At 59.8% G+C, this 57,671-nt stretch carries 50 protein-coding genes (2 of these 50 only partly in view); 34 read left to right on the top strand and 16 right to left on the bottom strand.

The window, feature by feature from the left end; translation table 11 throughout:
- A protein-coding gene (locus H8F22_RS08285) for a cation:proton antiporter (RefSeq protein WP_027924908.1) crosses the window boundary here: on the bottom strand, window positions 1-1,493 show its 5' portion. The gene continues 319 nt to the left of window position 1, outside the view; the window shows 1,493 of its 1,812 coding nt (coding positions 1-1,493); its start codon is at window positions 1,491-1,493; its stop codon lies off the left edge, out of view.
- A 106-nt stretch (window positions 1,494-1,599) separates the two neighbouring features.
- Here H8F22_RS08285 and xerD point away from each other — a divergent pair, with 106 nt between their 5' ends.
- The 6 genes from xerD (at window position 1,600) to H8F22_RS08255 (ending at window position 8,317) form a co-directional block, all read left to right on the top strand.
- Complete coding sequence (gene xerD, locus H8F22_RS08280) at window positions 1,600-2,496, top strand: site-specific tyrosine recombinase XerD (RefSeq protein ID WP_027924909.1); 897 nt, start codon at window positions 1,600-1,602, stop codon at window positions 2,494-2,496.
- 207 nt (window positions 2,497-2,703) lie between these two features.
- Complete coding sequence (gene dsbC / locus H8F22_RS08275; protein ID WP_010462985.1) at window positions 2,704-3,435, top strand: bifunctional protein-disulfide isomerase/oxidoreductase DsbC; 732 nt, start codon at window positions 2,704-2,706, stop codon at window positions 3,433-3,435.
- Window positions 3,436-3,568: 133 nt separating this feature from the next.
- Window positions 3,569-4,873, top strand: a complete 1,305-nt coding sequence (locus tag H8F22_RS08270; RefSeq protein ID WP_027924910.1) for a homoserine dehydrogenase — start codon at window positions 3,569-3,571, stop codon at window positions 4,871-4,873.
- 109 nt (window positions 4,874-4,982) lie between these two features.
- Entirely contained in the window at window positions 4,983-6,392 is a 1,410-nt protein-coding gene (gene thrC, locus H8F22_RS08265; protein WP_059181564.1) for a threonine synthase, read from the top strand.
- A gap of 121 nt (window positions 6,393-6,513) precedes the next feature.
- Window positions 6,514-7,866 carry a transporter substrate-binding domain-containing protein gene (locus H8F22_RS08260; RefSeq protein ID WP_059181563.1) on the top strand — a complete coding sequence of 451 codons (1,353 nt, stop codon included), beginning with the start codon at window positions 6,514-6,516 and terminating at the stop codon, window positions 7,864-7,866.
- Between the two features lie 163 nt (window positions 7,867-8,029).
- On the top strand, window positions 8,030-8,317 hold the full coding sequence (locus tag H8F22_RS08255; RefSeq protein ID WP_027924913.1) for a DUF3509 domain-containing protein: 288 nt from the start codon (window positions 8,030-8,032) through the stop codon (window positions 8,315-8,317).
- A 170-nt stretch (window positions 8,318-8,487) separates the two neighbouring features.
- On the opposite strand, the gene H8F22_RS08250 is transcribed toward H8F22_RS08255, so the two are convergent.
- Window positions 8,488-9,414 (bottom strand): TIGR02285 family protein, encoded by a 927-nt coding sequence (locus H8F22_RS08250; protein ID WP_059181562.1) that lies wholly within the window; start codon window positions 9,412-9,414, stop codon window positions 8,488-8,490.
- The gene (locus H8F22_RS08245; protein WP_194939944.1) at window positions 9,395-10,594 is read right to left on the bottom strand and encodes a CaiB/BaiF CoA transferase family protein; all 1,200 of its coding nucleotides are present in this window, start codon (window positions 10,592-10,594) and stop codon (window positions 9,395-9,397) included. The genes H8F22_RS08250 and H8F22_RS08245 overlap by 20 nt, the downstream gene beginning before the upstream one ends.
- Before the next feature lie 147 nt (window positions 10,595-10,741).
- Here H8F22_RS08245 and H8F22_RS08240 point away from each other — a divergent pair, with 147 nt between their 5' ends.
- The 3 genes from H8F22_RS08240 to H8F22_RS08230 all read left to right on the top strand — a co-directional run bounded on the left by H8F22_RS08240 (window position 10,742) and on the right by H8F22_RS08230 (window position 14,407).
- Complete coding sequence (locus H8F22_RS08240; protein ID WP_027924916.1) at window positions 10,742-11,284, top strand: YaeQ family protein; 543 nt, start codon at window positions 10,742-10,744, stop codon at window positions 11,282-11,284.
- Between the two features lie 55 nt (window positions 11,285-11,339).
- Complete coding sequence (gene recJ, locus H8F22_RS08235) at window positions 11,340-13,049, top strand: single-stranded-DNA-specific exonuclease RecJ (RefSeq protein ID WP_194939943.1); 1,710 nt, start codon at window positions 11,340-11,342, stop codon at window positions 13,047-13,049.
- 251 nt (window positions 13,050-13,300) lie between these two features.
- Window positions 13,301-14,407, top strand: coding sequence for an NADH:flavin oxidoreductase/NADH oxidase (locus tag H8F22_RS08230; RefSeq protein WP_027924918.1), 1,107 nt, complete (start codon window positions 13,301-13,303; stop codon window positions 14,405-14,407).
- A 207-nt stretch (window positions 14,408-14,614) separates the two neighbouring features.
- Here the strand turns inward: H8F22_RS08230 and H8F22_RS08225 are convergent, their stop codons facing one another.
- A complete protein-coding gene (locus tag H8F22_RS08225; RefSeq protein WP_194939942.1) occupies window positions 14,615-16,240 on the bottom strand; it encodes a glucan biosynthesis protein D in 1,626 nt (541 codons plus the stop codon).
- A gap of 392 nt (window positions 16,241-16,632) precedes the next feature.
- On the opposite strand from H8F22_RS08225, the gene H8F22_RS08220 reads away from it, so the two are divergent.
- A complete protein-coding gene (locus H8F22_RS08220; RefSeq protein ID WP_027924920.1) occupies window positions 16,633-16,818 on the top strand; it encodes a hypothetical protein in 186 nt (61 codons plus the stop codon).
- A gap of 100 nt (window positions 16,819-16,918) precedes the next feature.
- Here H8F22_RS08220 and H8F22_RS08215 read toward each other — a convergent pair whose 3' ends face one another.
- From H8F22_RS08215 to H8F22_RS08180, 8 genes are all read right to left on the bottom strand, one after another.
- Window positions 16,919-18,403: an APC family permease gene (locus H8F22_RS08215; protein ID WP_027924921.1), complete on the bottom strand. Its 1,485-nt coding sequence runs from the start codon at window positions 18,401-18,403 to the stop codon at window positions 16,919-16,921.
- A gap of 242 nt (window positions 18,404-18,645) precedes the next feature.
- On the bottom strand, window positions 18,646-20,070 hold the full coding sequence (locus H8F22_RS08210; protein ID WP_059181560.1) for a gamma-aminobutyraldehyde dehydrogenase: 1,425 nt from the start codon (window positions 20,068-20,070) through the stop codon (window positions 18,646-18,648).
- A 165-nt stretch (window positions 20,071-20,235) separates the two neighbouring features.
- Window positions 20,236-21,045 carry an ABC transporter permease gene (locus H8F22_RS08205; RefSeq protein WP_194939941.1) on the bottom strand — a complete coding sequence of 270 codons (810 nt, stop codon included), beginning with the start codon at window positions 21,043-21,045 and terminating at the stop codon, window positions 20,236-20,238.
- Complete coding sequence (locus H8F22_RS08200) at window positions 21,035-21,982, bottom strand: ABC transporter permease (RefSeq protein ID WP_027924924.1); 948 nt, start codon at window positions 21,980-21,982, stop codon at window positions 21,035-21,037. Before H8F22_RS08200 ends, H8F22_RS08205 begins: the two co-directional genes overlap by 11 nt.
- Before the next feature lies 1 nt (window position 21,983).
- Window positions 21,984-23,021, bottom strand: a complete 1,038-nt coding sequence (locus H8F22_RS08195) for an ABC transporter ATP-binding protein (protein ID WP_027924925.1) — start codon at window positions 23,019-23,021, stop codon at window positions 21,984-21,986.
- A gap of 236 nt (window positions 23,022-23,257) precedes the next feature.
- The gene (gene ydcS, locus H8F22_RS08190; protein ID WP_027924926.1) at window positions 23,258-24,409 is read right to left on the bottom strand and encodes a putative ABC transporter substrate-binding protein YdcS; all 1,152 of its coding nucleotides are present in this window, start codon (window positions 24,407-24,409) and stop codon (window positions 23,258-23,260) included.
- Window positions 24,410-24,491: 82 nt separating this feature from the next.
- Window positions 24,492-25,979, bottom strand: a complete 1,488-nt coding sequence (locus tag H8F22_RS08185) for a gamma-aminobutyraldehyde dehydrogenase (protein ID WP_081743987.1) — start codon at window positions 25,977-25,979, stop codon at window positions 24,492-24,494.
- A gap of 102 nt (window positions 25,980-26,081) precedes the next feature.
- Window positions 26,082-26,996, bottom strand: a complete 915-nt coding sequence (locus H8F22_RS08180) for a LysR family transcriptional regulator (RefSeq protein ID WP_027924928.1) — start codon at window positions 26,994-26,996, stop codon at window positions 26,082-26,084.
- A 176-nt stretch (window positions 26,997-27,172) separates the two neighbouring features.
- Here H8F22_RS08180 and H8F22_RS08175 point away from each other — a divergent pair, with 176 nt between their 5' ends.
- The 16 genes from H8F22_RS08175 to H8F22_RS08100 all read left to right on the top strand — a co-directional run bounded on the left by H8F22_RS08175 (window position 27,173) and on the right by H8F22_RS08100 (window position 46,752).
- Window positions 27,173-27,856, top strand: coding sequence for a tellurite resistance TerB family protein (locus tag H8F22_RS08175; RefSeq protein ID WP_027924929.1), 684 nt, complete (start codon window positions 27,173-27,175; stop codon window positions 27,854-27,856).
- Window positions 27,857-28,087: 231 nt separating this feature from the next.
- A complete protein-coding gene (locus H8F22_RS08170) occupies window positions 28,088-30,757 on the top strand; it encodes a YncE family protein (RefSeq protein WP_194939940.1) in 2,670 nt (889 codons plus the stop codon).
- A gap of 367 nt (window positions 30,758-31,124) precedes the next feature.
- The gene (locus tag H8F22_RS08165) at window positions 31,125-32,747 is read left to right on the top strand and encodes a methyl-accepting chemotaxis protein (RefSeq protein WP_027924931.1); all 1,623 of its coding nucleotides are present in this window, start codon (window positions 31,125-31,127) and stop codon (window positions 32,745-32,747) included.
- Complete coding sequence (locus H8F22_RS08160; protein WP_027924932.1) at window positions 32,747-33,283, top strand: chemotaxis protein CheW; 537 nt, start codon at window positions 32,747-32,749, stop codon at window positions 33,281-33,283. Before H8F22_RS08165 ends, H8F22_RS08160 begins: the two co-directional genes overlap by 1 nt.
- Window positions 33,280-34,542 (top strand): CheR family methyltransferase, encoded by a 1,263-nt coding sequence (locus tag H8F22_RS08155; protein WP_027924933.1) that lies wholly within the window; start codon window positions 33,280-33,282, stop codon window positions 34,540-34,542. The genes H8F22_RS08160 and H8F22_RS08155 overlap by 4 nt, the downstream gene beginning before the upstream one ends.
- The gene (locus H8F22_RS08150; RefSeq protein ID WP_027924934.1) at window positions 34,539-35,222 is read left to right on the top strand and encodes a chemotaxis protein CheW; all 684 of its coding nucleotides are present in this window, start codon (window positions 34,539-34,541) and stop codon (window positions 35,220-35,222) included. Before H8F22_RS08155 ends, H8F22_RS08150 begins: the two co-directional genes overlap by 4 nt.
- A complete protein-coding gene (locus H8F22_RS08145; protein ID WP_194939939.1) occupies window positions 35,219-37,489 on the top strand; it encodes a hybrid sensor histidine kinase/response regulator in 2,271 nt (756 codons plus the stop codon). Before H8F22_RS08150 ends, H8F22_RS08145 begins: the two co-directional genes overlap by 4 nt.
- Window positions 37,486-38,496 (top strand): chemotaxis response regulator protein-glutamate methylesterase, encoded by a 1,011-nt coding sequence (gene cheB, locus H8F22_RS08140; protein WP_027924936.1) that lies wholly within the window; start codon window positions 37,486-37,488, stop codon window positions 38,494-38,496. The genes H8F22_RS08145 and cheB overlap by 4 nt, the downstream gene beginning before the upstream one ends.
- A gap of 48 nt (window positions 38,497-38,544) precedes the next feature.
- Complete coding sequence (locus H8F22_RS08135) at window positions 38,545-39,546, top strand: response regulator (RefSeq protein WP_027924937.1); 1,002 nt, start codon at window positions 38,545-38,547, stop codon at window positions 39,544-39,546.
- 270 nt (window positions 39,547-39,816) lie between these two features.
- Window positions 39,817-40,912 (top strand): peptide chain release factor 2 gene (gene prfB, locus H8F22_RS08130; protein ID WP_155953740.1). Its coding sequence is split into 2 segments (ribosomal slippage): window positions 39,817-39,888 and window positions 39,890-40,912, totalling 1,095 coding nucleotides; the frame shifts between segments, so codons are not numbered across the junction.
- Between the two features lie 71 nt (window positions 40,913-40,983).
- A complete protein-coding gene (gene lysS, locus H8F22_RS08125; protein WP_027924939.1) occupies window positions 40,984-42,486 on the top strand; it encodes a lysine--tRNA ligase in 1,503 nt (500 codons plus the stop codon).
- Between the two features lie 99 nt (window positions 42,487-42,585).
- Window positions 42,586-43,302: a TetR/AcrR family transcriptional regulator gene (locus tag H8F22_RS08120; RefSeq protein WP_027924940.1), complete on the top strand. Its 717-nt coding sequence runs from the start codon at window positions 42,586-42,588 to the stop codon at window positions 43,300-43,302.
- A gap of 175 nt (window positions 43,303-43,477) precedes the next feature.
- Window positions 43,478-44,032: a hypothetical protein gene (locus tag H8F22_RS08115; protein ID WP_027924941.1), complete on the top strand. Its 555-nt coding sequence runs from the start codon at window positions 43,478-43,480 to the stop codon at window positions 44,030-44,032.
- Between the two features lie 36 nt (window positions 44,033-44,068).
- Window positions 44,069-45,346, top strand: a complete 1,278-nt coding sequence (locus tag H8F22_RS08110; protein ID WP_027924942.1) for a flavohemoglobin expression-modulating QEGLA motif protein — start codon at window positions 44,069-44,071, stop codon at window positions 45,344-45,346.
- A 165-nt stretch (window positions 45,347-45,511) separates the two neighbouring features.
- Window positions 45,512-46,426 carry an alpha/beta hydrolase gene (locus tag H8F22_RS08105; RefSeq protein ID WP_027924943.1) on the top strand — a complete coding sequence of 305 codons (915 nt, stop codon included), beginning with the start codon at window positions 45,512-45,514 and terminating at the stop codon, window positions 46,424-46,426.
- On the top strand, window positions 46,423-46,752 hold the full coding sequence (locus tag H8F22_RS08100) for a hypothetical protein (protein WP_027924944.1): 330 nt from the start codon (window positions 46,423-46,425) through the stop codon (window positions 46,750-46,752). The genes H8F22_RS08105 and H8F22_RS08100 overlap by 4 nt, the downstream gene beginning before the upstream one ends.
- A gap of 192 nt (window positions 46,753-46,944) precedes the next feature.
- Here H8F22_RS08100 and H8F22_RS08095 read toward each other — a convergent pair whose 3' ends face one another.
- The 3 genes from H8F22_RS08095 to H8F22_RS08085 all read right to left on the bottom strand — a co-directional run bounded on the left by H8F22_RS08095 (window position 46,945) and on the right by H8F22_RS08085 (window position 48,843).
- On the bottom strand, window positions 46,945-47,733 hold the full coding sequence (locus H8F22_RS08095) for an OmpA family protein (RefSeq protein WP_059181555.1): 789 nt from the start codon (window positions 47,731-47,733) through the stop codon (window positions 46,945-46,947).
- Between the two features lie 56 nt (window positions 47,734-47,789).
- The gene (locus H8F22_RS08090) at window positions 47,790-48,191 is read right to left on the bottom strand and encodes a DUF4398 domain-containing protein (RefSeq protein ID WP_027924946.1); all 402 of its coding nucleotides are present in this window, start codon (window positions 48,189-48,191) and stop codon (window positions 47,790-47,792) included.
- 307 nt (window positions 48,192-48,498) lie between these two features.
- Window positions 48,499-48,843, bottom strand: coding sequence for a hypothetical protein (locus tag H8F22_RS08085; RefSeq protein ID WP_027924947.1), 345 nt, complete (start codon window positions 48,841-48,843; stop codon window positions 48,499-48,501).
- Between the two features lie 214 nt (window positions 48,844-49,057).
- Here H8F22_RS08085 and ppc point away from each other — a divergent pair, with 214 nt between their 5' ends.
- The 7 genes from ppc to H8F22_RS08050 all read left to right on the top strand — a co-directional run bounded on the left by ppc (window position 49,058) and on the right by H8F22_RS08050 (window position 56,365).
- Window positions 49,058-51,688: a phosphoenolpyruvate carboxylase gene (gene ppc, locus H8F22_RS08080; protein WP_027924948.1), complete on the top strand. Its 2,631-nt coding sequence runs from the start codon at window positions 49,058-49,060 to the stop codon at window positions 51,686-51,688.
- A 288-nt stretch (window positions 51,689-51,976) separates the two neighbouring features.
- Window positions 51,977-52,624 carry an adenylate kinase gene (gene adk / locus H8F22_RS08075; protein ID WP_027924949.1) on the top strand — a complete coding sequence of 216 codons (648 nt, stop codon included), beginning with the start codon at window positions 51,977-51,979 and terminating at the stop codon, window positions 52,622-52,624.
- Between the two features lie 87 nt (window positions 52,625-52,711).
- A complete protein-coding gene (gene tsaB, locus H8F22_RS08070) occupies window positions 52,712-53,386 on the top strand; it encodes a tRNA (adenosine(37)-N6)-threonylcarbamoyltransferase complex dimerization subunit type 1 TsaB (protein ID WP_194939938.1) in 675 nt (224 codons plus the stop codon).
- Between the two features lie 259 nt (window positions 53,387-53,645).
- A complete protein-coding gene (locus H8F22_RS08065) occupies window positions 53,646-53,951 on the top strand; it encodes a hypothetical protein (RefSeq protein WP_027924951.1) in 306 nt (101 codons plus the stop codon).
- Window positions 53,951-54,811, top strand: coding sequence for a DUF72 domain-containing protein (locus H8F22_RS08060; RefSeq protein WP_027924952.1), 861 nt, complete (start codon window positions 53,951-53,953; stop codon window positions 54,809-54,811). The genes H8F22_RS08065 and H8F22_RS08060 overlap by 1 nt, the downstream gene beginning before the upstream one ends.
- Before the next feature lie 34 nt (window positions 54,812-54,845).
- Window positions 54,846-55,667 (top strand): isocitrate lyase/PEP mutase family protein, encoded by an 822-nt coding sequence (locus H8F22_RS08055; protein WP_027924953.1) that lies wholly within the window; start codon window positions 54,846-54,848, stop codon window positions 55,665-55,667.
- Window positions 55,668-55,669: 2 nt separating this feature from the next.
- Window positions 55,670-56,365 carry an extensin-like domain-containing protein gene (locus tag H8F22_RS08050; protein ID WP_194939937.1) on the top strand — a complete coding sequence of 232 codons (696 nt, stop codon included), beginning with the start codon at window positions 55,670-55,672 and terminating at the stop codon, window positions 56,363-56,365.
- Window positions 56,366-56,383: 18 nt separating this feature from the next.
- On the opposite strand, the gene H8F22_RS08045 is transcribed toward H8F22_RS08050, so the two are convergent.
- A complete protein-coding gene (locus tag H8F22_RS08045) occupies window positions 56,384-57,004 on the bottom strand; it encodes a hypothetical protein (protein WP_027924955.1) in 621 nt (206 codons plus the stop codon).
- A 93-nt stretch (window positions 57,005-57,097) separates the two neighbouring features.
- On the opposite strand from H8F22_RS08045, the gene H8F22_RS08040 reads away from it, so the two are divergent.
- Window positions 57,098-57,671: the 5' portion of a class I SAM-dependent methyltransferase gene (locus H8F22_RS08040; protein WP_027924956.1), read on the top strand. The gene runs 209 nt beyond the window's last position; the window shows 574 of its 783 coding nt (coding positions 1-574); the start codon lies at window positions 57,098-57,100; its stop codon lies off the right edge, out of view.

The following is a 57,671-nucleotide window of genomic DNA, read 5'->3' as shown; positions in this document are numbered from 1 at the left end:
GCCAGCCCGAACAAGCGTTGATGACCAAAGTCATGACGAAAGCGCATCGACGCCAGTGTGTTCAGTTCGCCGGACGGCGATAGCGTCAGCAAATGTCCCAGCCCGACCAGGTCCAGGTGCGCGTCCGCATGCTGCGACGCCGGATTGCCGAAGTACGTCGGCAAGCCCTCCATGCGCGCCGCTCGAATATTTTCCCAGCTCGAGTCCGTCAGGAGCACTCGACTGCCCAGTTGTTGCAAGGCTTTGCCCAAGGTTCGCGCCGGAGCGTTGGCCCCGACGATCAGAAAGCCGCTGGGCGCCGGTTCAGCCACTTTCAGCAAGCGCGCCAACGGTCGCGCTGTGGCACTTTGCAGCACCACCGTGCCAATGATCACGGCAAACGTCAGCGGCACCAGCAGCAAGGCACCTTGGTGACCGGCCTCATGCAGGCGAATCGCGAAAATCGCTGACACGGCCGCCGCGACAATCCCGCGCGGGGCTATCCACGACAGCAGCGCCCGTTCGCGCCAGCTCAGATTCGAGCCGAGGGTGGAGAGCGTCACGTTCAAGGGACGTGCGATGAACTGAATGATCAGCAGCAGAATCAGCACCAGCGGCCCGAGGCCGATCATGGCGTTCAGATCGAGGCGCGCCGCCAGCAAGATGAACAGCCCCGAAATGAGGAGCACGCTGAGGTTTTCCTTGAAGTGCAGGATATGCCGCACATCCACCCCTTTCATGTTGGCCAGCCACATGCCCATCAAGGTCACGGCCAGCAGTCCGGACTCGTGCATCACTTCGTTGGCGGTAATGAAAATGCCCAGCACCGCGGCCAGCGCGGCCAGATTGTGCAGGTACTCCGGCAGCCACTGGCGCCGAATGATCATGCCGAGCACCCAGCCACCGGCCACCCCGAACACGCCGCCGCACAGAATCACGCCGCCAAAGGTCAGCAAGCTATGGCTCAAGCCTTCACCCGCGGCGCTGGCGATGATGAAGCTGTAGACCACCACGGCGAGCAAGGCACCAATCGGGTCGATGACGATGCCTTCCCAGCGCAGGATGTTGGCGATCGACGCTTTGGGCCGCACCACGCGCAACATCGGCACGATCACCGTGGGGCCGGTGACCAGCGTCAGGCTGCCGAACAGGATGGCGAGCAACCAGTCGAAACCCAGCAGGTAATGGGTCGCGACGGCGATGACCACCCAGGTCGAGAGCGCGCCGATGGTGACCAGTCGATGCACCACGCTACCTATCTCGCGCCATTCCGACAGGTGCAGCGTCAGGCTGCCTTCAAACAGGATCAGCGCCACCGCCAGCGACACCAGCGGCATCAATAGCGGCCCGAACATGGCCTGCGGGTCGAGCCAGCCCAGAATCGGCCCCACCAGAATGCCGGTGAGCAGCAGGAAAAGAATCGCCGGCAATTTCAGGCGCCACGCCAGCCACTGACAACCCAACGCCGCTGCGCCGATACCGCCAATCGCCAACAGAATCTGCTGTTCGTTCATTGAAGCTCCTGTTCCTTGAAGTAGCGGGCTATGAAAGACTAGCGGCCATTTATTCCGTTCACCCTTTTTTCGCACGCTGTCTCAAGACTGCGTGTCTAGAGCGATCATGCCTGCTATCGATCATCCCCTGATAGACCAATTCCTCGACGCCCTGTGGCTGGAGAAAGGTCTTTCCGACAACACCCGCGATGCCTACCGCAGTGACCTGGCCCTGTTCAACGGCTGGCTGCAGGAGAAGGGCCTGGAGTTGGTCAATGCCGGTCGCGAGTTGATCCTCGATCACCTGGCCTGGCGTCTCGAGCAGAACTACAAACCCCGTTCCACCGCGCGATTTCTCTCAGGTGTGCGTGGCTTTTATCGCTATCTGCTGCGGGAAAAACTGATCGCCGTCGACCCGACCTTGCGCGTCGACATGCCTCAGTTGGGTAGGCCGTTGCCTAAATCCCTGTCGGAAGCCGACGTAGAAGCCTTGCTCAAGGCGCCGGATCTAAGCGAGGCCATCGGCCAGCGTGACCGCGCCATGCTCGAAGTGCTTTACGCCTGTGGTTTGCGAGTGACCGAGCTGATCAGCCTGACGCTGGAGCAAGTCAACCTGCGCCAGGGTGTGCTCAGGGTGATGGGCAAGGGCAGCAAGGAGCGACTGGTGCCGATGGGGGAGGAGGCGATTGTCTGGGTCGAACGCTACATGCGCGACGCCCGTGGCGAGCTGCTCGGTGGTCGTCCCAGTGATGTGTTGTTTCCCAGTCAGCGCGGCGAGCAAATGACCCGCCAGACCTTCTGGCACCGCATCAAGCACCAGGCCAAGGTCGCCGGGATCGGCAAGTCGCTGTCGCCCCACACCTTGCGCCATGCCTTCGCCACGCATCTGCTCAACCACGGCGCCGACCTGCGTGTGGTGCAAATGCTGCTCGGCCACAGCGATTTGTCGACGACCCAGATCTACACCCACGTCGCCCGGGCGCGCTTGCAAGACCTGCATGCCAAACATCACCCGCGCGGTTAACACAGGACTCTGTAGCAGCCGGACGCAGGCTGCGCCAGCCGCTACATAAAGCGTCGGGCACCGTGAGCGAAATGTCGTGCATCAGGCGCATTCGGCCACACGGACCTTATGTGGTAGGCTTTGCCGGTTTGTACGATGGGCGGTTATGACCCGGTGTTTCGGCACGGGCGTTCTGATCGTCCCATTTGTCCGCCTTCAGGAGTTCTCATGCGTCTGACCCAGATTTTCGCCGCCGCCGCCATTGCGTTGGTCAGCACCTTTGCCGTCGCCGATGACGCGGCCGACAAAGCCATTCGTAAAAGCCTGGAAAACCTCCAGCTCGAAGTACCGGTAGAAAGCATCTCCGCCAGTCCGCTGCCGGGCCTGTACGAAGTCAAACTGCAAGGCAGCCGCGTGCTCTACGCCAGCGCCGATGGCCAATATGTGGTTCAGGGCTACCTGTTCCAGCTCAAGGACGGCAAACCGGTCAACCTGACCGAGAAGACCGAACGCCTGGGCGTGTCCAAACTGGTCAACGCAATCCCTGTCGCGGAAACTGTGGTCTACCCGGCCATCGGTGAAACCAAGTCGCACATTACCGTGTTCACCGACACCACCTGCCCGTACTGCCACAAACTGCACGCCGAAGTGCCTGAGCTGAACAAGCGCGGCATCGAAGTGCGCTACGTCGCGTTCCCGCGTCAGGGCCTGGGCTCGCCGGGTGACGAGCAACTGCAAGCGGTCTGGTGCTCGAAAGACAAGAAAGCGGCCATGGACAAAATGGTCGACGGCAAGGAAATCAAGGCCGCCAAGTGCGATAACCCGGTTTCCAAACAGTTCGCCCTCGGTCAGTCGATCGGCGTGAACGGCACACCGGCCATCGTTTTGGCCGACGGTCAGGTCATTCCGGGCTACCAGCCTGCGCCACAAGTCGCCAAACTGGCATTGGGCGCGAAGTAAATTCGCATCGTCACGGTCAGCCATTGACGATCGTGGTCCGGCAGCGTCATCGCCAGGCCATTAATAGAGAGCCGCGAGCACGCGGCTGTTTTCACGGCCGACCTTGAGTCGGCCGTTTTATGGGGAGTTCACAGTGAAACCGGTCAAAGTAGGCATCTGTGGGTTAGGAACCGTCGGTGGCGGTACCTTCAACGTACTTCAGCGCAACGCCGAGGAAATTGCTCGTCGTGCCGGGCGTGGAATCGAAGTGGCACAAATTGCCATGCGCACGCCAAAGCCTCAGTTCCAGACGACCGGTATTGCGATTACCAACGATGTCTTCGAAGTGGCCACGAACCCTGAGATCGACATCGTTATAGAGCTGATGGGCGGCTACACCGTTGCCCGCGAGCTGGTACTCAAGGCCATCGAGAATGGCAAGCATGTGGTCACCGCGAACAAGGCATTGATTGCCGTTCACGGTAATGAAATTTTCGCCAAGGCTCGCGAGAAAGGCGTGATCGTGGCGTTCGAAGCGGCTGTGGCCGGTGGCATTCCGGTGATCAAGGCGATCCGTGAAGGCCTGTCCGCCAACCGCATCAACTGGGTCGCCGGCATCATCAACGGCACCGGCAACTTCATCCTCACTGAAATGCGTGAGAAAGGTCGCACCTTCGAAGACGTGCTGGCCGAGGCGCAAGCCCTGGGCTACGCCGAAGCCGATCCGACCTTCGACGTTGAAGGTATCGATGCCGCTCACAAGCTGACGATCCTGGCGTCCATCGCGTTCGGTATCCCGCTGCAGTTCGACAAGGCTTACACCGAAGGCATCACCAAGCTGACCACCGCTGACGTGAATTACGCCGAAGCGCTGGGCTACCGCATCAAGCACCTCGGCGTGGCTCGCAGCACTGCGGCCGGTATCGAGTTGCGTGTGCATCCGACGCTGATTCCGGCCGATCGTTTGATCGCCAATGTCAACGGCGTGATGAACGCCGTCATGGTCAATGGCGATGCTGCCGGTTCGACCCTGTTCTACGGCGCAGGTGCCGGCATGGAGCCAACCGCTTCGTCGGTGATCGCCGACCTGGTGGACGTGGTTCGCGCCATGACCTCCGACCCGGAAAACCGCGTACCGCACCTGGCCTTCCAGCCGGATTCGTTGTCGGCGCATCCGATCCTGCCGATCGAAGCCTGCGAAAGCGCCTACTACCTGCGCATTCAGGCCAAGGACCATCCGGGCGTGTTGGCCCAGGTGGCGAGCATCCTCTCGGAGCGCGGCATCAACATCGAATCGATCATGCAGAAAGAAGTGGAAGAGCATGACGGTCTGGTGCCGATGATCCTGCTGACGCACCGTGTGCTGGAACAGCACATGAACGACGCGATTGCCGCCCTTGAAGCGTTGACGGGTGTGGTCGGTCCGGTTGTACGGATCCGCGTCGAGCACCTGAACTAAACAAAAGCAGCGGCAAGCTGCGAGCTCCAAGCGGCAAGTCAAAGGCAGTCCGGCTTTTACTTGCAGCTTGTAGCTTGAAACTTGAAGCTCAAACCAAAGGTTTGCCCCTATGCGTTATATCAGTACCCGCGGCCAGGCACCGGCCCTGAATTTCGAAGACGTCCTGCTGGCCGGTCTCGCCACCGACGGCGGTCTGTACGTCCCGGAAAACCTGCCACGATTCACCCAGGAAGAAATCGCTTCGTGGGCCGGCCTGCCGTATCACGAGCTGGCTTTCCGGGTGATGCGCCCGTTCGTTACCGGCAGCATCCCGGACGCCGATTTCAAAAAAATCCTCGAAGAAACCTACGGTGTGTTCTCGCACAGCGCCGTTGCGCCGCTGCGTCAGCTGAACGGCAACGAATGGGTTTTGGAGCTGTTCCACGGCCCGACCCTGGCGTTTAAAGACTTTGCCCTGCAACTGCTCGGTCGTTTGCTCGACTACGTGCTGGAAAAGCGCGGGGAACGCGTGGTAATCGTTGGCGCCACCTCCGGTGATACCGGTTCGGCCGCCATCGAAGGCTGCAAGCACTGCGAAAACGTCGACATCTTCATCCTGCACCCGCACAACCGTGTGTCCGAAGTGCAGCGTCGCCAGATGACTACCATCTTCGGCGAGAACATCCACAACATCGCCATCGAAGGCAACTTCGATGACTGCCAGGAAATGGTCAAGGCGAGCTTCGCCGACCAGAGCTTCCTCAAAGGCACACGCCTGGTCGCGGTGAACTCGATCAACTGGGCGCGGATCATGGCCCAGATCGTTTACTACTTCTATGCATCGCTGCAACTGGGTGGCCCGGCGCGTTCGGTATCGTTCTCGGTGCCGACCGGTAACTTCGGCGACATCTTCGCCGGTTACCTGGCGCGCAACATGGGCCTGCCGATCAATCAGTTGATCGTCGCCACCAACCGCAACGATATCCTGCACCGCTTCATGAGCGGCAATCAGTACGTCAAGGAAACCCTGCACGCCACGCTGTCGCCGTCGATGGACATCATGGTCTCGTCGAACTTCGAGCGCCTGCTGTTCGACCTCCACGGTCGCAACGGCGCAGCGATTGCCGGGCTGATGGACAGCTTCAAGCAGGGTGGCGGTTTCAGCGTCGAACAGGAACGCTGGACCGAAGCCCGCAAGCTGTTCGATTCCCTGGCCGTGGATGACGCACAGACCTGCGAAACCATCGCCGAAGTGTACGAACAAACTGGCGAGCTGCTGGACCCGCACACCGCCATCGGCGTGAAGGCTGCGCGCGAGTGCCGTCGCAGTCTGGACATTCCAATGGTGATCCTTGGGACGGCCCATCCGGTCAAATTCCCGGATGCCGTGCAGAAAGCGGGTGTAGGAAAAGCGCTTGAACTCCCTACACATCTTTCTGATTTGTTTGAGAGAGATGAGCGTTGCACCGTGTTGCCAAACGACCTGAAAGCCGTGCAGGCCTTTGTCAGTCAGCATGGCAACCGTGGCAAGCCGTTGTAACCGCTAAAAGCTGTCACATTTTGAAGCCCGTCTCCTGACGGGCTTTCTCATTTCTGCGTGCCACACTTGTTGCGTTTTCGCCCCATGAAGGACGGGCGAGTTGATCGCGAAGGAAGTGGTAATGCAGTTTTTCAAAAGGCTCGGACCAGCCGTGTGCTGGATGTTTTTAGTCAGTGTCATGGGCTTTACCCACGCGGCGCTGGCAGCGCAATGGGTGAATTCCGAGGCGAAGGAGGCGGTTGTCGATGCGACGATCAAACTCGACGCAGAGGAATTGCGATGGATTGCCGAGCACCCGCAAGTCACCGTCGCATCGGTGCAGTACCCGTTGTATCTGTTCAAGGATGAGCACGGCCGATGGAGTGGCTTGAACAACGATCTGCTCAATCGCATCAGTGCCATGACAGGCTTGAAGTTTGTTCACGAAGAATCGTTTTCCACTGATCAGATGCTCGGGCGTCTGGAAAGCGGCGCCGCGGACATGAGCACGACACTGGCAGTGAATGACGAACGCAAAGGCTTTCTGGATTTCAGTCATGCCTTTGGTGGTGCTGGCTGGGTGTTCGTGGGGCGGGCAGAAGAACCTCTGGTGCAGTCCCTCGAGCAGTTGTCGAAAAAAGTCCTGGTGCTGCCGACCCGGCATGCACTCGAAGGTACGATTCGCCACGACTATCCGGCGATCGAACTGCGCTCGGTCAAAACCTATGCCGAAGCCAGGGCATTGGTTGAAAGCGGTGAAGCCTTTGCCACCATCGAAAATGAAATCGGGGCGCAGCTGTATCCGCTGGGGCAACTCAAGGTCGGGCGTGCGGTGGAGGGCAAATGGGAGGCCGATCATCTGGCCGTACGCAAAGGTCAGTCGCCGTTGCTGAGCATCCTCAACAAGGCGCTTGAGGCCTTTCCACCTGCCGAGTTGCGGGCCATTCGCTTGACGTGGCTCAGCGGAATCGGATCAATGAAGACGCCCACCCTCTGGCAGCGGCTTAGCGATTGGGGGTGTTGGGGCTTGGTTGTCGTCGGTCTTTTTGGTCTGCTTTCATTGCTCTGGAACCGACGCCTGGCCGGCTTGAACCAGCAACACCTGAACGATGAGATGAACCTCAACGATCAACTCGCCTTCCAGCATGCCTTGATGGATGCCATGCCCGATCCGGTGTTTGTACGTGATCTGCAAGGGCGTTTGATCATGTGCAACAAAAGTTATGAAGAGAGTCTGGCAACCCGTTTCGACCAGATTCAGGGGCGACAGTTGATCGAACTCGATCTCCTGCCCAAAGTGACGGCAGAGCGCTTGCATGCAGAGTTCATTACCCTGTTGAGTACACGCAAGCCCCGGTTCGTTGAGCGTCAATTGGAGTTCAAGAACGGTGTCAGGGATATCTATCAGTGGACGGTGCCGTTCTACAGCGGCGATGGCCAATTGCGCGGTCTGCTCGGAGGCTGGACGGATAAAGACAGGCGGCGGGGTAAGTGATGCGGCTGTTTTTTCCCTGTCATCTTTGCCGTGCATGCTCTATCGACCAGAGGCGCCGACGCGCCTGCACCTGGAAATCCAGAACTTTCTTCTCGGGCCAGTGGTCATTAACTGTGAGCACGCCCCAGGCACTTTGTTTTCGGACTATTGAGTGGTGATCGAGATGGAAAGTATCAGTCTATTGCTCGGTGAGGCACTGAGCCCGTATCAGGTCACGCTGACCCCGTCGGGTGCCCATGGCGAATGCCTGGTGACGTTGAAGAATGCGACCGGCGCGATAGTGGTGGAACGCGCCTTCAATCAGGCTCAGTTGACCGACAAGCGTCTGCTGACCGATGTCGTCGACGGATTGCACCGCGACGTGCTCATTGCCGAAGGACGGCTGGAGCCCTGTGTTATCGCGGCGTTGCGTAATGCAGCCCAGGAGAAAATGCTGGCTCGCAGAAATTGACGTGATTGTTGTGGGAACCTTCCTGCGCTTAGGTCAGTCAGACCATGTAACAGCAGGATCAAGCATTGCGCTCCGGTGCTTGTAGCTTGCTGCTACTGGTCTTTATGTAGGCCACGTTTAACCCCGAGTCGTCTCCCCACTTCTCGGGGTTTCTTTTTGCCCGCGATTTGTCAGTGCTCGGCCTGATGCTCGAAAAACGCCTTGGTTTCTGCCAGATAATCCTTACGCCTTTCGGGATCGAGCCAGTCGGCATACAACGGGTCCAGTCGCTCATGAGGCAGTGTGCGCAATAGCTGGTTTATTCTGCTGATCGCCTGGCGTCCCTGGTCTGTATTGGTGCAACCGATGTGCCCGGACATGTATTTGCCCGTGCCCTTGATCGGATAAAACGCCAGTTCATCATCGGAAATGTGCTCTTGACGAGCCAGGTAGCGAATTTCTGGCCAGTAACCCAGCACCACCTGCAATCGTCCCAGACGTTGCATCTGCAACAGGCTGCCGAGCGCATCGTTGCCGTAGTGAGGCGTCAGAGCACCGGCCGGTGCCTGCTTTAGCAATGCATCGAGGACTTGTCCGTAACTGCGTTCGGCCACCACGCCGACTTTCTTGCCACTGCCGGCCAACAGCGCTGCCAAATCGACTTCACCATCGCTCAGAAACGGTTCCAGCACGGGTCGATTTTCCTTGCGAACCACAAGTCCATTGCTCACGGCGCGGAAGGCTGGAATCGAAAAGGCGATCCACTGTTCCCGCTCCTTGGTCCAGACCAGCGAGGGATCGCAGGTAAACGACGGTTCGTGAAGCATCTGCATACCGCGGGCGCGGTTGACCCGCATCAGGATGTGTTCGTATTGCGGCATGCCGGCAATCAACAGCGGCAGCATCTGATCGATGATCCCCTGACCTTTTTTCGGGCCCTCGAAGATCATCGTCGGTGGCAAATCACGCAGCAACCAGATCAGCGTCTCTTTAGGTTGCGCCGAGACGGGGAGTGCCAGCCCGGCCAACAGCCAGAAAGCCGCCATTGCGCACCCGTTGCGGGGGGCGTGGAGGGCTGATGAAAGCAGGCGCTTCAGCTTAGATGGCCCCGTCTTCACGCAGCTTTTCGATCTGTACCTTGTCGTAACCAAGATCGTGCAGTACCTGCGCATTGTGTTCGCCCAACTGCGGCCCGACCCATTCCGAAGTGCCAGGTGTCTCTGAGAGTTTCGGCACAATGCCCGGCATCTTGAAATCTTTACCGTCCGGAAGCTTGGCCTGCAGGAACATTTCCCTGGCCAGGTATTGCGGGTCGCTGAACATGTCTTCGGCACTGAAGATCCGGCTGGCCGGCACGTCAGCCTGATTCAGCCGTTCGATCACGGTATCCAGCGGCAGTGAATTGACCCAGCGATCGATCACGCCGTAAATCTCGTCACGACGGCTGTCACGTCCGTCGTTGCTGGTCAGTGCCGGGTCATTGGCCAGGTCTTCGCGGCCGATGATCAGCATGAACCGTTTGAAAATTGCATCACCGTTGGCGCCGATCTGCACATGTTTGCCGTCGGCGCTGGTGTGGATCGAAGAGGGTGTGATGCCCGGCATGATGTTGCCGGTGCGTTCGCGAATGAAACCAAACACATCGAACTCCGGCACCATGCTTTCCATCATGGCGAAGATGGCTTCATACAACGCCACGTCGACCACTTGGCCGAGGCCGCCGTTCACTTCGCGATGACGCAGGGCCATCAGCGCGCCGATTACGCCCCAGAGTGCTGCAATCGAGTCACCGATGGAAATCCCGGTGCGCACCGGTGGTCGGTCTTCGAAACCGGTGATGTAGCGCAAGCCGCCCATGGACTCACCGACCGCGCCGAAACCTGGCTGGTCCTTCATCGGCCCGGTCTGACCAAAACCGGAGAGACGTACCATCACCAGTTTCGGGTTCAACGCGTGCAGGACGTCCCAACCCAGGCCGAGCTTTTCCAGCACACCGGGGCGAAAATTCTCGATCAGGATGTCCGCTTCAGCGAGCAGTTTTTTCAGAATCGCCAGGCCATCCGGGTGTTTCAGGTTCAGGGTCAGGGACTTTTTATTGCGCGCCTGGACGAACCACCACAGCGAGGTGCCTTCGTACAGTTTTCGCCATTTGCGCAATGGATCGCCACCGTCGGGGGATTCGATCTTGATCACTTCGGCGCCAAACTCGCCGCAAATGCGCGAGGCAAACGGCCCGGCGATCAACGTACCCAATTCGATGACTTTCAGACCTGAGAGCGGTTTTCCGGTGAGCGGCATGCGGGATCCTGTAGGACAAAGGCTGAGCAGAGATAGCGTTTTAACATAGCCGAACGTCAGACGAGCAAGCAGAATCGCCTTCAGTTCGATGATTGCCTACAGCATCGGTTAGACTTGCCGCCTTTCCTCGTATCAAGAAGCCCGTTCATGGCCCAGCCGTCCACGACCTACAAGTTTGAACTGAACCTCACCGACCTCGACCGCAGCATCTACGAGACCGTGAAGCAGACCATCGCCCGTCACCCTTCGGAAACCGAAGAGCGCATGACCGTGCGGCTGTTGGCCTACGCCTTCTGGTACAACGAGCAGCTGTCATTCGGTCGTGGTCTGTCAGACGTGGATGAACCTGCCCTGTGGGAAAAGAGCCTGGACGACCGCGTCCTGCACTGGATCGAAGTCGGCCAGCCAGACGCCGATCGCCTGACCTGGTGCTCGCGTCGCACCGAACGCACCAGCCTGTTGGCTTATGGCAGCCTGCGCGTCTGGGAAACCAAAGTGATCCCTGCGATCAAAAACCTGAAGAACGTGCACATTGCTGCCGTGCCTCAGGAAATCCTGGAAACCCTGGCCAAAGACATGCCACGGGTGATCAAGTGGGACGTGATGATCAGCGAAGGGACGATTTTCGTCACCGACGACCGTGGTCAGCACGAAGTCCAGTTGCAATGGCTGCAAGGCGAGCGCGGCTAATACTGCGCTGGCAACAGACTCATCCCACGTAATCAAGAGAAGCTTCCGTCACCCCATGCGTATCGAACCTCGCCTGTTGCCCGACACCCTGCCATTTCTCGGTGATTTGCCGCCGCTGTTGACCCGCCTGTACGCGGCGCGGGGCGTGCTGACCGAGGCTGAACTGGACAAGAGCCTGGCGCGGCTGATTCCGTTCCAGCAGCTCAAAGGCATCGATGCCGCCGTGGATTTGCTGGTGACGGCGCTGGAACAGCGCCAGCGCATTCTGATCGTCGGCGACTTTGACGCCGATGGTGCCACGGCCAGTACCGTGGGCGTGTTGGGCTTGCGCCTGCTGGGTGCGGCTCACGTCGACTATCTGGTGCCAAACCGGTTTGAGTACGGCTATGGCCTGACGCCGGAAATTGTCGAAGTCGCGTTGACCCGTACGCCGCAATTGCTGATCACCGTGGACAACGGAATTTCCAGTGTCGAAGGCGTGGCGGCGGCGAAAAAGGCCGGTCTCAACGTGCTGGTCACCGACCACCACTTGCCCGGCGATGAAATGCCGCTGGCCGATGCCATCGTCAATCCGAACCAGCGAGGGTGCGATTTCCCGAGCAAGGCATTGGCCGGTGTCGGGGTGATTTTCTATGTACTGATGGCGCTGCGTGCGCGTTTGCGCAGCCTTGGCTGGTACGAGAGCAAGCCGCAGCCGAACATTGGCGAGTTGCTGGACCTGGTGGCGCTGGGCAGCGTCGCCGACGTGGTGCCGCTGGATGCCAACAACCGGATTCTGGTCCATCAAGGTCTGGAACGGATTCGCGCCGGGCGTGCGCGGCCGGGGATCAAGGCGATTCTCGAAGTCGCCAAGCGTGAGCCGGCGCGCATCACCTCTACCGATCTGGGCTTCATTGTCGGCCCGCGCCTTAACGCGGCAGGGCGGCTGGACGACATGAGCCTGGGCATCGAATGCCTGCTCACCGACGACGCGGGGCTGGCGCGGGAAATGGCCGTGCAACTCGACGGTATGAACCAGGACCGCAAATCCATCGAACAGGGCATGCAGCGCGAAGCGCTGGCGCAACTGAAGGATTTGCCGGTCGAGTCGATGCCGTTCGGTTTGTGCCTGTTCGATCCCGAGTGGCACCAGGGTGTCATCGGCATCCTTGCTTCACGGATGAAAGAGCGCTATTTCCGCCCGACCATCGCCTTTGCCGATGCCGGTGACGGCTTGCTCAAGGGCTCGGGGCGTTCGGTTCAGGGGTTCCACATTCGCGACGCGCTGAGCGTGGTGGCCACGCAACATCCCAACCTGATCAGCAAGTACGGCGGCCACGCGATGGCGGCCGGGCTGACGCTACCGGAAGCGAATTTTCCGCTGTTTGCCGAGGCCTTTGATGCGGAAGTGCGTCGGCAATTGCGTGAAGAAGACCTGACCGGCCGGCTGCTGTCGGACGGCACGCTGGCGGTCGAAGAGTTCCACCTCGAACTGGCGCGGGCCCTGCGTCATGCCGGTCCTTGGGGGCAGCACTTTCCGGAGCCGCTGTTCCATGGCGTGTTCCAACTGGTTGAGCAGCGCGTTGTCGGTGAACGCCACCTGAAAGTGGTACTGAAAAGCGAATGCGGTTCGGTGAAACTCGACGGCATCGCCTTCGGCATCGACCGTGATATCTGGCCGAACCCGACCATCAAGTGGGTGGAACTGGCCTACAAACTCGACCTCAACGAGTTTCGCGGTAACGAAACCGTGCAGTTGATGATTGCCCACATCGAACCGCGGTGACCCCATCGCGGGCAAGCCTTGCTCCTACAGGCGCATGGCGTGCCCGCGATAGCGATCTTCCTGACGCCAAATATCCCAGGAACCCTCCCTCATCCCCCGATGTCGACTAGGCTCTAAGCACTGCTTGATTATCCTTGTGACGTCTTGTCGAATTTTTTGCCCGCGGGGGCGGGTGCTGCGCCTTTTTCCTGTCACTCGTCGACTTTTCAAACAGAACCCTGGAGCCTGCCCACTGATTCGAGAGGTGCCCCATGAGTCTGCTGCTTGAACCCTATACCCTGCGTCAATTGACCCTGCTCAACCGTATCGCGGTCTCCCCGATGTGCCAGTACTCCAGCGTCGATGGGCTGGCCAATGACTGGCACCTTGTCCACCTCGGCAGTCGTGCGGTCGGTGGCGCCGGCCTGGTGTTTACCGAAGCAACCGCCGTCACCGCCGACGGGCGCATCACCGCTCAAGACCTTGGCCTGTGGACTGACGAGCAGATCGAACCCCTGCAACGCATTACCCGCTTCATCGCCGCTCAGGGCGCTGTGGCCGGCATCCAGTTGGCACACGCCGGGCGCAAGGCCAGCACTCATCGGCCGTGGCTCGGCAAACATGGCAGCGTTAAACCCGAAGACGGCGGCTGGGTGCCGGTAGGCCCGTCGACTATTGCTTTCGACCCGCAGCACACGCACCCAAGGCAACTCGAAGAAAGCGAGATCGCTGAGGTCATTCAGGCTTTTGTCGCTGCTGCCCAGCGTGCATTGACCGCCGGATTCAAAGTGGTCGAAATCCACGCCGCCCACGGTTACCTGTTGCATCAATTTCTGTCGCCCCTGAGCAATCAGCGCCGCGATCAATACGGTGGTTCATTCGAGAATCGCATCCGACTGGTGCTGCAAGTCACCGAAGCGGTGCGTGCGGTATGGCCTGAAGAACTGCCGCTGTTCGTGCGGGTATCGGCCACCGATTGGGTGGAAGATGGCTGGAACCCGGATGAAACCGTGGAACTGGCGCGCCGCCTCAAAGGGCTGGGCGTGGACCTGATCGACGTGTCCTCGGGCGGTACGGCGGCCAATGCCGAAATTCCGACAGGACCCGGTTATCAAACCCGCTTCGCCGAGCGCGTGCGCAAGGAGTCGGGCATTGCCACCGGCACGGTCGGCATGATCACCGAGCCGGCCCAGGCCGAACATATCTTGCGCACATGCCAGGCGGACATCATCTTCCTGGCGCGAGAACTGCTGCGCGATCCGTATTGGCCGCTGCATGCCGATGATGATTTAGGCGGGCGCAAGGCTATCTGGCCTGCGCAATACCAGCGGGCGACGCACCGGGATCAGCCGATACATGAGTCGGATTTGCGTGACTGAATGCGGCTGTAAAACCAAAAAGCCCCGATCGATGTGATCGGGGCTTTTGCGTTTCTGGGCGGGAACATTTGTCGCCTGTCAGGCCGTCTTCGCGGGCAAGCCCGCTCCCACAGGGTTTCAGTAGAGTTCACTCCTTTTGTGCAACACAGCCGATCCTTGTGGGAGCGGGCTTGCCCGCGAAGAGGCCCGCCCAGACAACCCTTAACTTCAGGTGTACTTACGCTTATCCGGCGCCGGCGGAAAGTACTGATACAACCAGGTCTCACTCAACGTCCGGTCATTGGTCCGGATGAACAACCGCAGCTCTACCGGCTCCACGCTGTCATTGGTCGGGAACCAGTCAAAGGTAATGCGATAACCCTTGATGTCGTCCAGCACCAACACATTGAAATCCTTCACCTGCCCGTTCGAGCACGTCACCACGGGCTCGATCCCTGCGCCTTCCGGCAAGCGATCCAGACCGCCACCGGTGAAGTCCACCGCAAAGCGCCGCGCCCAGACTTCCGGGTAATGCTCGCCCGGCGCCCAGCCTTCGGTGAAGCCGCCCATGCCCGAACGGGTCGCATTGACCCGCGCCAGCGGCGTGCCGACCGGAGGCAGCGCGCTCCAGTAGAGCTTGTAGCCGTAATTCAGGGAATCACCGGCCGCGACCGGTTTTTTCGGGGTCCAGAACGCGACGATGTTATCCAGCGTCTCGCCGGTGGTAGGAATTTCCAGCAGATCGATAGAGCCTTCGCCCCACGCCGTTGTCGGTTCTACCCACAGGCTCGGACGCTTGCTGTACCAATCGACGGTGTCCTGGTAGCTGGCGAACTCATGGTCGGTCTGTACCAGGCCGAAACCTTTCGGATCGGTGTCGGCAAAGGCATTGAATTGCAGTGTCGCGGGGTTGTTCAGCGGGCGGCAGATCCACTCACCGTTGCCGCGCCACATCGCCAGACGATCCGAGTCGTGGATCTGCGGGTGAATGGTGTCGCACATGCGCCGCTCATGGGTGCCGCAGCTGAACATGCTGGTCATCGGCGCGATGCCCAGTTGCTCGATGGCGGTACGCGCGTTGATGTGGGCATCGACAGCCATGACCACCTGACTGGCCTGGCAATCGATGTCGAAACGGTAAGCACCGGTCGCGCTCGGCGAATCCAGCAGGGCGTAGACCACGAAACGGGTGCTGTCCTTGTCCGGCGTCTCGAACCAGAACTTGGTGAAGTCCGGAAACTCCTCGCGCTTCTTGGCGTACGTATCAATCGCCAACCCGCGCGCCGACAGACCGTACTGGCCGGTGGCGTCTACCGCACGGAAGTAACTCGCGCCGAGGAAAGACAACACATCGTGCCGGTCCAGCTCCGGAGCCTTGAACAGCTTGAACCCGGAAAACCCCAGGTCGCCCGTCAGCTGCTTGGTGTCGACCGTGGTTTTTTCATAGTTGAACAGTGAAGGGCGGAAATGCACCTCCCGCGCCTGACGCGTCTTGGGATCGACGCTGTACATGCGCACCGGCTGCTTGAACCCCATGCCGACGTGGAAAAACTGCACGTCCAGCTGACCGTTCAAATCCTTCCACAGCGAGTGATTCGCGTCGTAGCGGATCGCGTTGAAGTTCTGCGGCGTCATGGTCGCCAGCGTCGGCGGCAGCACCTGCTTGGTGTCCTGATAGCGGTTGCCGGCGAGCTGCTTGGCCTGAATCTTCAGCGCTTCAAAATCGAACGCCTGAGCCTCGCCATCCGCCGTACCGTTGCCCGCCCAGGCACGGCTGGCCAACAGGCCGGTGGCGGACAAACCGGTGTAGGCCGCGATGGCCATGGACGCTTTGAGCAAATTCCTGCGATGCATAAGTACAACCTGTCGTGAGCAATCCCGCGCCGTTCCTGGCACGTGCTGGATCAAAAATAACGGTTCGGACATGCCTTCGACCAAACGCAACGGACTGTAAAGAGATGCCAAATAGCTTAAACCGTTCGATCACAGACCAAAATTGATGGATAGCACTTTGATGGTTCGGCAATGAAACAAGACATTTCGGTTCATTTTTCTGACAGCGCCTTCTGATTTATAGGGCATTTCTGCTTTTTTTGACTAATTACTCTAAAAACCGCTTTTCAGTGCCGGGAATGTTCCTATTCTGTGCTCATGACCGGCTTCAGCCCTTAAGGCCGGCGACAAACAAAAAGGAGAGGGCGATGCGGTTTTTGAAGTTTTCTCGGTCTTATAGAAGGACATCGTCGATGACAAAAGTACAAGGCATCACCGAAATGTTAGGCATTCTTCCTTGCCTGGCCAGCGGCCGGCGAAGGCGCCGACTCAGCCCGGACGAAATGAAGTTGTTGGAACGGTATCGAGAGCTGTCGGAGAGCGACCGGATTGCGATGCGGTATCTGGTGGATGCGATGCGGACTGTTTCGCGGTTTTGAGGGGTTGAGATTAAGGTTGTTGGGAAGCCAAGGGGCGGACTGTGAAGTCTGCCCCTTTTTCATCTTTTACCCCGCATCGCTGCGGGCTGAGCAAGTATGTTTACCGACTAGCCTTCCAAGCGTCCCCCGAAGGCGCAGTCCCGTGGTCATACGGCTTGGCCATCCACATGTACAACAAGCCCAAACCAATCACGATCGCCGTGCTCAGCACCATGGCGTAGTTGATGTACCACGCTGCATCCGGTGTGCGTGGCCAGGCCATGTTGACGATCGCGCCGACGCCGTAGGCCAGCGCGCCGATGTTTACCAGCCAGCCCCAGGCACCGAGGGTGAATTTGCCGCTCGGTTTCCAGCCTTTCATGCGGGCATAGAGGGCCCCGAGCACGATCATCTGGAAGGCCAGGTAGATGCCGATCGCCGCGAAGCTGACGATGGTTGCCACGGCATCCTGCAGGAAGAAGCCGAGGATGATGATCAGCGCCGGCAGGACACCGGAGACGAACAGCGCCGCTACCGGCACCTGAGTGGCTGTAGAGATCTTTTTCAGCAGTGAGCTGCCGATGATCATTTCATCGCGTGCGTAGGAGTACAGCAGACGGCTCGCCGCCGCTTGCAGGCTGATGACGCAGGAGATAAAGGAAATCATCACCACGCCCATCACCACTTTCGAACCGACCGGGCCGAAGGCGTTGTTGAGGATGGTGGTGACCGGGTCTTTGTCGGTGCCGTTGATCACGGCTTGCATGTCCGGCACGGCGAGGATCAGCGCCAGGCAGGCGAACATCGCTGCGATGCCGCCGATGTAGATGGTCATGCGCATGGCCACCGGGATTTTCTTGCTCGGGTTCGGGGTTTCTTCGGCCACATCGCCGCAGGCCTCGAAGCCGTAGTACAGGAACATCCCCGCCAGCGAAGCGGTGAGGAAGGCGGGCAAGTACGAGCCGTCGACGCTGATGTCGAAGGTGTTGAACAACACGCTGAGCGGCTGATGACGCTCGAACACCAGCAGGTAAACGCCGACGATCACCGCGCCGACCAGCTCGCACAGAAAACCGAACATGGCGATACGCGCCAGTACCTTGGTGCCGCTGAGGTTGACCAGGGTGGCGAACAGCGTGAGGAACAGGGCGATGATGATGTTGGTGTTGTTGCTCGGCTCAAAACCCATCATGGCGGCCAGGTACGGACCGGCACCGACGGCAACGGCGGCGATGGTGACGCACAGGGCGATGGAGTAGATCCAGCCGACCATCCACGCCCAGCGTTTGCCCACCAAGCGGCGGGCCCACGGGTAGACGCCACCGGAAATCGGGAATTGCGAAACCACTTCACCGAAGATCAGGCACACCAGCAACTGGCCGCAACCGACCAGCAAATAGGCCCAGAACATCGGTGGCCCGCCTGCGGCCAGACACAGGCCGAAGAGGGTATAAACCCCTACGACCGGCGAGAGGTAAGTGAAGCCCAGGGCGAAGTTTTCCCACAGACTCATGCTGCGATTGAAGTTCGACGTGTAACCCAGTTTGCGTAACTGCTCGGCGTCGCTGTCGGCGACGGCTACAGCGAGTTCGGGTGTTGTACTCATAGTGTGTCAGCTCCGGAAAATCGGCAGATTTCGGATGTCCGAAACCGTGGCGGGGCCGTGAGGCGCTGCCCGGATCGGTGGTTATTGTTTTGGCTTCTTTGGGGTGGAACCTGGGTGATGCTAAGTGCCGGTTTCTTCCTTGAGTTTGCGGTGATGCCATCGCGGCGGTACGGCGATCCGACAAGCCCGGCTCCCACAGGTCTTGCGCAATCCCTGTGGGAGCTGGCTTGCCTGCGATGCTTTTAGTGCTTGAACATCACATGCCGGACGACGGTGTAGTCCTCCAGGCCATACATCGACATGTCCTTCCCGTAACCGGACAGTTTCTGACCGCCATGCGGCATTTCACTGACCAGCATGAAATGCGTATTCACCCACGTGCACCCGTACTGCAAGCGAGCAGACATCCGATGGGCGCGGCCGACATCCGCGGTCCAGACTGACGACGCCAGGCCGTAGTCCGAATCGTTGGCCCAGCCCAGCACCTGCGCTTCATCGGTGAATTGGGTCACCGACACCACTGGCCCGAACACTTCGCGGCGAACGATTTCGTCATCCTGATGCGCATCGGCCAACACGGTCGGCTCGAAGAAGAACCCGTTGCCTTCCACAGTCTTGCCGCCGGTGATCAGGCGAATGTGCGGTTGCGCGATAGCGCGCTCGACAAACCCGGCCACACGGTCGCGGTGTTGCGCGGTGATCAGCGGCCCCAGTTCGGTCGATGGATCATCCTGCAAACCGTACTTGATGCTGCTGACCGCCTCGCCGAGTTTCTCGACGAATTTTTCGTAGATGCCAGCCTGCGCATAGATGCGGCACGCGGCGGTGCAGTCCTGGCCGGCGTTGTAGAAACCGAAGGTGCGGATGCCTTCCACGGCGGCGTCGATGTCGGCGTCATCGAAGATGATCACCGGGGCCTTGCCGCCCAATTCCATGTGCATGCGTTTGACGCTGTCGGCGGTGCTGGAAATGATGTTCGAGCCCGTGGCAATCGAGCCGGTCAGCGACACCATGCGCACTTTCGGGTGGGTGACCAATGGGCTGCCAACCGATGGACCACGACCAAACACCAGGTTGAGTACGCCGGCCGGGAAAATGTCCGACGCCAGTTCGGCCAGACGCAGGGCGGTCAGCGGGGTTTGCTCCGACGGCTTGAGCACCACGGTATTACCGGCGGCCAGGGCGGGGGCGATTTTCCAGGCGACCATCATCAGCGGGTAGTTCCACGGCGCGATGGAGGCGATCACGCCGACCGGGTCGCGGCGGATCATCGAGGTGTGGCCCGGCAGGTATTCCCCGCCCGCCGAACCGCTCATGCAACGGCTGGCGCCGGCGAAGAAACGGAACACGTCGGCAATGGCCGGGATCTCGTCGTTCAGCGCGGCGCTGTAGGGTTTTCCGCAGTTGTCCGATTCCAGTTTGGCCAGCTCTTCGCCATGGGCTTCGATGGCGTCCGCGAGTTTGAGCAGCAGCAGAGAACGTTCTTTCGGTGGGGTTTGCGACCAGCTGTCGAAGGCAGCATCGGCGGCGCGCACGGCCGCATCGACCTGGGCTTCGCTGGCTTCATTGATTTCCACCAACACGCGACCGAGGGCCGGGTTGAATACGGGTTGGGCGGGGCCTTCGCCGTCGATCAGTTGGCCGTTGATCAAGAGTTTGGTTTGCATGGTTCTGTCCTCTTCAAAACTATTGTTGTTCTTCTGTGGAAATCAGGCCCTGTGGGAGCGGGCTTGCCCGCGATAGCGGTTTTACAGTCGACACATGTGTTGAATGTCAGTCAGTCATCGCGGGCAAGCCCGCTCCCACAGAGATAATTGTTGTCTGTGAGTTGTTTACTTACCGCCGCTCCCGGCAACACTCTCGCCACCCCGGGTCAGGTAATAGGCGCCAAGGATCGGCAGCATGGTCACCATCATCACCAGCATCGCGACGACGTTGGTCACCGGCACGTCCCGTGGGCGGCTGAGTTGGTTGAGCAGCCACAACGGCAGGGTGCGTTCATGGCCGGCGGTGAAGGTGGTGACGATGATTTCGTCGAACGACAGGGCAAACGCGAGCATGCCGCCAGCCAGCAACGCCGAGCCGAGGTTCGGCAGGACGATGTAGCGGAAGGTCTGCCAGCCATCGGCACCGAGGTCCATCGAGGCTTCGATCAAACTGTGCGAAGTGCGGCGCAAACGGGCGATGACGTTGTTGTAGACGATCACTACGCAGAAGGTCGCGTGGCCGACGATGATGGTGAACATCCCGGGCTCGATCCCCAGCGTCTTGAAGGTCGCCAGTAATGCGATCCCGGTGATGATCCCCGGCAACGCAATCGGCAGGATCAGCATCAGCGAGATGCCTTGTTTGCCGAAGAAGTCCCGGCGGTACAACGCCGCTGAAGCGAGGGTGCCAAGGACCATGGCGATCAAGGTCGCGATGGAGGCGATCTCCAGCGAGAGCTTGATTGCTTCCAGCACGTCCGGCCGCGAGAACGCCACGCCGATCCACTTCAGGGTGAAACCCTTGGGAGGAAAGCTGAACGCGGCGTCTTCGGTATTGAAGGCGTAGAGGAAGATGATCAGGATCGGGAAGTGCAGAAACACCAACCCGCCCCAGGCTGCGATTTTGAGGCCTATAGAGGCTTTCTCAGAGTGCATCGAAGGCCCCCAGTCGTTTGACGATAGTCAGGTAGATGGCGATCAACACAATCGGCACCAGGGTGAAGGCCGCCGCCATTGGCATGTTGCCGATCGCGCCTTGCTGGGCGTACACCATGCTGCCGACGAAGTAGCCCGGTGGGCCGACCAGTTGCGGCACGATGAAGTCGCCCAGGGTCAGGGAAAAGGTGAAGATCGAACCGGCGGCAATGCCCGGAATCGACAGCGGCAGAATCACTTGCATGAAGGTCTGGCGCGGTTTGGCGCCGAGGTCTGCCGAGGCTTGCAACAGCGATGGCGGCAGACGTTCCAGCGACGCCTGGATCGGCAGGATCATGAACGGCAGCCAGATGTAGACAAACACCATGAAGCGACCCAGATGCGAGGTCGACAAGGTGCTGCCGCCCACGCCCGGAATGCCCAGCACAAACTGCAACACCGGCTCCAGCCCCAAGTGCTGAACGAACCACTGTGCGACACCGCCCTTGGCCAGCAGCAAGGTCCAGGCATACGCCTTGACGATGTAACTGGCCCACATCGGCATCATCACCGCGATATAGAAAAACGCCTTGGTCTTGCCGGTGGTGTAGCGCGCCATGTAGTAGGCGATCGGGAACGCGACGATGGCGCTGGCGATGGAGACGACGACGGCCATGCTCAAGGTGCGCAGGATAATGTCGAAGTTCGACGGCTGGAACAGCGCCGCGAAGTTCGCCAGGGTCAGGTCGGGTGTGACCGCCATGGTGAAGTCATCGAAGGTGTAGAAACCTTGCCACAACAGCACCAGCAACGAGCCGAGGTAAATAGCGCCGAACCATAGCAGCGGCGGCACCAGCAGCATCGACAGGTACAGGTTCGGCCGGCGATACAACAGGTTGGAAAACCTGCGCAACGGCGAACCGTTGGCCGGGGTTTGAGGGATAGCCACGGTGTTCATCTCACACCCCGCCGACAACGGTGTCGTGCAGCGGGATCATCGCTTCCCGTGCCCAGCGAGCGCTGATGCGTTGCCCGGTCTGGTGCTGGGCGCTGACGTCCAGCCATTGGTTGTTGGCCTGGCTGATGTTCAGGGTCTGGCCGTTTTCCAGTTTCATCTCGTAGCGCGTGGCGCTGCCTTGGTACTGAATGTCGTGGAGCAAACCGCTGACTTCTATCTCGTGGCTGGCCAACGGGCCTTCGGCAAATCGCACGTGTTCCGGGCGAATCGAAAACGGCTGTGGGTTGCCACTCAACTGCTTCGCCAGATCGCCGCGAATCACATTCGAGGTGCCGACGAATTCGGCGACAAAGGTCGTGGCCGGTTTCATGTAGAGATTGCGCGGGGTGTCGACCTGTTCGATGCGGCCCTTGTTGAACACGGCTACGCGGTCAGACATCGACAGCGCTTCGGTCTGGTCGTGGGTGACGAAGATGAAGGTGATGCCGAGTTGGCGTTGCAGTTTCTTCAGCTCGCTTTGCATCTGCTCGCGCAGCTTCAAGTCGAGGGCGCCCAACGGCTCGTCGAGCAGCAGCACACGCGGGCGATTGACCAGCGCGCGGGCCAGAGCCACACGCTGGCGCTGACCACCGGACAGTTGCACCGGTTTGCGCTCGCCGTAGCCGCCGAGGGCGACCATGTCGAGGGCTTCTTCGGCGCGTTTCTGCCGTTCGGCTTTACCAACGCCTTTGACTTTCAAACCGTAGGCGACGTTGTCGAGGACGTTCATGTGCGGGAACAGCGCGTAATCCTGAAATACCGTGTTGACGTCACGCTCATACGGCGGCAGCCCGGCGGCTTCTTCGCCATGAATGCGGATCGAGCCTGCACTCGGTTGTTCGAAACCGGCAATCAGGCGCAAACAGGTGGTTTTGCCCGAGCCGGAAGGGCCCAGCATGGAGAAAAACTCGCCGTCCTGGATGTCGATGGAAACCCGGTCTACGGCTTTCACTTCGCCGAACAGACGGGAAACGTTGGTGAACTGGACTGCAAGCGTCATGGTGCGGTGCTCCAAAAAAGGCGAGGGCCGTCACAGCGGCCCTGCCTGGACTTCTGAAAAATCTGAATCAACTTTCTGGTTGGAAAACTTATTGTGGCGAGGGAGCTTGCTCCCGCTGGAGTGCGCAGCACTCCCAAAAGGACTGATGCGGTCTCTCTGATTGACCGCATTAACGGGTTTTGGGGCAGCTTCGCCACCCAGCGGGAGCAAGCTCCCTCGCCACAGGGGCCGGTGGGTTAGCGGCCGCCCATGATTGCGATGTAGTCCTGGGTCCAGCGGCTGTATGGCACGAACTTGCCGCCTTCAGCCTGCGGGGTTTTCCAGAAGGCGATCTTCTCGAACTGGTCGAAACCATTGGTCTTGCAACCTTCAGCGCCGAGCAATTCGCTGCCGGTGCACGCCGCTGGCACCGCTGGCAACGAACCAAACCACGCCGCCACATCACCCTGGACTTTCGGTTGCAGCGACCAGTCCATCCACTTGTAAGCGCAGTTCGGGTGCTTGGCCTCGGTGTGCATCATGGTGGTGTCGGCCCAACCGGTGGCGCCTTCTGTCGGGATGGTCGACGCAATCGGCTGCTTCTCGTTCATCAGGCCGTTGACTTGATAGGGCCAGGCGCCGGACGCGACCACGCCTTCGTTTTTGAAGTCGCTCATCTGCACGGTGGTGTCGTGCCAGTAGCGGTGGATCAGCGGCTGCTGCGCGCGCAGCAGATCGAGCACGGCTTTGTACTGGGCTTCGGTCAGTTCATACGGGTTCTGGATACCCAATTCCGGCTTGGCGGTTTTCAGGTACAGCGCGGCGTCGGCGATGTAGATCGGGCCGTCATAGGCCTGCACGCGTCCCTTGTTCGGCTTGCCGTCCGGCAGGTTTTGCGCATTGAACACCACGCCCCAACTGGTCGGCGCAGTCTTGAACACGTTGGTGTTGTACATCAACACGTTCGGGCCCCACTGATATGGGGTGCCGTAGGTCTGCTTGTTGACCACGTACCACGGCGCATCTTTCAGACGCGGGTCGATGTTCTTCCAGTTCGGGATCAACGCGGTGTTGATCGGCTGCACACGCTTGCCGACGATCAACCGCAACGAAGCATCGCCAGACGCGGTGACCAGGTCGTAACCGCCCTTGGCCATCAAACTGACCATTTCATCGGAAGTGGCGGCGGTTTTCACATTGACCTTGCAGCCGGTCTCCTTCTCGAAACCGGTCACCCAGTCGTAGGCCTTGTCGCTTTCGCCACGTTCGATGTAGCCCGGCCAAGCCACAATATCCAGCTGACCTTCGCCGGCCCCCACCGCTTTCAGCGGTTCGGCGGCCTGGAGGCTGGCACTCGCCAGCAGCGCGGTGGTGATTGCACTGAGCAGTGCGGTCTTGTGCACGAACATGGGAATTCCCTCTTCTTTAATTATGGTCGGGGCAGTTGTGAACGTGGTGAAGCATGCCGTTAGCGGCTTGTTATTAGCGTAGTCAGAGATGCTGTCCGTGGCGCGCCATGATGTGGCGCACCACGCTGTAGTCCTGGAGCGAATCGCTGGATAAGTCTTTGCCGTAGCCCGAACGCTTCAAGCCGCCATGGGGCATTTCGCTGACCAGCATGAAATGGCTGTTGATCCACGTGCAGCCGTACTGCAAACGCGCCGCGACCTGCATCGCCTTGTCGAGGTTCTGGGTCCAGACCGAGGAGGCGAGGCCGTATTCCGAGTCGTTGGCCCAGTCCACCGCTTGTTCGAGCCCATCGAAACGGGTCACAGTGACCACCGGCCCGAACACTTCGCGCTGGACGATCTCATCGCTCTGCTTGCAGCCGGCCAGCAGTGTCGGTTGGTAGTAGAAGCCAGCGCCGGAGTGCACTGCCGCGCCGGTCACCCGTTCGATATGCGGCTGGCCGAGGGCGCGTTCGACGAAACTGGCCACGCGGTCGCGCTGGCGGGTGCTGATCAGCGGGCCGATTTCATTGTCGGCGTCGCGTTTACCGGCAAAGCGCAGGCTGCTGACCGCCGCGCCGAGCTCGGCCACCAACCGGTCATGAATCCCGGCTTGTGCATAAATCCGGCACGCGGCGGTGCAATCCTGACCGGCGTTGTAGTAACCGTAAGTGCGCACGCCTTCGACCACCGCTTGAATGTCCGCATCGTTGCAGACGATCACCGGCGCTTTGCCACCGAGTTCAAGGTGCGTGCGTTTCAACGTCTTGGCAGCGGCCTGGAGGATTTTTTGCCCGGTGACGATATCGCCGGTCAGCGACACCATGCGGATTTTCGGGTGGCTGACCAAATGGCTGCCGACGCCTTCACCGCCGCCGCAGACGATGTTGATCACGCCGCGCGGCAGGATTTCTGCCAGTGCCGGGGCCAGGGCCAGGATCGACAGCGGCGTGTGTTCGGACGGTTTGAACACCAGCGTGTTGCCGGCGGCGAGGGCCGGGGCGATTTTCCACGCGGCCATCATGATCGGGTAGTTCCAGGGCGCGATGGACGCGACGACCCCGATAGGATCGCGACGGACCATGCTGGTGTAGCCCGGCAAGTATTCGCCGCTGAGCTGGCCGGTCTGGCAGCGCACGGCACCGGCAAAGAAGCGGAACACATCCACCGTCGCGCTCAAATCGTCCTGGCGGGCCAGGTGCAACGGCTTGCCGCAGTTCAGGGATTCGAGACGGGCGAGGAGGTCGGCTTGTTTTTCGATGGCGTTGGCGATGTCCAGCAACAGGTTCGAGCGTTGCTGCGGGGTGGTCCTCGACCAACTGGCAAAGGCGTTATGCGCGGCGAGAATCGCGGCTTCGACTTGCTCGGTGCTGGCTTCGGCGATGTGGGTCAGCACTTCCCCGGTGGCGGGGTTGAGGATCGGTTCGACAAAACCCTGACCTGCGACCAATTCGCCATCGATCAACAACGCGGTGAACAACGGGGTCTGCGCGCCAGCCATTTTTCGGGTTCTCTTTTCTTGTGTGGCCATGCTGCTCCCTGTGACTGGGGCCCGGCCGTCTTATATAGATGCAGCAAGACTAGTGCGCGGACCCGAGGTCGACAAATACTAAATACTGAAGGTGGCGTTCGATTAAATAGATGGCTTGCGTCCGCCGTGGGGTTGCTCGCGGGCGACGGTCAGGAAAGGATCGACCAGCGCCGGACGCGCAGTGCCGCGGCGCCAAGCCAGGCCGACGTCAAGGGTCTGACTCAAGTCGGCAATCGGCCGCGCTTCAATGATGTCGCCCTCCAGCGACCACGGTCGATAGGTCATGTCAGGCTGGATCGACACGCCCAAACCGGCGGCCACCAGGCTTCGCACGGCTTCCGTTGACGCGGTTCTCAGGGTGATGCGCGGTTGCAGGGAAGCGGCGGACCACATGCGCTGGGCGTTGCGGTCCATTTCATCGACGTTCAGTTGAATCAGCGGTTCGCGCGCCACGTCGGCGAGGTTGATGCTGTCGTGTTCGAGCAATGGATGCTGCGCCGGCAGCCATAAACGGTGGGGCGAATGCGTCAGGACTTCGGTTTGCAGGGCGTGACGGTCTTCGAGGTTGGAGAGGATCAGCACACCAACGTCGATCTCGCCGCTGACCAGCAAATGCTCGATGTAGGGGCGTTCATCCTCCATCACCCGGATCTCGACGTTGGGGTAGGCGCGCTGAAAGCGGGTGAGCAAATCCGCCAGGTAGTAACCGGCCACGAGGCTGGTTACGCCAATGATCAACTGGCCGGCCACCTGGTCGGTGCTCTGTTGCAGGCTGCGTTTGGCGTTATCGACGGTGGCGAGAATCAGGTGCGCCTGGCGCAGAAACTGATGGCCCTGGTGAGTCAGGCTCATGCCCTTGGCGTGTCGGTTGAACAGGCCGACGCCAATCTCTTCTTCCAGTTGCTGAATCGCCAGGGTCAAGGTCGATTGGGAAATGAACGCGGTTTGCGCGGCGGCAGAGATCGAACCGGTCTCGGCCACGGCGATAAAATGACGAATCTGACGCAGGGTCATCATGGGGAAAGTACCCGGTGGACGGTTTTTATAGATTTGCTTGAGTGTATATCGTTTTAATCGATGGGCCTGTGGGCGTTACAGGATATGAGCAACATCTGGAAGCACTCTCGCCGGCAGGGGGCGGCCACTTTCGATCTAGGCTGGTGGCTGGTTACCCCTTTCGTGGAGACGGCAAAATGAATACCCGTGGTTTGCTCGATCAACTGCTCAAGTCCGGTCAGGATCTGGTGAAGAACAAGGCTGGAGGCAATCAGAACAAGGCGTCCAGCGGTGGGCTCGGTGGTTTGCTCTCGGGCGCCAGCGGCGGTGCGATAGCGGCGGGTGCCATGGGGCTGTTGCTCGGCAGCAAAACGGGCCGCCGTGTTGGCGGCAAGGTGCTGACCTATGGTGGCCTCGCCGCACTGGGTGTGATTGCCTACAAGGCGTTCGGCAACTGGCAGGCCCAACAAGGCACTGCCTCGCAGAGCGAACCGCAAACCCTGGACCGCTTGCCTGCGGCGCAGGTCGAGTTACACAGCCAGGCGATTCTCAAAGCCTTGGTGGCCGCCGCCAAAGCCGACGGCCACATCGATGAGCGCGAACGTGCGTTGATTGAAGGCGAATTCACCAAACTCGACAACGATCAAGAATTGCAGCACTGGCTGCACGCCGAACTGAACAAGCCGCTCGACCCGTCCGACGTCGCCCGTGCTGCGTGCACCCCGGAAATGGCCGCCGAAATGTATATCGCCAGCGTGATGCTGGTGGATGAGCAGAACTTCATGGAGAAATCCTACCTCGATGAGTTGGCGCGGCAATTGAAGCTGGAACCGGGGTTGAAGGCGGAGTTGGAGAGGCAGGTGAGACAGGCATCGATGTAGCCGACGAAGGTTCTCGAAACGGCCTCTACTACCTATTCATAATCCGCCGCTCTTGCAAAAGTGGGGCGGGTTTTATCGCTTGTGGGGGGGATGAGACGAATAACTCAGTCAGTGCCGCTCGTCTTAAAACACCACGTACCTGTTAATTCTGACAGTAGCTGGAAAATCATTTAAGGCATTTGATACCGCTACCTACGCCGCTCTCTCGCGGCGCGACAAGGAGCGTGTGTGATGACCGATCTTTCAAATGATTCCAAGACCCTGGCGCTGTCACCCCCTTACATTGTCGATGCAACGCCGGACGTCAAAAGCGAAGACCCCACTGCAGGAGTGCCGCTGTTAGGGGTTCCTTTGAGGCTTACAGGGGGCGGGCATCTGAAAGTGGTTGTGGATCCGCCATCTCCGGGGGCGGATTCTGTGGTACTCCATCTCAACGGCAGTGTCACGCCCATCGACGCCCCTGTGACGGTCGATCCGGTCACAAAACGCACCACGTTCGAAGTGTCCAGGGCTCTGCTTCGCAATGGCCTGCAATATTTCAATTATGTAGCCAAGCGTATCGGTGGCAGCGATGAGCCGTCGCCCAATCTGTGGGTGCTGTACAGCAGGGACCGCCCAGGTGGTCTGGACCCGATAGTCGACGACCAAGACATACACGAAGGGCTGGATATTGATCTGCCTGAGGACGTCAAACAAAGCGGTGTCGACCTGGTAGCGGCCGAGCGAGGCGTCCCGCTTACCGTCTCTTACGCGTTTGCCAAATTGCACGACGTGGTGACCGTAAACTGCAACGGATTTCCGTTCAATCACATTGTGACGGCGGGCGATATCGGTGGCGGGTTCGACATCTTGCTGCCTAAAGCCGCTTTCATTGGCGGCGGCAACAGCCTGACCTTCAAGATTTTTTATACGGTCAAGGACCAACTGGGAAACAGTACCCAAAACTCACTGCCATCGCCGGCCCTCTCGATCAAGGTCGACCTGACGCCCAAAGTTGAACTCCCACCTGCGCCTTTTGTGCCAGCGCTGGCAGGCAATGTGATCTTTCCCGGCAAGCACACCGCGGGTTTCGTGGTCCGGGTGGATTGGACCAAAGGCTTCAAACCCGGCGATAGAGCCAAACTGGTGGTGAAGGGCGGAGCTGCGGGAGCAGGAACACCGGTATTCAACTTTGTGGCGTTCAATGCCAACTTCCGCGCCAATTTCCAGCTGACCCCGGCGTTCATTCTGGCGAACGCAGGCCGGGAGGTGGTGTTCACGTGGACTCTGTTGAGTGGTGGCGTGGAGACCGGGTCCGAGCCGCTGACCCTTATAATCGAAAGCGTCAATGTGACGGATACGAATTTTCCCAAGCCGGAAATTGTTGAGGCTTATGGGACGAACGCTGTGGATCTGCGGGCGTTTACAGGCGATGCAAAGATCGTCTGCGCACCTTGGCCATTTATTGGAGTGGGGCAAAAATACTGGCTGCATGTCTTGGGCACTGGCATGGATGACAACCCCAAGACTGTCCCCATTGCTGTGGGAAAAACCTTGACGCCGGAAGAGGTCCACAACGGGCTAAACGGTGTGGTGCCACGTAAAGAGCTGGAGCTGTTCAAGCCGGGTCATCAGTTGAGGGCGCGGCTGCGCGTGGACTTCTACCCCAATGAAAACGTAGACACGATCAGGACGTTCACGCTGACCTACTACACGCTAGTCACCGCCGGGATGAAAGCCATCCTGGAGTTCATTAATGCACCTTATCGCGTTGCGCCCTTGGGTCGCCTGACCGACATATCGTTGAAACTGGTTGACGAAACGGGCAATTTCATCAGAGAGGCGTCGGTGCATGTGACTATTCCGGGCATTTTCAGATACTCGGACGGCACGACAGGGCGGCGTGAGTTTAAGACGAGTTTACTTGGTGAGTTGGTCATCCGGGGGGTGACTGGGCCGGATGCGCCAGCCACCAATTACACAATCACGGCTGAATATAATGGTAAAACTGTGATTGCGAAGTTAAATGTGACGGCCAGAGGGGCGATTGGAGAAGTAGATCTTGGCTTTGTTCCACACACTTATATTGGTCATGGGTACCATACGCTTATGGTAAGCCCGGATGGGACCAAGATATGCGTGATGAAACCCGCTAATGATAATGGCAGTTTGGCAATTATCGATGCAGAGACCTTGCAGATGTCCGACAAGTCTGTGGCGCGTTTGAACGCCTTTAACTTTGCGATCGGACTTGATAGCAATCAGGTCTTTATAAGCAGCACTCACAGCTATAGTCGTACAGTTTATGATTTGTCGACTGGAACGCAGGTGCTGATTCCAACGAATACTTATAACTCGGGGGGATGTGTCTTTGATCGGGAGGGTGCTCATGCCTATGTGACAAGTCAACAAGGGTTGAGAAAGACCGATATCGTGTTTAAGCGTGAAAAGGATATTCCAGGCCCGAGCAGCAGTGGTCCAATTATTCTGAGTTCCGACGGTCGACGTATATTTACTTTCGCTGGTGGGTCTCTATATAGCATTGATACAAGTAATGACACGTTAGTCAAAGTCGTCTCGCAAGGCTGGAACGCAAATACAATTGCAATAAGTCCGGACGGTAAACGTCTTTACGCCGATGATAGGTCTTCCCCAAGGATCAGAGTTATTAACCCCGAAACATTGCTCACTATCCAGTCGGTCGACGTTTTGAAACCGGGCCTGATTACCTTGAGTCCGGATGGGCGGCTACTCTTTTTTGCCAGTGAAGGAACCGTAACGGTTCTCGATTCCTTAAGCCTTAAGGAGGTCAAGACGTTCCCGGTCCAGGGTGATCCCTGTGCCCTAGGGTGTAGTCCTGATGGTTCCCGCCTCTATATTGCCTATAAATCCAAAACATCTATCACGGCTATTCAGGTCTAGTAACCCTGTAGGCAAGTACGCGCACATTAATAAGATGGCTGATTGTCTATTCTTGGGAACTGATCAGTCGCTTAAACCCCGCCATCGCTCTTTGCGAGCAGGCGCGCTTTTGCATTGGACCGCGTCCATTCGGACAACTTGGTTCAATGTGGGAGCCGTGCTTGCCCGTGAAGACGCCTTCAGCCTCACCCCATCACCCTCAGGCGCATCCACGACCCATTTCTTCCGATCCTCCACCGACACCCTCTCCCGATCCCACAGTCATCCCACGGTCTCCACCCAGGGCGAGAATTGGCGTCCCTAGTCTTATAAATGAAACACCCTCGGCTATACTCCGCAGCACTTGAACGACCCCCGAGGACTGACTGTGAAGAACTGGACGTTGCGCCAACGCATCTTGGCGAGTTTTGCGGTGATCATCGCCATCATGCTGTTGATGGTGGTCGTCTCGTATTCGCGGCTGTTGAAGATCGAAGCCAGTGAACAAAGCGTTCGCGATGACGCGTTGCCGGGGGTGTATTTCAGCTCGATGATTCGCAGCGCCTGGGTCGACAGTTTCCTTCGGACCCAGGAAATGCTCGGCCTCAAGGAAGGTCAGGGCATCAGTGCCGAGGACGCCGCCGATTTCCAGGCGTTCGAGGCGCGACTGGTGGAGCAGATCAATAACTACCGTGCCACGGTCACAACGGAAGAGGACAAGGTCGAAATCGCGGCCTTCGAAAAACTGCATGAGGATTTTCAGAAGATCCTGATGAAGGTGCTCGACCTGCATAAGAACAATCAGGAAGCCGACGCCATCAAGCTGTTCAACGAACAGCTGACCCCAGCGTGGACCGCCGGCCGGATGAAACTCAATGACATCATCCGCGAAAACAAAACCGTGGCCGATAACGACATAGCCGCCATCGACGATGCCGTGCTTGAGGCAAAAATCAGCATGGGTATTTCCCTGCTGGTGGCGGTATTGGCTGCCGGTTTCTGCGGTTTGTTGCTGATGCGCGCGATCATGGCGCCGATGAACCGGATCGTGGAAATCCTCGAAATCATGCGCACCGGTGACCTCAGCGGTCGTTTGAACCTGGAGCGCAAGGACGAATTCGGCGCGGTGGAAACCGGCTTCAACGACATGATGACCGAGCTGACGTCGCTGGTGTCTCAGGCCCAGCGCTCATCGGTACAAGTCACCACCTCGGTCACCGAGATCGCCGCCACGTCCAAGCAGCAACAAGCCACCGCCACCGAAACCGCCGCCACCACCACGGAAATCGGCGCGACCTCCCGTGAAATCGCCGCGACCTCCCGTGATCTGGTGCGCACCATGACCGAAGTGTCCACCGCGGCCGACCAGGCCTCGGTGCTTGCCGGTTCCGGGCAGCAAGGCCTGGCGCGCATGGAGGACACCATGCACTCGGTGATGGGCGCGGCCGATCTGGTCAACGCCAAACTGGCGATCCTCAACGAGAAGGCCGGCAACATTAATCAGGTGGTGGTGACCATCGTCAAAGTTGCCGACCAGACCAACCTGTTGTCGCTGAACGCCGCCATCGAGGCCGAGAAGGCCGGTGAATACGGGCGCGGTTTTGCCGTGGTAGCCACTGAAGTGCGGCGTCTGGCGGACCAGACTGCCGTGGCCACTTACGACATCGAGCAAATGGTGCGCGAGATCCAGTCGGCGGTATCAGCCGGGGTCATGGGCATGGATAAATTCTCCGAAGAAGTGCGCCGTGGCATGTCCGAAGTGCAGCAGGTCGGCGAGCAGCTGTCGCAGATCATCCACCAGGTTCAGGCGCTGGCGCCGCGGGTGTTGATGGTCAACGAAGGCATGCAGGCCCAGGCCACCGGCGCCGAACAGATCAACCACGCGCTGGTGCAGTTGGGTGATGCCAGCAGCCAGACTGTCGAGTCGTTGCGCCAGGCCAGTTTTGCCATCGACGAACTGAGCCAGGTGGCCGTCGGCCTGCGCAGCGGCGTTTCGCGATTCAAAGTCTGATGAGCGAACTCGCGGCTAAACGCGGCGCCGGAGTGCCGGTCAAGCAATCGTTGTACCTGGTGTTTCGCATCGGCAGCGAGCGCTTTGCCTTGCAGGCCATCGAAGTGGCGGAAGTGCTGCCGCGACTGCCGTTGAAACCGATTGCCCAGGCACCGCATTGGGTCGCCGGGGTGTTTGCCTATCGTGGCGCGGTGGTGCCGGTGATCGACCTCAGTGCGCTGACGTTCGGGCAACCGGCGCAGGCCCGCACCAGCACGCGGCTGGTGCTGGTCAATTACCGCCCACATGAATCAACCCCGACGCAATGGCTGGGGCTGATTCTGGAGCAGGCGACTGACACGCTGCGTTGCAACCCGGCGGACTTCAAGCCCTATGGCCTGGACAATCGCCAGGCGCCTTACCTCGGGCCGGTACGCGAAGATGCGCAAGGTTTGCTGCAATGGGTGCGGGTTGCCGATTTACTCGATGATCAAGTTCGCGCGCTGTTGTTCCCGTCGCCGCCTCTCGATCCGGCGCTGCTTGAGGAGCGGCCATGAGCAGCGATCAACGATTTTTCGATTTCCTCAAGGAGCGTATCGGCCTCGACGTGACGTCGGTCGGCCCGGCGATCATTGAGCGCGCAGTGCGTCAGCGCAGCATTGCCTCCCGTGCGCTGACGGCTGACGAGTATTGGCACACGCTGCAAGGGTCGCAGGATGAACAGCAGGCGCTGATCGAAGCGGTGATCGTGCCCGAGACCTGGTTTTTTCGTTACCCGGAATCGTTCGCGACGCTGGCGAAACTGGCCAGCAAACGCCTGGCCGAGATCAACAATATGCGCGCGCTGCGGATTCTCAGCCTGCCGTGCTCAACCGGCGAAGAACCCTATTCCATCGCCATGGCCTTGCTCGATGCCGGACTCAAGCCCCATCAGTTCAAGGTGGAAGGTATGGACGTCAGCCCGCTGTCGGTGGAAAAAGCCCGGCGTGCGTTGTACGGCAAAAACTCGTTTCGCGGTCAGGACATTGCCTTTCGTGACCGGCATTTCAGCGCCGAACGCGACGTCTATCGCCTCAGTGATCGCGTGCTTGAGCAGGTGCGCTTGCAGGTCGGCAACCTGCTCGATCCGGCGTTGCTGGCCAGCGAGCCGCCGTATGACTTTGTGTTCTGCCGCAACTTGCTGATCTATTTCGACCAGCCGACTCAGCAGCAGGTATTCGAGGTGCTCAAGCGCCTGACCCATGTCGACGGCGTGCTGTTTATCGGCCCGGCCGAGGGCGGTTTGCTCGGGCGTTTTGGCATGCGTTCGATTGGCATTGCGCAGTCGTTTGCGTTCAGCCGTCAGCGTGTGCCGGAGCCAGAACCGTTTCCCCTGTTCGTGCCGGCCCCGTTGCCGGTGCGACAATCAGCGCGCAGCGTGCCTCCGCCACCGGTGCGCAATCGACCGTTCGCCACCCTCACTCCGCCCCCGGTCACGGCGAAAGCCTCGGACGCCACCGCGTTGCTCGCGAACATCGCCGTGCTGGCCAACGAAGGCAAAAGTGTTGAAGCGCGCATCGCGTGCGAACAGTATTTACGCAGTCACGAACCGGTCGCCCAGGTGTTTTACTGGCTGGGACTGCTCAGCGATGTCAGTGGCAATGCCCTCGAAGCCCAAGGTTTTTATCGCAAGGCGTTGTACCTTGAACCGCAACATCCCGACGCGTTGATGCACCTGGCAGCCTTGCTGCAATCCCAGGGCGATGCGGCGGGTGCCAGACGATTGCAGGACCGCGCCGCCCGCAGCGGGCGCGCCGACAGTGAGCGTAAACGATGAGCGCCTCCGACACCTTGAACGTCACCCATGAAGATGCCCAAGCCATTGACGATTGCTGGAACCGCATCGGTATTCACGGTGACAAGTCCTGCCCGCTGTTGGCCGAACACATTCACTGCCGCAACTGCGCGGTGTACTCCGCCGCCGCCACGCGTTTGCTTGATCGCTATGCGTTGCAGCAGGACGACCGCGTGCAACACTCGGCGACGGTCGAATCGGACATAAAAACCCGATCGCTGCTGATGTTTCGACTCGGCGAAGAATGGCTGGCGCTGGCCACTCGCAGCCTTATGGAAGTGGCGCCGTTGCAAGCCATTCATTCCTTGCCGCATCAGCGTTCCCGGGCCTTGCTCGGCGTGGCGAATGTGCGCGGCGCATTGGTCGCGTGCCTGTCGCTGGTGGAATTGCTCGGGCTCGACGCCACCCACAACGTGGCTTCCAGCGCGAGGGTCATGCCGCGCATGTTGATCATCGCCGCCCATGGCGGGCCGGTGGTAGTGCCGGTGGACGAGGTCGACGGGATTCATGCCATCGACGAGCGCATTCTCGAGACTGTCTCACAATCCGGCACTCAGGCGAGCGGCAAGTACACCCGCGGCGTGTTGCCCTTCAAAGGTCGTAGCTTGCGTTGGCTGGATGAAGAACAATTGCTGTCTGCTGTGACCCGGAGCCTCGCATGACCCCCGAGCAAATGCGCGACGCCTCGTTGCTGGAGCTGTTCAGCCTGGAAGCCGAAGCCCAGACCCAGGTCCTGAGCGCAGGCCTGCTGGCATTGGAGCGCAATCCGACCCAGGCCGATCAACTCGAATCCTGCATGCGCGCGGCGCATTCGCTCAAGGGTGCGGCGCGGATCGTTGGTGTCGACGCCGGGGTCAACGTTGCCCATGTGATGGAAGACTGTCTGGTCAGTGCTCAGGAAGGGCGCCTGTACCTGAGTCCCGAGCACATTGATGCGTTGTTGCAAGGCACCGACCTGCTGATGCGCATCGCCACACCCAACAACAGCGTGACGCCATCGGATATCGAAACGTATGTGGGGTTGATGACGCAGTTACTCGATCCGCTGGCGCACGCCGCGCCGCTGATCGCCGGGCGTCAATCCGAACAACCACGCGTCGAGCTGCCGGTGCCGGTGGTTGAGCCGCCGCCTGCCGCGCCAGTTGATGCTCCCCAAAAGACCAAGCGCACCACCGAAAACGGTGAGCGCGTGCTGCGCGTGACGGCCGAACGCTTGAACAGCCTGCTCGACCTGTCGAGCAAATCCCTGGTGGAAACCCAGCGCCTCAAGCCGCACCTGGCGACTATGCAGCGCCTCAAGCGCATGCAGAATAACGGTCTGCGGGCCCTGGAAAACCTCAACGTCCATCTCAAGGATCACGCCTTGAGTCTGGAAGCCCAGGAAGCACTCGCAGATGCACGGCGGTTGCTGGCGGAATCCCAGCAACTGCTGAACGAGAAAAACGCCGAGCTGGATGAATTTGCCTGGCAGGCCAGTCAACGCGCACAGGTGTTGTACGACACGGCGCTGGCCTGTCGCATGCGCCCATTTGCCGATGTGTTGACCGGGCAGGTACGCATGGTTCGCGATTTGGGCCGGGACCTGGGCAAACAGGTTCGTCTGGAGATCGAGGGCGAGAAAACCCAGGTCGACCGCGACGTCCTGGAAAAACTCGAAGCGCCACTGACGCACTTGCTGCGCAATGCTGTGGATCACGGCATCGAGTCCCCGGAACAGCGGCTGCTGGCCGGTAAACCGGCGGAAGGTGTGATTCGTCTGCGCGCCTCCCATCAAGCCGGACTGCTGGTGTTGGAATTGAGTGATGACGGCCATGGTGTTGATCTGGAAAAGGTCCGTCGCGCGGTCATCGAGCGGCAGTTATCCCCAGCGCAAACCGCCGCTCAACTCAGTGAAGAAGAGCTGCTGACGTTTTTATTCTTGCCCGGTTTCAGTCTGCGCGACACGGTGACCGAAGTGTCCGGGCGCGGCGTGGGACTGGATGCGGTGCAGCACATGGTCCGCCAGTTGCGCGGTGCGGTGGTGCTGGAGCAGACGGCGGGCGAGGGCAGTCGTTTCCACCTCGAAGTGCCGCTGACGTTGTCGGTGGTCCGCAGCCTGGTGGTGGAGGTCGGAGGCGAGGCTTATGCGTTTCCGCTAGCCCACATCGAACGCATGTGCGACCTCGAGCCGGAAGACATTGTGCAGGTCGAAGGCCGGCAGCACTTCTGGCACGAAGGGCGGCATGTCGGGTTGGTGGCGGCCAGTCAACTGTTGCAGCGCCCGATCAACCCGAACAGTCAGCAAACCCTCAAGGTCGTGGTCATCCGCGAGCGCGAAGCGATTTACGGCGTAGCGGTCGAGCGTTTTATCGGCGAGAGGACGTTAGTGGTATTGCCGCTGGACGAGCGACTGGGCAAGGTGCAGGACATCTCCGCCGGGGCGTTGCTCGACGACGGTTCGGTGGTGCTGATCGTCGACGTCGAAGACATGCTGCGCTCGGTTGATAAGTTGCTCGATACCGGGCGCCTGGAACGCATTGCCCGCCACAGCAATCAAGCGGTCGAGGCGGCGCGCAAGCGGATTCTGGTGGTCGACGACTCACTGACGGTTCGCGAGTTACAACGCAAACTGCTGCTCAATCGCGGCTACGAGGTGGCGGTGGCCGTTGATGGTATGGATGGCTGGAACGCCCTGCGTTCGGAGGATTTCGATCTGCTGATCACCGACATTGATATGCCGCGCATGGATGGCATCGAATTGGTGTCATTGTTGCGCCGCGACAACCGCCTGCAATCGCTGCCGGTGATGGTGGTGTCGTACAAGGATCGTGAAGAGGATCGCCGTCGTGGACTGGACGCCGGGGCCGACTATTATCTAGCCAAAGCCAGTTTTCATGACGATGCCCTGCTTGATGCGGTGGCTGAGCTCATCGGTGGAGCACGGGCATGAAAATCGCAATCGTCAATGACATGCCCATGGCGGTGGAGGCCTTGCGCCGCGCCCTGGCGTTTGAGCCGGCGCACCAGGTCATCTGGGTCGCCAGTGATGGCAAGGAAGCGGTGCAAAAGTGTGCCGAGCAGACACCGGACCTGATCCTGATGGATTTGATCATGCCGGTGATGGACGGGGTCGAGGCCACCCGGCGGATCATGGCCGAAACGCCGTGTGCCATTGTGATCGTTACCGTCGATCGCCAGCAGAACGTACACCGGGTGTTCGAGGCCATGGGCCATGGCGCCCTGGACGTGGTCGATACCCCGGCGCTCGGCGCCGGTAATGCCCAGGAAGCGGCGGCGCCGTTGTTGCGCAAGATCATGAACATTGGCTGGTTGATCGGCGAGCGGGGTAACCGCGAGCGAACTGTGCCGAGCCCGTTGCGCAGTGCTGGGTCGCGCCAGCGCCTGATTGCCATCGGCTCATCCGCCGGCGGACCGGCCGCGCTGGAAATTCTGCTCAAGGGCTTGCCGCGAGATTTTTCGGCGGCCATCGTGCTGGTGCAGCATGTCGATCAGGTGTTCGCCGCCGGCATGGCTGAATGGCTCGGCAGCGCCAGTGGCTTGAATGTGCGCCTGGCGGTCGAGGGCGAAGCGCCTCAGGCCGGAACCGTGTTGCTGGCCGGCACCAACCACCATATTCGATTGTTGAAAAACGGCACGCTGGCCTACACCGCCGAACCGGTCAACGAAATCTACCGGCCCTCGATCGATGTGTTTTTCGAGAGTGTGGCCAATTACTGGAGCGGAGACGCCGTAGGGATTTTGTTGACGGGTATGGGACGTGATGGCGCGCAGGGGCTTAAACTCATGCGCCAACAAGGTTACCTGACCATCGCTCAGGACCAGAAAAGCAGTGCGGTATACGGAATGCCCAAAGCGGCCGCGGCCATCGACGCCGCCATGGAGATTCGCCCACTGGACAAGATAGCGCCACGATTGCTGGAGATATTCGCCAAATGACCGCCATTAGCAGCAATCCTGGCCCAAGAAGTACTCAGGTGACCGCACATGAATGACTTACAGCTCGACGGCTTCAAAACCGACGAAAACGCCGCCATGGTGTTGTTGGTGGACGATCAGGCAATGATCGGCGAAGCGGTGCGTCGCGGGTTGTCGAACGAAGACAATATTGACTTCCACTTCTGCGCAGACCCGCATCAGGCCATCGCGCAGGCGATCCGCATCAAGCCGACGGTGATTCTTCAGGATCTGGTGATGCCGGGTCTGGACGGCTTGAGCCTGGTGCGCGAGTACCGTAATCATCCGGCGACCAAGGACATTCCGATCATTGTTCTGTCGACCAAGGAAGACCCGCTGGTCAAGAGCGCGGCGTTTGCCGCCGGGGCCAATGATTATCTGGTCAAGCTGCCGGACAACATCGAGCTGGTGGCACGAATCCGCTATCACTCGCGCTCCTACATGACGCTGTTGCAGCGTGACGCGGCGTACCGTGCGTTGCGGGTCAGCCAGCAGCAACTGCTCGACACCAATCTGGTGCTGCAGCGGCTGATGAATTCCGATGGCCTGACCGGGCTGTCGAACCGCCGGCATTTCGATGAGTACCTGGAGCTGGAGTGGCGCCGTTCGCTGCGTGACCAGAGCCAACTGTCGCTGCTGATGATCGATGTGGATTACTTCAAGTCCTACAACGACAGCTTCGGGCATCTGGAAGGCGACGAAGCCTTGCGCAAGGTCGCGGCGGCGATCCGCGACGCCAGCGCTCGTCCGTCTGACCTGCCGGCCCGTTACGGTGGCGAGGAGTTTGCGTTGGTACTGCCCAACACCACGCCAGGCGGTGCACGCCTGGTGGCGGAAAAACTCCGCCAAACTGTGGCTGCACTGAAGATTCCGCACCTTTCGCCGACCGAAGGCTCCAGCCTGACCATCAGCATTGGCCTGTCCACCATGGTCCCGCAACCGGGCAGCGATTGTCGGCAATTGATCTCGGCGGCGGACAAGGGGCTGTACCTGGCGAAGAACAATGGGCGCAATCAGGTCGGAATCGAGTGAGGTAATGCACGACCTGTAGCCGCTGTCGAGCCTACTAGGCTGCGTCCGGCGGCGAAGCCGCCGTAAAACCGTACAGCGCGGTCCTCCAGACAAACCGTGTGCGCAGGATTGGCGAGGACTTCGTCCTCGGACGCGGCCTCGCGGGGCTCGACCGCTGCTACAGGAATGTTTGAGTCATTCGCGCCTAAAGCCGCCAGGCGGGCTGCCGTGGAGGCCTGTTTACGTTATACTCGCCGGCTTTCAAAAGTTCGCCAACGAGTGCTGCCCGCCATGGAAATCAACCCGATCCTTAACAGTATCAAGGACCTGTCCGAGCGCTCCGAAACTATTCGGGGGTATCTTTGACTACGATCAAAAGCATGAGCGTCTGACTGAAGTCAATCGCGAGCTTGAAGATCCGTCTGTCTGGAACAACCCGACGTACGCTCAGGAACTGGGCCGCGAGCGGTCCCTGCTGGCGCAGATCGTCGAAACCCTCGACGAAATGCACTCCGGCCTGGCCGACGCCAAAGACCTGCTGCTGATGTCCGCCGAAGAAGAAGACCAGGCCGCTGTCGATGACGTCGCCGCCGAAGTCGAGCGCCTGCGCGAGTCGCTGGAAAAACTCGAATTCCGTCGCATGTTCAGCGGTGAAATGGATGCCAACAACGCCTACCTGGACATCCAGGCCGGCTCCGGTGGCACCGAGGCCCAGGACTGGGCCAACATCCTGCTGCGCATGTACCTGCGCTGGGCTGACAAACGCGGTTTCGACGCGACCATCATGGAACTGTCCGCCGGTGAAGTCGCCGGGATCAAGGGCGCGACCGTGCACATCAAGGGCGAATACGCCTTTGGCTGGTTGCGGACCGAGATCGGCGTGCACCGTCTGGTGCGCAAGAGCCCGTTCGACTCCGGCAACCGCCGCCACACCTCGTTCTCGGCCGTGTTCGTGTCGCCGGAAATCGATGACAACATCGAAATCGACATCAACCCGTCGGACCTGCGCATCGACACCTACCGCTCCTCCGGTGCCGGTGGTCAGCACGTAAACACCACCGACTCGGCCGTACGTATTACTCACGTACCGACCAACACCGTGGTCAGCTGCCAGAACGAACGCTCCCAGCACGCCAACAAAGACACCGCGATGAAAATGTTGCGGGCGCGCTTGTACGAGCAGGAAGTGCAGAAACGCAACGCCGCGTCCCAGGCCCTGGAAGACACCAAGTCCGACATCGGCTGGGGTCACCAGATCCGCTCGTATGTACTCGATGCGTCGCGAATCAAGGATTTGCGCACTAACATCGAACGCAGCGACTGCGACAAGGTGCTCGACGGCGACATCGACGAATACCTGGTGGCCAGCCTGAAACAAGGCCTGTAAACCACCAGTCAAGACCTCAAGTCCCCTGCCACCGGTGGGGGCAACGAACCTGTGATGGAATTTTTAAAGACATGAGCGACCTAGAACTCGACCCGCAAGCCCTGCAACAGGAAGAAAACTCCCTGATCGCCCTGCGCAAGGAAAAGCTTGCTGCCGAGCGCGCCAAGGGCAATGCCTTCCCGAACGACTTCCGCCGCGACAACTACTGCAATGACTTGCAGAAACAGTACGCGGACAAGACCAAGGAAGAGCTGGCAGAGGCTGCAATCCCGGTCAAGGTTGCCGGTCGCATCATGCTCAACCGTGGCTCGTTCATGGTGATCCAGGACATGACCGGTCGCATCCAGGTCTACGTCAACCGTAAAACCCTGTCCGAAGACACCCTGGCCGCGGTGAAAACCTGGGACATGGGCGACATCATTGCTGCCGAAGGCACCCTGGCCCGTTCGGGCAAGGGCGACCTGTACGTTGAAATGACCAGCGTGCGCCTGCTGACCAAGTCGCTGCGCCCGCTGCCGGACAAGCACCACGGCCTGACCGACACCGAACAGCGCTACCGTCAGCGTTACGTTGACCTGATCGTCAACGAAGAAGTGCGCCAGACCTTCCGCGTTCGTTCGCAAGTGATCGCGCACATCCGCAGCTTCCTGATGCAGCGTGACTTCCTCGAAGTCGAAACGCCGATGCTGCAAACCATCCCGGGTGGCGCAGCAGCCAAGCCGTTCGAGACTCACCACAACGCGCTGGACATGGAAATGTTCCTGCGTATCGCGCCTGAGTTGTACCTCAAGCGCCTCGTTGTCGGCGGTTTCGAGAAAGTGTTCGAGATCAACCGCAACTTCCGTAACGAGGGCGTTTCGACTCGTCACAACCCTGAATTCACCATGTTGGAGTTCTACCAGGCGTACGCCGACTACGAAGACAACATGGACCTGACCGAAGAACTGTTCCGCGAACTGGCGCAGCTGGTTCTGGGCAGCACCGACGTGCCTTACGGCGACAAGGTGTTCCACTTCGGCGAACCGTTCGTACGTCTGTCGGTGTTCGATTCGATCCTCAAGTACAACCCTGAGCTGACCGCTGACGATCTGAATGACATCGACAAGGCGCGTGCCATCGCCAAGAAGGCCGGCGCCAAGGTGCTGGGCTTCGAAGGTCTGGGCAAGCTGCAAGTGATGATTTTCGAAGAGCTGGTCGAGCACAAGCTGGAACAGCCGCACTTCATTACCCAGTACCCGTTCGAAGTGTCGCCACTGGCCCGTCGCAACGATGACAACCCGAACGTCACCGACCGTTTCGAACTGTTCATCGGCGGCCGTGAAATCGCCAACGCCTACTCCGAGTTGAACGACGCGGAAGACCAGGCCGAGCGCTTCATGGCGCAGGTCGCCGACAAGGACGCGGGCGACGACGAAGCCATGCACTACGACGCCGACTTCGTTCGCGCGCTGGAGTACGGCATGCCGCCAACGGCGGGTGAAGGTATCGGTATCGACCGTCTGGTGATGCTGCTGACCAACTCCCCGTCGATCCGCGACGTGATCCTGTTCCCGCACATGCGGCCGCAAGCGTAAGTGTTTCAATTAAAAAGCCGCCTTTTCAGGCGGCTTTTTATTGCCTGTCTGGTACAAACGTATCAATTTATTGCTTTCATCTGAGAGGAAAGACCTGTCGTGAATCGTGCAATGGCTCAAGAAGGTGCAGCGGGTATCGCCACTGCGGTCGCTGAAAGTGTTCAGTACCAGGGCCGCAAGGCCAGCCGACAGGGCAGCGAGCAGCGTCGACAGGACATTCTCGATGCGGCGATGCGCATTGTCGTGCGCGATGGCGTGCGGGCCGTGCGCCACCGCGCAGTGGCGGCCGAGGCCGGTGTGCCGTTGTCGGCCACCACCTACTATTTCAAGGACATCGATGACTTGCTCACCGATACCTTTGCCCAATACGTGGAGCGCAGCGCGGCGTTCATGGCCAAGTTGTGGGTGAACAATGAGGGCTTGCTGCGCGAGATGGTGATCAGCGGCGACGGCAGCCCCGAGGCGCGCTCCCAGCTGGCGGACGACATTGCACGGTTGATGACGGACTATGTTCACCGGCAATTGATCAACCGTCGCGAACACTTGATGGCTGAACAGGCGTTCCGTCAGGAGGCCTTGTTGAACCCGCGCCTGGCGGAATTGGTGCGCTCGCATCAGCAGATTCTCCTCCAGGGCACCTGCCAGCTTTTCGAGGTGTTGGGTTCGCGTGAGCCACGAGAGGATGCCAAAGTGTTGACGGCGATTATCGGACGGATGGAATATCAGGGCCTGCTCAACGACGCCGAGCCTGTGGGTGAAGAAGAAATGCTCGGTATCCTCAATCGCTACATGCACTTGGTACTCGCGTCGGTGTGAGTTGAGCACGGTCCCCGTAGCCGCTGGCGAAGGCTGCGTTCGGCGACGAAGTCGTCGTAAAACCTGCCACCGTGTTCCTTCAGGTTGATTCGGGATTCAGAGTTTACGACTGCTTCGCAGCCGAACGCAGCCTTCGGCAGCTGCTACAGGACTGCGTGTTCATAGGGAGTGTTGAATGAAAGCCTGGCGCGTCATCGTGATCGCCTTGTCGTTCCTGCTGCTCAGTGGCTGTCTGGTGACCTTCAAGGAACCGCTGCCCGCGAGCGACCCCGCGCCCAAAGGTTTGCTCGGCAAATGGACCAGCACTAACGCCTGGGGCGAGCCGATGAACCTGGAACTGACGCGCATCGGTGACCATCGTTATCAGGCGGTCAGCTACTTCAAGGCCAAACCCGGCGAACGCGAAGCCTATCCCTTCACCGTCTCGCGCCATGGCAGCCGCTGGTACCTGTCGGCGAAAGTGCCAGCCAAATACGGCGGCCATTTCACCATTGCCGGTTTCGAACTCACGGACAAACATGAATTGGTGGTCTACAACCTCGACCTCGAGCAGATCAACCAGGCACTCGGACAAAAAGTCTTGAGCGGCGAAGGTTTTCAGACCGACGACGGCGACGGCGTATTGGTCGACAACGCACTGGATCAGGTCTTCAGTTACCTCGACGATCCGGCCAATTCCGATGTCTTCGTCGAAGCGGTGCGCTATCAACGCCTGGCCAACAGCAAATAGACTCAGCACATAACGGTTTTTCTACAGGAGTTTCGGGTGGACGATTACCAGCAGACGATACGCATTTTGTCCGATCGCATTGTGCTGGCGCAGACGCCGATTCGCGTCCTCGATGCGGTCAAGTGGGACGACAGCATCCGCAAGGGATTCCTCAAGGCCAAGGGCAAGGAAATGCCGGCGGTGGACCGCGATTACTACCTCAATCGGCCACTGACGTTCGACTCCAGCAAAGTGAAACTGGAGTTCCAGAACATCGAGCGCGACATTACCCGCCAGCTCGGCCAGTTCAACCCGGTCGGCCAGATCATGCGCCGCATGTGCAAGGAATACCGGATGGTGGTGCGCATGCTGGAAGCGCGCGGCACCGAGGATTTTGGCCTGATTTCCCAGGAACTGTACGGTGCTGCGTCCGACGCGTTCCACGCCGGTGACCCGACTCTGGCCGATCTGGGGCTGATGCTTTCCGATTACCTGAACAACATCGACGGCCGTGGCGATCTCAAGGATGAGCCAAAAATCCTTACGGCCAAGGAAGCCGTGCACCTGCTGCAAACCCGCTTGAACAAGGTCTTTGGCGAAGCCGAGGAAACCATTCGGGTGTTCGAGTCCGACGGGATCGTCGCCGATGCGGCGGCCGGTGCGGACTACATCAAGATCCGCGCCGATGCGATGTTCAACGACCGTGACGTGCGCGCCCTGGAAGTCCACGAAGGGCTGGTGCATGTCGGCACCACGCTCAACGGGTTGAACCAGCCGATCTGCACCTTCCTGTCCAAGGGCCCGCCGTCGTCGACGGTGACCCAGGAAGGTTTGGCGATCCTGATGGAAATCATCACCTTCGCGTCCTACCCGAGTCGCCTGCGCAAACTCACCAACCGTACCCGCGCCATTCACATGGTGGAGGAGGGCGCGGACTTCCTGCAGATCTACGAGTTCTTCCGCGAGCAAGGCTTCGAAATGGCGGAAAGCTACGGCAACGCCAGCCGGGTATTCCGTGGTTCGGTGCCCGACGGTCTGCCATTTACCAAAGACTTGTCCTACCTCAAGGGCTTCATCATGGTTTACAACTACATTCAGTTGGCCGTGCGTAAAGGCAAGCTTGAGCAGATCCCGCTGCTGTTTTGCGGCAAGACCACGCTGGAAGACATGCGCACGCTGCGCCAGTTGGTTGATGAAGGGTTGGTGGTGCCGCCGAAGTATTTGCCGGATCAGTTCCGCGACCTGAACGCGCTGTCGGCGTGGATGTGCTTCTCCAACTTCCTTAACCATTTGAGCCTGGACCGGATTGAAGCGGATTACTCCAACATCCTCTAACGATCCCGAATACCCCTGTAGGCGTGAGCCTGCTCGCGATTGCGTTTCAACATTCAACATTCAACATTCAACATTGATGTTGGCTGACACACCGCTATCGCGAACAGGTTCACTCCTACAAGGGGATGTGTATTTTCAATTCTGAATTTTGCGAGGTTTCAACGGATGAGATTCCTCGGCATGGTTTGCCTGCTTCTGACCTTGAGCGGTTGCAGCTCCCTGCTGTTCTACCCCGAGCCCGGCCAGTTGTTCACCCCGGAAAAAGCTCATCTCGAATACCGCGAAGTCACCCTCGTCACTGCCGACGGTCTCAAGCTCAACGCCTGGTGGTTGCCGGCCAAAAAGGGTGTCGACGTCAAAGGCACGGTGCTGCACCTGCATGGCAATGGCGGCAACTTGCCGATGCATCTGGGTGGGAGCTGGTGGCTGCCCAAGGCAGGTTATCAAGTGCTGCTGATCGACTATCGCGGCTACGGTTTATCCGAAGGGAAACCGAGCCTGCCGGCGATTTACCAGGACATCGACGCCGCGTTCAAATGGCTCGACCAGGCCCCCGAAGTCAAAGGCAAACCGCTGATCCTGCTTGGCCAAAGCCTCGGCGGCTCGATGGCCGTGCACTACCTGGTTCAACACCCCGAACGTGAGAAACAGCTCACGGCCCTGGTCCTCGACGGAGCACCGGCCAGCTATCGCAGCGTCGGCCAATTTGCCTTGAGCACTTCATGGCTGACCTGGCCGTTCCAGGTGCCGTTGTCCTGGCTGGTGCCGGACGATGAAAGCGCGATCTACTCGATGCCGCAGCTCAAAAGCGTGCCGAAACTGCTCTATCACAGCATCGACGATCCAATCGTGCCCCTTTCCAACGGCATCCGTCTGTATCAAGCTGCGCCGCCGCCGCGTGTGCTGCAACTGACCCGAGGCGGTCATGTGCAGACGTTCGCCGACCCGGTCTGGCGAAAAGTCATGCTGCGTTATCTCGACGACCCGCAGCATTTCAACGGCCTGCGCCGCCTGGGTGAAATCCCCAATTACCCGGCACCCCCGAATTCAGAAGATGAACCACCAGAGAGCCCGCAATGAGTGAAGAACGTAACGCCATCCCGCTGATCATCACCGGTATCTGCAGCATCCTCGGCACCGTGGGTGCCTTGTGGTACTACGGTTACCTGCATTTCGCCAAGCCTGAGGACGCGTTGCTGCTCAACGAATTCACCATGCTCAAGACCATGCCGGGCGAGGACTACAAAGTCTCCCTGGAGCCTGCCGCGCAAGTGGCGCAGTGCATTGATGGCGTGCTGGTGCTGTTTGATACCGAGCAAAAAGGCCTGACCGGTGTGCTGGTCGACAGCAAGAAAAAAGCGGTGCGTTGCATGGGGCAGGAAACCCCGCAGAAGCTGGAGCAGTAACCCCATTTTGCGAGCACCAAATTTCCACTGTGGGAGCGAGCCTGCTCGCGAAGGCGGCGAGTCTGCAAAAACATATTTTGAATGTTGAATAGCTTTCGCGAGCAGGCTCACTCCTACAGGATTTGTTTTTTGCTCCATGAAAAAGCCCCGACTGAGCCATCAGCCGGGGCTTTTTGTTTAAGCAGATATTGCTTAGTTCGAGCTAACCGCCGAACGCGGAATCACCGGCTGGTTATCATTGGAAATGGTCACCTCCACCCGACGGTTCATCGCCCGGCCCGACACGCTATTGTTTTCAGCAACCGGGTATTCCTTGCCATACCCCTGAGCCACGATGCGCGCCGGATCAACGCCCATTTTCACCAGTGCCGTGCGCACCGAATCGGCCCGACGCTCCGACAGCGACTGGTTGTGGCCCTCGGTGCCGGTGCTGTCGGTGTAACCCTCGACGATCACTTTGCGATCCGGGTTTTCCGAGAGGAACTGCGACAGTTTGTTGATGTTCGCCAGACCGCTGGGCTTCAGGTCTGCGTGGTCGGTGGCAAACAACACATCACCAAACGTCACCAAGGTGCCGCGGTCGGTTTGCTTGGCGTTAAGGCTGGCCTGCAACTGCTTGATCTGCGTGTCACGCGCATCCAGACGCGCCTGGGCACGTTGGGCCGAAGCGTTTTTCAAGTTGGCTTCAGCGGTGCGCAGGGCGATGGTCTGCTTGGCCACTTCAACGCGCTGATTGGTCAGGTAAGCCAGTTGATCGACCTTGGCCGCGTCTTGCTTGTCGCGGTACGCCTGATCGGCTTTGTCCAGGTAATCACTGGCGTCTTTGGTTTCCAGTGCCGCGACTTTGCTCGCTTGCGGGTTGGCTTGCAGGCCGCTGTAGTTGGTGCGCGCCTGTTCCAGGTTCGCGTTAGGCGGGGTGGAGCAGGCAGCCAGGGCAACACTGGCGGCGAGGAGAGCGGGGATCATCAATTGTGTACGCATAATCATTCGTCCTTTTTAATCGGTAAGAGCTTCAGGTCCGGGGTCTGGATGCGCGCTTACTGCACGGTGCGCTGACTTTCCTGACGCAGTTCCTGAACACCTTGCTGAGAGTCCTTCAGCGTCTGTTGAGCTTTCATCGCCTGAGCCTTGCGTTCGGCCACACGAGCGTCCCACTCGGCTTGCTCGGCGAGCATCCGCGCCTCGTCATACTTTTTGTCGTGCATGGCGATTTCGGCTTGTTTGAATTTGTCTTGAGCGGATTTCATCTCCACAGCCGCAAACTCGGTGCCGCCGGCACTGACCGCGTCATTGACGGCGGATTGGGTGACCGCGTATTGCTCGGTCGGCGGGTTACCGGCGCAACCGGCCAGAATGAAACTGCTGCCAATTGCCAGGGCAGCCAGTTTCAGGCCACGCAAGTGGGTGGATGAGGTGGTTTTCATAGTCTTCAACTCCATTGGAATTACTCCTGTAAAACTTGAATATCCATCCTGGTATGGAGCCGTAACCGACTGACGTGATGTGCGAAATGAGACGACCGTACCAGGCGTGGTTACTGGTTACGACCAAAGGCATTTTTTAAAAGTTCAGAGAAATTCACCGTGCCTGCAAAAAAGCACGAAAGGCTCTAAATCGGGAACTTTGGCGGCGAGAGGCGGTATTCCGGGGCTTTTTATCGCTCAGGAATTCACGTTTTTTGATGGGTATTACTTCCCTGTAGGAGCCCCCTTGCCACAGGGCTCCCACAGTTTTACATCAGCAGGATCAGTGTTTCTGCTTGTCACTACCGACCGACAAATCATGCAAATGCCGCCGCGACAATGCGAGAAAACGCGGTGTAGGACCGACGTCTTCGTACAGCGGATCACCTTCTTCATCAGTCGCCACAACGGTCGAGCCCTTCACATACGGAAAGCTTTTTTCCAGCTCTTCCAGGGCGGCGCCAATCAGCTCGCCGAGCAGTTCTTCAGGTTGGCGTTTGGGGTACATCTCGGTAATGGCCGCCAGCCGTGCGGCGGCTTCCACGTCCAGGTGAATCGTGTAGCCCGTCTCGGTCAGGCGACCCTTGGCGTTTTCTTCCCAATGCTGGGCAAGCTCGCGAATTTTCATAGTGACCTCAATGCGTTCCTGCTCGTGGCAGGCCGTTTCAGTGTCCGGCAGTGGCCGGCGAAAGCCGTTGTGCGGCTTCCTCTTCAGACTAGCTTCTGCGCGCCGGGTTTAAAGTCCCTTCGTCGTTTGCTTGTAAGAACGGCTTTACGGCGGCACTCTTGGGGTCAAAGCATGATGTTCATGGCCGCCCGGATTTTTTGCTGGAGAACTGCTGATGACCGATATTGATGCACGCTTGCGCGAAGACGTTCACCTGTTGGGTGAGTTGTTGGGCAACACCATTCGTGAACAGTACGGGGACGGTTTTCTCGACAAGATCGAGCAGATCCGCAAGGGTGCCAAGGCCGACCGCCGCGGTTCCATGAATGCCGAACTGAGCGCCAGCCTCAACCAATTGAGCGAAGACGAGTTGCTGCCGGTGGCGCGGGCGTTCAACCAGTTTCTCAACCTGGCCAACATCGCCGAGCAATATCAGCTGATTCACCGCCGCGAAGCGTCGCAGCCCGCGCCTTTTGAGGCCCGCGTGTTGCCGGAACTGCTCGCTCGCCTGCGCGCCGAGGGCCACAGCGCTGACGCTTTGGCCCGGCAATTGGGGCGACTGGAAATCGAACTGGTACTGACCGCACACCCGACCGAAGTGGCGCGCCGCACGCTGATCCAGAAGTACGACGCGATTGCCGCGCAACTGGCCGCGCAAGACCACCGCGACCTGACCCCGGCCGAGCGCGAGCAGATCCAGGCGAAATTGCAGCGCCTGATCGCTGAAGCCTGGCACACCGAAGAAATCCGCCGCACCCGCCCGACACCTGTTGATGAAGCCAAATGGGGCTTCGCGGTGATCGAACATTCGCTGTGGCAGGCGATCCCCAATTACCTGCGCAAGGCCGATAAAGCCCTGTTTGACGCCACCGGCCTGCACTTGCCGCTGGAGGCCGCGCCGATTCGTTTCGCCTCGTGGATGGGCGGCGACCGCGACGGCAACCCCAACGTGACCGCTGCCGTGACCCGTGAAGTGTTGCTGCTGGCGCGCTGGATGGCCGCCGATTTGTACGTGCGCGACGTCGATCACCTGGCGGCGGAACTGTCGATGCAGCAGGCCAGCGAAGCCTTGAAAGCCAAGGCCGGAGACAGTGCCGAACCGTATCGCGCGGTGCTCAAACAGTTGCGTGAACGTCTGCGTGCCACGCGCAATTGGGCGCACGCCTCTTTGACGACGACCACCCCGGCACCGGCCGATGTGCTGCAAAACAACCGTGACCTGCTCGATCCGCTGGAGCTCTGCTATCAGTCGCTGCATGAGTGCGGCATGGGCGTGATCGCCGACGGTCCGCTGCTCGATTGCCTGCGTCGGGCAGTGACGTTCGGCCTGTTCCTGGTGCGCCTCGATGTGCGTCAGGACGCCTCGCGGCATACCGCCGCCATGACCGAAATCACCGATTATCTGGGCCTCGGACGTTACGAAGACTGGAGCGAGGAGGAGCGCATCGCCTTCCTGATGCGCGAGCAGAACAACCGTCGACCGTTGCTGCCGGCGTATTTCAAACCCTCTGCCGATACCGCCGAAGTACTGGCGACCTGCCGGGAAATCGCCGCCGCCCCCGGCGCTTCACTGGGTTCGTATGTGATCTCCATGGCCGGTGCCGCCTCCGACGTGCTCGCGGTGCAACTGCTGCTCAAAGAGGCGGGCGTACTGCGGCCGATGCGCGTGGTGCCGCTGTTCGAAACCCTGGCGGACCTCGACAACGCTGGCCCTGTGATTGAAAAGCTGTTGCTGCTGCCGGGCTATCGTTCGCGCTTGCAAGGCCCGCAGGAAGTGATGATCGGCTACTCCGACTCGGCCAAGGATGCGGGGACGACAGCGGCGGCCTGGGCGCAATATCGGGCACAGGAACGCTTGGTCGACATCTGCCGCGAGCAGCAAGTGGAACTGCTGTTGTTCCACGGTCGCGGCGGCACCGTGGGGCGTGGCGGTGGTCCGGCGCACGCGGCGATTCTGTCGCAGCCGCCGGGTTCGGTCGCCGGGCGTTTCCGTACCACCGAGCAAGGGGAAATGATTCGTTTCAAATTCGGCCTGCCGGACATCGCTGAGCAAAACCTTAATCTGTACCTGGCCGCAGTGCTGGAAGCGACCCTGCTGCCACCGCCGCCACCAGAGCCTGCGTGGCGCCATTTGATGGACGAATTGGCCGCCGATGGGGTCAAGGCGTACCGCGCCGTGGTGCGTGAGAACCCGCAATTCGTCGAGTATTTCCGCCAGTCGACGCCGGAACAGGAATTGGGCCGCTTGCCGCTGGGCAGTCGCCCGGCCAAACGCCGCGCCGGCGGAATCGAAAGTCTGCGCGCGATTCCGTGGATCTTCGGCTGGACTCAAACGCGCCTGATGTTGCCGGCCTGGCTCGGCTGGGAAGCCGCGTTGAGCAAGGCGCTTGAGCGCGGTGAAGGCGAGTTGTTGGGGCAGATGCGCGAGCAATGGCCGTTCTTCCGCACCCGCATCGACATGCTGGAAATGGTCCTGGCCAAAGCGGATGCAGATATCGCCCAATCCTACGATGAGCGTCTGGTCGAGCCGGATTTGCTTCCTTTAGGTGTGCACTTACGCGACCTATTGTCGCAGGCGTGTGCCGTGGTGCTTGGGTTGACTGGTCAGTCGCAGCTACTGGCACATAGCCCAGACACCCTCGAATTCATCCGGTTGCGCAACACCTACCTCGACCCGCTTCATCTATTGCAGGCGGAGTTGCTGGCCCGTTCGCGACAACAGGATGTGGCCCAAGGCAGCCCGGTAGAACAGGCGTTGCTGGTGTCTGTGGCGGGGATTGCCGCCGGTTTGCGAAATACCGGCTAAGGTTTTTGCCGTGGGGCGAGGCACTCGGCGCAGGCGTCGGGTGCCTGTGGGCGAGGGCTGGAAAAGGTCGGTCAGGCGACAGTTAATGATGGGGTTGCGACTTGGGGCACTCCATCAAAAGGTCACGTCAGGCAGCGGTTTCTCCGACTTTCGGCGGCTTGTGTGGTCCGGGCCTGCTGTGTATCTTGATCAGCCTTTGGCCGTTTGGGCGGCCACGACCCTATTTTTGAGATTGGCCCCACGAGGCGAATCTGACGTTATCCATATAAAAAATTGAGGAGCACATCGATGCGCGTCATTCTGCTGGGAGCTCCCGGGGCCGGTAAAGGTACTCAGGCTAAGTTCATCACCGAGAAATTCGGCATTCCGCAAATCTCCACTGGCGACATGTTGCGTGCAGCCGTCAAGGCCGGCACCGAGCTGGGCCTGATCGCCAAGAGCGTCATGGACAGCGGCGGTCTGGTCTCCGATGACCTGATCATCAACCTGGTCAAGGAACGCATCAGCCAGGCCGATTGCGCCAACGGTTTCCTGTTCGACGGTTTCCCGCGCACCATTCCTCAGGCTGAAGCCCTGGTGAAGGCCGGTGTCGAACTGGACCACGTGCTGGAAATCGACGTCAAAGACGAAGACATCGTTCAGCGTATCGCCGGCCGTCGTGTTCACGAGGCCAGCGGCCGCGTGTACCACATCGTCTACAACCCGCCGAAAATTGCCGGTAAAGACGACATCACCGGCGACGAGCTGGTACAGCGCAAAGACGACACCGAAGAAACCGTGCGTCATCGCCTGTCGGTCTATCACGCCCAGACCGAACCTCTGGTGAAGTTTTACCAGGAGCTGTCCGCCGCTCAAGGCAAACCGAAGTACAGCCACGTTGAAGGTGTTGGCTCGGTTGAAGCGATCACCGGTAAAGTGCTTGAAGCACTGAGCTAAAAAAACGCTTCATCTTCTACGGCCCGCTTGCGGGCCGTAGTTGTTTATACTGGCGCACTTTTTCTGACCTCTCTTACGGAAACATCGATGAGCACCTTGCTGGCCCTGGACACCGCGACTGAAGCTTGCTCCGTTGCCTTGCTGCATGACGGCAAAGTCACGAGCCATTACGAGGTGATCCCGCGCCTCCATGCGCAGAAGCTGTTGCCGATGATCCAGCAATTGCTTGCCGATGCCGGGACCACGCTGCAAGCAGTCGATGCCATCGCGTTTGGCCGTGGGCCGGGCGCGTTTACCGGTGTGCGGATTGCCATTGGCGTGGTCCAGGGCTTGGCATTTGCGCTGGATCGCCCGGTGTTGCCGGTGTCGAACCTGGCCGTGCTGGCGCAACGCGCGTACCGTGAACACGGTGTGAGCCAGGTGGCGTCCGCCATCGATGCGCGGATGGATGAAGTGTATTGGGGCTGCTACCGCGAAACGGCGGGGGAGATGCGCCTGGTGGGCAATGAAGCCGTGTTGCCGCCGGAAGTGGCGGCGTTGCCGACGGATGCCAGTGGCGAATGGTTTGGCGCGGGCACGGGTTGGGGGTATGCCGAGCGCATTGCCGTGAACCTGACCGGGCAGGACGCGGGCATGTTGCCGCATGCCGAAGACCTGCTGACCCTGGCGCGTTTTGCCTGGGAGCGGGGTGAGGCGATTGTGGCGGATGAGGCTCAGCCGGTTTATCTGCGCGATAAAGTGGCGACGCCTAAGGCGCGTTGATTTCTCGGTATCGAGTAGGTCCAATCGCGGGCAAGCCACGCTCCCAGAGTTTTGAGCCAGCTGCAGACGTTGTGAGCCACCCAAATCCTGTGGGAGCGTGGCTTGCCCGCGATGGCGATTTACCCAGCGCAGCCAATCGTCGATTTATACCCCCAGCTTTTAAACCTTTTCCCGATTCTGTGTTCTAGTTATCACCAAGCGGTTTGCGAAGCGTTCAATGCGCCACTAAACTGCCATCATTGATACCGGACATGTACTCATGCGTATAGACGGCGTTTCCTCTCAGTCCTACCCCATCAAGCGCAAGCCTCGCAAAGGCCCTGTGGCGGAAGACGATTACGTCGATATCGACGGTGAGCTGGAAATTCCGTCCGAAGAGCAAATGGCTGCCCGTGCCGCCAAAGCCTCGGCGCAACGCCTGAGCAATCTGCCGGCGCGCCAGCAAGACATGATCTACCACCGCGCCATGAGCAAAAGCGTCGCCACGGCACTCGCCAGCTACCTGAGCACGGCCACTTTTGTCGATTGGGATACGGATGTGCTGGGTCTTGACCTGTATATCTGATGCGACTGCCTTACTACCTCGGCTGCCCGTCCTGGAGTGAAAACGCCTGGCGCGATTATCTCTATCCGCCAGACGCGAAATCCTCCGAATTTCTAAATCTCTATACCCAAGTATTCAACGCCGTAGAAGGCAACACGACTTTCTACGCGAGCCCGGCTGCGTCCACTGTCGAGCGCTGGGCCGAGGCCATGCCCGAACACTTTCGTTTCACCGCCAAGTTTCCTGGCGATATCAGCCATGGCGGTGACCTGCGCGAGCAACTGACCGCCGCCGAAACCTTTGTGCAATTGCTCCGTCCCTTGGGTGAGCGGGTTTCGCCGTTGTGGCTGCAATTGTCGAAAAGTTTCACGCCGCAGCGATTGCCCGAACTGGCCGCGTTCATTGATGCGCTGGATCACCCGCTGGCCATCGAAGTGCGCCACGATGCGTTTTTTGCCAAGGGTGATGCCGAGCGCATGCTCAATCGCCTGCTGCTGGATCGCGGTGTCGAACGGATCTGCCTTGATCCGCGTGCGCTGTTCAGCTGCACGTCGACCGATCCCTCGGTGCTCCACGCCCAATCGAAAAAGCCCAAAGTGCCGCCACGCCCGGCGGCGTTCACCCAGTTCCCGCAGGTGCGTTTCATCGGCCATCCTCAGCTGGAAGCCAACGATCCGTTCCTGCAGCCGTGGGTCGAAAAAATCGCCACATGGATCGAAGAGGGGCGCACGCCTTACATCTTCCTGCACACCGCCGACAACCTGCTGGCCGCCAGGCTGGCGCAACGTTTTCACGCACAACTGATGCTGCGTTTGCCTGGCCTGCCGCCGCTGCCTGAGCTATACAGAGAACCCGCAGCAGAACAACTTGGCTTGCTCTGAGGCGGATTCGTCCCCCTTTTCAGGAGTCTGCCCAATGGATGCGCAAACCCTTCGAGCCCAGGCGTTCAAAGCGCTGCACGAACGCGACGCGGCTTTTGTCATTCCCAACCCGTGGGACGCCGGCTCGGCGAAGATGCTAGCCAGCCTCGGGTTCGAGGCGCTGGCAACCACCAGTGCCGGCTACGCTTTTTCCAATGCGCGCCCGGATGGCGCATTGACTCTCGACGATACGCTGGCGAATGTCCGGGCGATTGTCGCGGCCACTGATCTGCCGGTGGCGGTGGACCTGGAAAACGGTTTTGCCGACGACCCCGTCCAGTGCGCCCAGAGTATTTTGCGCGCAGCTGAGGCCGGTGCGGTTGGCGGCTCTATCGAAGATGCGACGGGCCGTGAAGCGGCGCCGATCTACTGCTTCGAACATGCCGTGGCGCGGGTTGAAGCGGCGGTGGCGGCAGCGCGCAGTTTACCGTTCCCCTTCATGCTGACCGCGCGCGCCGAGAATTTTCTGCACGGCAATCCTGATCTTGCCGACACCCTTCGCCGCTTGCAGGCGTTCGCCGAGGCCGGTGCCGACGTGCTCTATGCGCCGGGGCTACGCAGTGCCGAAGAGGTATTGGCGGTGGTCCGTGCCGTGGCGCCCAAACCGGTCAATGTGTTGATGTCCGGCGGGCTCAAGTTGACGGTCGAGCAGTTGAGCGAAATGGGCGTCAAGCGCATCAGCGTCGGATCGGCCCTCGCGTTGGCGGCGTATGGCGAATTTTTCCGGGCGGCTGAAGAGATCAAGACTTCCGGCACGTTCGGGTTTACCTCGCGCTCCATGCCGTACGCGAAGGCTAATCTACTGTTCAAAGGCTGACGATGCGGTTGAGGGGATGGCTGTTGTTGATGCTGGTGCTCATTGGCGCGTCAGGCTTGAGTGTCTGGCGCGGTTGGGTCTCCCTGCCGCCACCGTGGAACCCTTGGGCGCCACTGGACGTAAACGCCGAACCGAATCTGCTGACCCGCTACAAGTTGATGCGCTTGAGCGATGACCCACAGTTGTGCGATCAGGCCCTGAGCAATTCCGGATTGCGCGTGACTCGCCAAGCCGACAGTCCCGACGCCACATGCCCGCTGATCAACACGTTGCGTGTGCAGGGTGGCGAAGTGGCCCTGAGCAGCAGCTTCCTTGCCAGTTGCCGCCTCGCGGTGTCGTTCGCGCTGTTCGACCGGCATGTCCTGCAACCCGCGGCGCAGGCGGTTTACGGGCTGGCGGTGACGCGAGTCGAGCATCTGGGCAGTTTTGCCTGTCGCAATGTGTATAACCGCGACAAGGGCAGGCTCAGTCAGCACGCGTCGGCCAATGCCCTGGACATTGCCGGTTTCCGCCTCGCGGATGGGCGAACTGTCAGCGTGCTCAAGGATTGGCCAAAAGATAATCAGGACGCGCGTTTTCTGCGTCAGGTCCGCGACGGTGCGTGCGACCTGTTCAGTGTGGTGTTGAGCCCGGATTACAACGCCGCCCATCACAATCATTTTCATGTGGATGCCGGGCCGTGGTGGGTGTGTCGCTGATGGCCTGTTATTGAAGGATCAGGCGGCGATGCGCAGGTTTTGCAGAACGATCGGGCGAGCCCAGCCATTATCGAAGTCGAGTTGTTTCTGTTGTTCCACCAGCTCTTCGGGGGAGAACGGTGGGAACGGTTTGTCCAGCAGGTCCATCTCGAATTCGGCGATCGGCAGGTGCAGCGGACGCGGTTGTGGCGCCGGGCCGGCTTCCGGCACGGGTTGACCGGCGGTGAGCACGATAGGGCGAACCCAGCCGCTTTCGAAGTCCTGTTGTTTTTGCTGAGCGACGATTTCTTCCGGTGGGAACGGTGGCGCCGGTTTGTCGGCCAGGTCCATTTCGAACTCGGCAATCGGCAAAAACAGTGGCTCCGGTGGGCGGACCACGGTATCCGTCACATTGCATTCGCGCTGGGAGACGATGTGTGCCAGCAGATCGCTGCCGACGGTGGGCTCGACCGGGCTGTCGAGATCGACCGGTGGAAACTTGAGCGACTCGGGAACCCCATCACCTGGCTGATCGGCCAGCGCCCGGGCAAAAAAATCTTGCCACAGGTGACTGACACCGCCCAACGCCTGGGTGTTTCGCAGGTTGTAATCGCCGTAGGGCGAGATAAAACCTGTGATTGTGGGTTGAAAGTCTGACATTTCTCTCGGTCGACGCTCAGCTCTGGCAAAATGCCCGTTAGTTTTGTTATCGGCCGTTTTTGCCGATCATTAATTTTTTGAGCGTGTTTTCCGATGATTGATCAACCGGCAGTTTGCCGCATCCATGTCGAGGCCCTGGGCACGACCTTTCAGCCCCAGGCCGAGCAATGGGCCGAGCGCCTGGGCTTGCCGTTGCAGGTGGATGATGGCGAGTTCGCCTTGCAGGTCGGCGAGCAAGGCTTGCAGCTGCAACAACTCGGGGCGGATGCGCCGGGGCCGGTGCGGGTGGACTTCGTCGAAGGCGGGGCGGCGCATCGCCGGTTGTTCGGTGGCGGCACGGGACAGATGATCGCCAAGGCTGTTGGCATCGCGCAGGGCGTGCGTCCGCGTGTTCTGGATGCCACGGCGGGCCTCGGCAAGGATGCGTTCGTGCTGGCGAGCCTGGGCTGCGAGATGAGCCTGATCGAGCGTCAGCCGCTGATCGGCGCCCTGCTGGAGGATGGCCTGGCGCGCGGCGCGGAAGATTTCGACGTGGCTCCCATCGTGGCGCGCATGCGTTTGCTCAAGGGCAATTCGATTGAAGTGATGCGTAACTGGGAGGGTGAGCCGCCGCAGGTGATCTACCTCGACCCGATGTTTCCCCATCGCGAGAAAACCGCGTTGGTGA

The sequence above is a fragment of the Pseudomonas mucoides genome, assembly GCF_015461845.1.
Lineage (GTDB): Bacteria > Pseudomonadota > Gammaproteobacteria > Pseudomonadales > Pseudomonadaceae > Aquipseudomonas > Aquipseudomonas mucoides.
This window is presented reverse-complemented; position numbering and strand designations above follow the sequence as displayed.

Bases quoted from the DNA above. Each gene is read 5' to 3' on its own strand.
- xerD (WP_027924909.1), top strand. From the start codon at position 1,600: ATGCCTGCTATCGATCATCCCCTGATAGACCAATTCCTCGACGCCCTG.
- dsbC (WP_010462985.1), top strand. From the start codon at position 2,704: ATGCGTCTGACCCAGATTTTCGCCGCCGCCGCCATTGCGTTGGTCAGC.
- thrC (WP_059181564.1), top strand. From the start codon at position 4,983: ATGCGTTATATCAGTACCCGCGGCCAGGCACCGGCCCTGAATTTCGAA.
- H8F22_RS08260 (WP_059181563.1), top strand. From the start codon at position 6,514: ATGCAGTTTTTCAAAAGGCTCGGACCAGCCGTGTGCTGGATGTTTTTA.
- H8F22_RS08255 (WP_027924913.1), top strand. From the start codon at position 8,030: ATGGAAAGTATCAGTCTATTGCTCGGTGAGGCACTGAGCCCGTATCAG.
- H8F22_RS08245 (WP_194939944.1), bottom strand. From the start codon at position 10,594: ATGCCGCTCACCGGAAAACCGCTCTCAGGTCTGAAAGTCATCGAATTG.
- H8F22_RS08240 (WP_027924916.1), top strand. From the start codon at position 10,742: ATGGCCCAGCCGTCCACGACCTACAAGTTTGAACTGAACCTCACCGAC.
- recJ (WP_194939943.1), top strand. From the start codon at position 11,340: ATGCGTATCGAACCTCGCCTGTTGCCCGACACCCTGCCATTTCTCGGT.
- H8F22_RS08230 (WP_027924918.1), top strand. From the start codon at position 13,301: ATGAGTCTGCTGCTTGAACCCTATACCCTGCGTCAATTGACCCTGCTC.
- H8F22_RS08225 (WP_194939942.1), bottom strand. From the start codon at position 16,240: ATGCATCGCAGGAATTTGCTCAAAGCGTCCATGGCCATCGCGGCCTAC.
- H8F22_RS08220 (WP_027924920.1), top strand. From the start codon at position 16,633: ATGACAAAAGTACAAGGCATCACCGAAATGTTAGGCATTCTTCCTTGC.
- H8F22_RS08215 (WP_027924921.1), bottom strand. From the start codon at position 18,403: ATGAGTACAACACCCGAACTCGCTGTAGCCGTCGCCGACAGCGACGCC.
- H8F22_RS08210 (WP_059181560.1), bottom strand. From the start codon at position 20,070: ATGCAAACCAAACTCTTGATCAACGGCCAACTGATCGACGGCGAAGGC.
- H8F22_RS08205 (WP_194939941.1), bottom strand. From the start codon at position 21,045: ATGCACTCTGAGAAAGCCTCTATAGGCCTCAAAATCGCAGCCTGGGGC.
- H8F22_RS08200 (WP_027924924.1), bottom strand. From the start codon at position 21,982: ATGAACACCGTGGCTATCCCTCAAACCCCGGCCAACGGTTCGCCGTTG.
- H8F22_RS08195 (WP_027924925.1), bottom strand. From the start codon at position 23,021: ATGACGCTTGCAGTCCAGTTCACCAACGTTTCCCGTCTGTTCGGCGAA.
- ydcS (WP_027924926.1), bottom strand. From the start codon at position 24,409: ATGTTCGTGCACAAGACCGCACTGCTCAGTGCAATCACCACCGCGCTG.
- H8F22_RS08185 (WP_081743987.1), bottom strand. From the start codon at position 25,979: ATGGCCACACAAGAAAAGAGAACCCGAAAAATGGCTGGCGCGCAGACC.
- H8F22_RS08180 (WP_027924928.1), bottom strand. From the start codon at position 26,996: ATGATGACCCTGCGTCAGATTCGTCATTTTATCGCCGTGGCCGAGACC.
- H8F22_RS08175 (WP_027924929.1), top strand. From the start codon at position 27,173: ATGAATACCCGTGGTTTGCTCGATCAACTGCTCAAGTCCGGTCAGGAT.
- H8F22_RS08170 (WP_194939940.1), top strand. From the start codon at position 28,088: ATGACCGATCTTTCAAATGATTCCAAGACCCTGGCGCTGTCACCCCCT.
- H8F22_RS08160 (WP_027924932.1), top strand. From the start codon at position 32,747: ATGAGCGAACTCGCGGCTAAACGCGGCGCCGGAGTGCCGGTCAAGCAA.
- H8F22_RS08155 (WP_027924933.1), top strand. From the start codon at position 33,280: ATGAGCAGCGATCAACGATTTTTCGATTTCCTCAAGGAGCGTATCGGC.
- H8F22_RS08150 (WP_027924934.1), top strand. From the start codon at position 34,539: ATGAGCGCCTCCGACACCTTGAACGTCACCCATGAAGATGCCCAAGCC.
- H8F22_RS08145 (WP_194939939.1), top strand. From the start codon at position 35,219: ATGACCCCCGAGCAAATGCGCGACGCCTCGTTGCTGGAGCTGTTCAGC.
- cheB (WP_027924936.1), top strand. From the start codon at position 37,486: ATGAAAATCGCAATCGTCAATGACATGCCCATGGCGGTGGAGGCCTTG.
- H8F22_RS08135 (WP_027924937.1), top strand. From the start codon at position 38,545: ATGAATGACTTACAGCTCGACGGCTTCAAAACCGACGAAAACGCCGCC.
- lysS (WP_027924939.1), top strand. From the start codon at position 40,984: ATGAGCGACCTAGAACTCGACCCGCAAGCCCTGCAACAGGAAGAAAAC.
- H8F22_RS08115 (WP_027924941.1), top strand. From the start codon at position 43,478: ATGAAAGCCTGGCGCGTCATCGTGATCGCCTTGTCGTTCCTGCTGCTC.
- H8F22_RS08105 (WP_027924943.1), top strand. From the start codon at position 45,512: ATGAGATTCCTCGGCATGGTTTGCCTGCTTCTGACCTTGAGCGGTTGC.
- H8F22_RS08100 (WP_027924944.1), top strand. From the start codon at position 46,423: ATGAGTGAAGAACGTAACGCCATCCCGCTGATCATCACCGGTATCTGC.
- H8F22_RS08095 (WP_059181555.1), bottom strand. From the start codon at position 47,733: ATGCGTACACAATTGATGATCCCCGCTCTCCTCGCCGCCAGTGTTGCC.
- H8F22_RS08090 (WP_027924946.1), bottom strand. From the start codon at position 48,191: ATGGAGTTGAAGACTATGAAAACCACCTCATCCACCCACTTGCGTGGC.
- H8F22_RS08085 (WP_027924947.1), bottom strand. From the start codon at position 48,843: ATGAAAATTCGCGAGCTTGCCCAGCATTGGGAAGAAAACGCCAAGGGT.
- ppc (WP_027924948.1), top strand. From the start codon at position 49,058: ATGACCGATATTGATGCACGCTTGCGCGAAGACGTTCACCTGTTGGGT.
- adk (WP_027924949.1), top strand. From the start codon at position 51,977: ATGCGCGTCATTCTGCTGGGAGCTCCCGGGGCCGGTAAAGGTACTCAG.
- tsaB (WP_194939938.1), top strand. From the start codon at position 52,712: ATGAGCACCTTGCTGGCCCTGGACACCGCGACTGAAGCTTGCTCCGTT.
- H8F22_RS08065 (WP_027924951.1), top strand. From the start codon at position 53,646: ATGCGTATAGACGGCGTTTCCTCTCAGTCCTACCCCATCAAGCGCAAG.
- H8F22_RS08060 (WP_027924952.1), top strand. From the start codon at position 53,951: ATGCGACTGCCTTACTACCTCGGCTGCCCGTCCTGGAGTGAAAACGCC.
- H8F22_RS08055 (WP_027924953.1), top strand. From the start codon at position 54,846: ATGGATGCGCAAACCCTTCGAGCCCAGGCGTTCAAAGCGCTGCACGAA.
- H8F22_RS08050 (WP_194939937.1), top strand. From the start codon at position 55,670: ATGCGGTTGAGGGGATGGCTGTTGTTGATGCTGGTGCTCATTGGCGCG.
- H8F22_RS08045 (WP_027924955.1), bottom strand. From the start codon at position 57,004: ATGTCAGACTTTCAACCCACAATCACAGGTTTTATCTCGCCCTACGGC.